Consider the following 57,671-nt stretch of genomic DNA (forward strand, 5'->3'; position numbering starts at 1 on the left):
AATAGTTTAAACAACACCATATATAAAGATTTTCGAATGCAAGTGCTTACTTACATCTTAAAACACCAAAAAAACAACTTTACATTAGAATTTAATTAAAATAAAGAATTTAAAACAAGCAAATTAAATTCGGACCTTAAAAATTGAAAAAAGCTCGTCAGTCAAAGTCCCGCAAAAACCCATATTCCCCACAATCTCTTTGACCGGATTCATGATTGAATCTCACAAAGCCGGAAAGGTTCAATCCCAAAGGACATATTTTGACAAGACTCCACCCCATTTTAAACAAATTTATATAAAACAACAAATAAAAACATTAATATAAACAATTTTTAACGTAATGAAATTGAGGTATCAAATTGGAAAGCAACACGCCTTCAAAAGGTTTCAGACAAACACTTGCAGAATCGAAAAAGCACCTGATGGCTTATATTATCCTCATCGTCATACTTGGCCTTTCGACTGCCGGATGGAATAACATCACCCATCCCGAATTCGAGCTTATAACGCTTCTTTTAGTGAGCATTGTCGGAATCTTGTGCATCACATACTACTTCATGCACGACTCGGATGTAGAATTCCACAAGGTCGCATTTGTGGCAATAGTGTGCTTTGGAATAATTGCGGCTTTCATCGTGCCGATCTGTGATGTCAGCGACGAGACCGAACATCTTGCAAGGGCGGAGCTGACCTCAAGGGGAGTCTTCATCCCCCACTGGACCGGAGAGGACCTGGGCCTTGAAAGGGCCTACAACCTGACCGGACACAAGAGGATAGCCCACTACAACCCGGGCGCCGGCTATGACTCCATCGAAGCGGTCAACTTTTTCACTTCAGATTTGGGAAAAACGGTGGATCACACGCCATATGATACCGAAAAGATAAACTACACCGATAATCTCGTAATTTCAGCCTTTGAGCAGAACCCGTTTTATGGATACCTGCCTCAAGCTCTCGGAATGATTATAGCAAAGATGCTTGACTTGAACGTGATATGGCTCCTGTGGCTTGGAAGGATATTCAATCTCCTGTTCTATGCAGGGGTGATATCGCTTGCAATCAGAAAGACACCGATTCTTAAGATGCCCCTTTTTTTCGTTGCATGCCTTCCGATTTCGATTTACCAGGCGGCATCGCTGAGCATAGATTCCATGATAATAGGGCTGGGGATACTTGCTGTGGGATATTTCCTGTACATGTACTCCGCCAAAAAGGATTCGCTTGAAACCAGGGAGGTCATCAAGTTCTCTGCGCTGTGCCTGATTCTGGGCCTCTGCAAGCTACCTTACATGGCATTCATATTCCTCGTCATGCTTGTTCCGTCAGCCAACTTCAAAAAGGGCAGGAAAATTCTGCCGTACATCCTGATATGCATTGCAGCCATTGGAATTGCAGGAATCCTGTGGAGCAGATACTCCACGCCGACACTGCTGCATTCCTGGAGGTCAAGCCTTCGATTCATCGACTCAACAGCACAGATGCACTACATTGCAGACCATCCGGTATTTACGCTGAAGTTCATATCACAGCTTTTCACATATAACTTCTCACATATAGTGTACGGAGCCTTCAACTTCTTCGGAGCGGCCCAGAAGGTCCACTACTGCGACAGCTACCACCTGGTGGTGGCATCGATTCTGGCCTTTGGAGGGGTGACCCTTTTGGCATATCCGAAAAACATAAGATTCCGCAGAAAGACAAAGATCGGAGCGCTTCTGATAATCCTCATGATCTATATCGGAACCGGATTCATCCAGCTTCTGACATGGGCAAGCGTGGGATTCCTGAATCTGGGAATCACGACACGCTATTTCATACCGCTCTTTGCCCTATTTCCGGTCATGATTTCAATCAAAAGCAAAAGGCTTGCAAAAATCCGTGACAGCTATGACGGCTATGCGATGGTGCTTACAGTCGCATTCATGGCAGTGATGATACTTTCCTTTGCAACAAAATACTATTAGCGACATCACCACCAATATTTTCTAATTGAATGAAATTACCACTCACCTCAATTGGATTGAATATAAGCCATTAAAAAATTCAAAAGATGAATATTAAATAAGAAAACTTAAATATATATGGCTTAAATAAAATTAATCAGAGGTGACTCTATGAACAAAAATCTGATTATTGCAATTTTAATTATAGTAATTGTCGGAATTGCCGCTTTTATGGTATTTTCACACCCAGGCACAACCGGCAACAAGGTAAATACACAAATGAACATGTTAAGTGCAGCCTCATTGCAAAATGGGGACCAAATAGAATTCCAACTTAAGGACGACAAGGGAAATCTGCTATCCGGCCAAATGGTTGAAATCCAATTTAGCGACGGTGCAGGAAACAATGAAACATTCAAAGTGGTAACAGATACAAACGGTAAAGGATATCTTGTCTTGGAAGATGAATCTGCCGGAAGCCATGATTTCACTGCAACATATGCAGGAAACGGCAACTACAGCGGAAGCACCCTCAAGGAAACAATAACCATTACTGAAGGTGATTCCGATAGCGATGCAGGAGATTCATACAACTCAAGCACTGCAAACTCAGACACTCCATCAAACTCAAGTTCAAATTCAACCGACAGCAATTCAACAGACAATACTTTGAACTATGACAAGGAAAGCGGCCTTTATTATGATTCCAACGGAATCGTCCAGGGAGGCCAGTGTGACGGAATGTCCATCGACGACATAAGGAAAAACGGAGGAGATCCTTTCAAGGACATGGACTAAGGGGAAAATCAAATTCCCCCTTCTATTTTTTAATTTTTCAGCACAAAAAGAAAAACACCATCAGCCATTCAAAATATCCTCTTCACACAAACCAGTAACATCACAAATATCCTCAAGCGCAAAACCCCTCTCAAGCATATTCCTGGCAGTTTCAAGCTTGCCTTTATCCATACCCCTTTTCTCAGCACGACACAGCATTCCATCAATACGTGCACTTACAATATCCTTTTTCAAATCAATTACTTCCTGAGCAGACATTTTTAAACCTCTTATAACCTTTTCAATATTACCTTCTTCTGAAACGTACTTTCCAGCCCACAAGACCAAAGATTTCCTCAAGACTTCAAGCAAATTCTCATCAACAATGATATTATTGTATATATCAACCAATTCAACAACAACGCTTTCAATTTCCCTATCCCACCTATATTAAGGCATCCAAATCAAATCAGAAACGTCAAATGCATTGATTTTTTGATTGTTATCTATTTTGTACTTGATATTATTTAACCTTACCGAACCTTCGATTTCTTGGGTGTTGATGAACAAAGGATTGTAGAATGAATTAGGGCTTGCGAATTCAATTGTTGATTTAGGTATTTCCCCCGTATTGAATATAAATGGGTGAATGAACCTGCCTGAAGCCCTGTGAAGAGTAGTCATGTATGAAAAACGAGTTTAAATAAATACTGACAAGACATTGGAATTTTTCAATGAATTTCCAATCAAACAAAATGAAAAAATGATGGAGCATATACATTCGATTTTAAATTTTACTTTAAAAATGAAAAAGCTTTGCATAAATTAAAAAAATGGTTAATTAAAAATAAGGTTTAGGCTAGATGATTAATTTAAATTAGGTGAGGATTAAAGTAAATTAATCATAAATGTCGGGCACCGTATCCTGAAAATTGTGCTGAATTGATGACAGCACCAAATCCAATCTGAGGTCACTGCCCTGAGGATGTGCAGCGCCTGATGCATAAATGCTGTCAATAGCTGCATCATGTGGACCCGGCAATGGTCTTTCCGGTGAATGTGCAGAAACAAGGCATGCCCCCACCAATATCACTGACAGTACGATAATATCTAAAGTAATTTTTTTCATGGTTAGTAGTATTGAAAAAAGGAGTATTTAAAGTTTTTCGACTGTAAATGCTTGCTTGCATCTTAAAATTAAAAAATATTTGATTTAAAAAAAGAAAGAATAAAAATAAGGAATTCAATCCTTATTTTTTAACTTTTACAGTGTATTTTTTGGTAACTTTGCCGTAGGTTGCCTGATATTTAACCTTTTTGCCGACTTTAAGTTTCTTGAGCACTTTTTTCTTGATGGTAACTTTAGCAACACCTTTCTTGTTGGTTTTAGCTTTGTATTTTTTGCCTTTGAACTTGAAGATAATCTTCTTGCCTTTGGCAGCTTTACCGTTGATTTTTAAAGTAGCTTTTGGCGGATTTTTTGACTTTAACCTTTTTAAGGGTCAGTTTGATTTTGTCTTTCTTTTTAGCCGGAGTTACAGGTTTTTTAGTTACAGTGAATGAAGTAGTCTTTTCGCTGTAGCCAAATATTCCGGTTGCAGCAAAGATTGCTGTAGCAGTGTATGGACCTGCAGCAAGGTTAGGAACATTTATGGTACCTTTACCGTTTACAACTGAAACAGTGTAGTTTTTGTTTGCGATTGTAACGGTGACATTACCTGAGAATGTTGCATTAGTTGTAACGGTTACAACAGCAGGGTTTCCTTCCTGAATGTTTGCAATAGCTATTGTCAGTGCAGGGTCAATCGGATTTACAACAGTATCGGCCAATACCATGGAACTGCCTGAAAATCCAATGAATGAAACGCTGACCTTGTGGGTTCCTGTTCCAAGACCATCGAATTCGAGATATTTGACTCCTTCATCATCATCCCATTCAAGGTCCCATATGTCCTTAACGGTGGATTCTCCATCGATTGTCACATTGACTTCACCGAAGACATTGTCCGGAACTGAGAATATTATCCTGTCTCCAACAATGTCAACACTGAAATCGTCAGCGGCAAGCTCCTTGAAGAAGTAAGTGTAGTCAGCATCGTTTGCAGCTTCGGTTCCTCCTTCATAGCTAACATCAACTTCATAATAGCCTGTCAAATTGGAGCATCCTTCTAAATCGCTTAAACGAATTACAAGAGCTGCAAGACCACCATGCCAATCTAACTCGGAGATGTCCTTTTTGAAGCAGACAGTTTCGTTTTCGCCGTCAAGATAAACTGAGACAGTTACATTTCCATAAACGATATCTGTTTTAATGTCGCCTTCCCTAAGTTGGAACCATGCTATAACAGGGTCCTGGTCACATCCCCAGTATATGGTTTCACCATCTTCAGGCATGTTAATCACAAGATTGGAGATTAAATTAACCTTACCTTTCAGTGAAAGGTTCTGATAGGTGACGTTTAATTCATATTCACCAATGCCAATGTCCAAATCATCTGCACGGATAAGATAACACTCATTAATATCATCATAGGAACAATTTGTTAAAGCAATGGAAATAGGGTCTCCATTTTCTATACGGATGGTTACGTTAGTGCTGTTGTCCTTTGCAGTAATGATAATGAATGCCCCATCAGGAATTATTGTAGGTGTAGGAATAATTTCAATGGTTACGTTATCATCCTGAGCGATTTGCGGTTCAAAGAAGTAGATTTCGTCTCCATCGCCGTTATCCCATATAGGATCCTCATCATCGTCCTCATCATAAATCTCAATGAATACATCATATTCACGAGCCTCATAATCGGATTTGTTCAAATCATTGAAATCAATATGATAATAACCGAACAGTGGGGTATCAGGAATTGGAATCAAATCATTCAATGATATTTCAAAGGACTCATTGTCTAAAAATATTACAACGCTTCCTTTAAAGTCATATAATGCCCTTACAACAACAAAGTCTGTGTAATTCCAATCGTCTTTCATGAGAACATCGTGTGCAACGATTTCAGCGCTTGCCCTTCCACAAATTATGTCAATAGTGGAACTCAAATTAAGCACTTCAGTGCCCTCGCCGTCGTAGTAGGTGACATTTATAGGATAGCTTCCTTCCTCGAAACCTTCGATATCCTTTACGGTTAGAGTGTATACCCAACCCTCACCATCATCATCATCTGGTTCATCCAAGGTAATGTTCCAATCATCGCCTATCCAAACAACTACCTTGCCTTTTTCGTTATCGGCAATTACTTCAACGATTGGATCAGGGTCATCCTCATCAATGTCGCCTACATCAAAGATCAGATAGTCGAATATTTCTATGCTTGCGTTTTCATTTTTGACATATTTCCTCTCTACGATTCTAACATAACTTTCAGCAATTATCTCCAAATCATCATTGCGATAGATTGCACAAAATTCATAAATGCCCGGAGCATATAATTTAGTTAAATTCTCAAGTGGAATTTCATATCTGTCGATGTCAGTTTCCCAACCAAGGGAGCTAGGTTCCATGTCTGCTAAATATTTTTCAAATACAGTCTCAAGATTATCATCAACTACAAGAATGCTGCCTTCGTTGAATCCTTTAGGAACAATTAGTTCTACTAAAACATGAGCACTTGAACCGATTGCACATAAATCGGAAAATTCAATAGGGTTTTCAAACTCATATGTGTAGTTTTCAAACAGAACATCACCGGTATCGTTGTTATATATAGCGAATGAATATTCCTTTTCGACTTCAGTAATGTTTAATTGCTTTAAAGTAAATCCAGTATAATCCCCAGCATCCTCTTCGGTTATTAATTTAGTGATGACAGGCTCATCATTCACATAAATAGTGATGTTAGTGCCTACACTGTTTTCAGGACAATATACAAAGAATAAATCCTCTTTATAGAAGATGGATGCAATTTCATCATCAATGAATGCTCTGAATTTGGAATTGTCCACGATGCTTAAGTCATCATCGACTATGGTTTCGAGATCATCATCTATATCCCCATCGGACGGAAGGTATCCTGCAAAAAAGCCATCATAATAACCTATGCTTAAGTTCAAGTCAGCTCTTGTAAAGTTCATTACAGTACCCAAATCAGCCGGAGTGAGTTCAATTGTCTTAACTACAACTATATCCTCCTCATCAGAATCAAAGTTGTATCCTATGACAAGATAACCGTCAGCAAACCTGTCAAAAATGTAGGCGCTGACTACAACTGTTGTGTTATCATTAATATCGATTTCTTCATCAGTTATAAATGAATTTTTATCGATGCAGACTGTTCCAACAACAGTCTCGTTTATGGTATTGTCGTCGTTGTAGTATGTGGCATTGATATTGTACACACCGGATTTAATCTTCAAGTCAGCAGGGAAGATATAATATCCGTCATATGAATTGAATTTATGTTTCATCCAGTCTGTGTTGTATGTCATGTTCGCAAGAGTATTGTTGTAATACTCCTCATTGGTGTCTGTATCGAAAACTACAAGTCTGCCGGTGTCGCGTGGCTCGCCGGTTTCAAGTCCGACAACTTCCGTATCACGATCGACCAGTATAGAGTCCTCTTCGATATAAAGATCTCCATTACTTTCATTTTCACCTATGTCGTTGTCATCATCTGCGATGATGTCAACGTCGTCGCTGGCTGTCACGTTGTCCAATGCAGCATCATCGGACGCACTGACAGCACCTATTGTTAAAACAGCCAACAGCAGTAAAGCTATTAGCATTATCTTTTTGTATTTCATAATTAACCTCTCTAAAATCTCCAAATTGAATATAAACAGTTGTTTACTTGTGTTTAAAACAAGGAAAAACATCATCATATCCAATCACTTTTAAGGTTTGTTTTAGATAGGATATAAGTCATATAAAGTAAGTACTTTCAATTGAAAGTCTGTTTTGCCGACATAACCTATCGAAACTCCCTCTAAACTCAACATATTCATATGAATACAATAATTATTTTTCATTGTAAAATTATATATAACTTCTTATTTTTTCCCAAAAGATGAATGAATACCCTAATCAAAAATATGTAATGAATTATGTTTAATTTTCTAAAAGAAGAAGGTTTTCATTTGCATTCTGTTTAATTTTAATGAAAAATTATAGAAATCCGTCAAGTAATAAAAATTAAAATACAATTAATTCTAATGATTGCGAACAAAAATTTATACAAAAAAGAACACCAATAAACAATCCCTATTCTGCATCTTAAAGGGGTTGGAATGACAGAGATTGGCAAAACAAAAAATTTAATCCCAAATCATTGAAAAAATTGGAGTTTTAGGACACCGCCCAAAATGCTTAGTTTAAAAAAAAGAAAAATAAAAATAAGGAATCAAATCCTTATCTTTTAACTTTTACAGTGTATTTTTTGGTAACTTTGCCGTAGGTTGCCTGGTATTTAACCTTTTTGCCGACTTTAAGTTTTTTGAGCACTTTTTTCTTGATGGTGACTTTAGCTACACCTTTCTTGTTGGTTTTAGCTTTGTATTTTTTGCCTTTGAACTTGAAGATAATCTTCTTGCCTTTGGCAGCTTTACCGTTGATTTTTAAAGTAGCTTTTGGCGGATTTTTTGACTTTAACCTTTTTAAGTGTCAGTTTGATTTTGGTTTTCTTAGCAGGAGTTACAGGTTTTTTAGCTACAGTGAATGAAACTGTCTTTTCACTGTAGATAAATATTCCGGTTGCAGCAAAGATTGCTGTAGCAGTGTATGGACCTGCAGCAAGGTTAGGAACATTTAATGTACCTGTACCGTTTACAATTGTAACATTGTATTCTTTGTTTCCAATTTTTACAACCACATTACCGGAGAATGTTGCGTTGGTTGTGATTTTAACAACGGCAGGGTCTCCTTCAAGAATGTCATCAACAGAGATGGTCAAGTTAGGGTCTATGCGTTCCAATACGTTGACATTAATAGCATCAGACGCATGCTGTATGTAATGATCCTTATATAATTCTAATTCGTCGTCAGCAACCATATAATGAAGCATTATCATATTTTTGCCGACAGGTAAACTACCGAGGACAAATGAAAATGATTTTTCTTCACTATCATACATTTTAGCTATGTCGTCACTGCCAAATTTAGCAATGACATCAACATCAGGACCCATTGGGCTCCAACTTTTAATTAACGCCACTTCCAATTTTGCAGCCATGGAAGGGTCATAATCCCCATCGAATGTGATGGTTACATCATCACCTTCATAATAGGATTCATCCTCCGTATCTGCATTCATGGATAAGATGGAGAATTGACTGTTATCGAAAAATGTTTCAACACCGCTGGAGTCCCTTAATGTAATATAAACATCATAGTCGCCACGTTTCAAGAATCTTGCATATCCCTCATCATCCCACTGGTCTACAAAATCATCATTCCAGCGGATATCATGGTCTGCAGGGTCATAATAACCTGCCTCTTCGTCATTAAGATAAATTACAAATATTCCGTCAACAGGAGCACCTAACTTGAATATCATGTAGGTATCTTGAGTGTAGTATGCATCATTGAACTCCACACTGTTTACACCCACAATAACCTCAACATCAGCAGTTGCGTCATTTATGAAAGTGTTATTTTCATCAAAAACTTGGACTCCTAAAGTGTATTTTCCACTTTCATCAATATTGAAATCATTTAAGACGATTTCACGGCCTGGAGGATCCATACTCCATCCTAAGCCCGCAAGACGTATATCTCCACCAATCTGTGTTCCGTCAACGAAAACATTTACATAACCATCGAAATCCTCATCAACTTGAACAATGAAGACTTGGTGTTGAATGTCTCCAAACGCATCGCCGTCAGGAGCACTAATATCCAATTCATTTCTAACTTCAACGAATCCAATATTATAAATTAGCTCTTCACCGCCTTTTGTGAAATTGACCATGATCTTGTACTTACCAGGCACAGCAAGATTTAAATCACTGCATTTCAATACATAAAATGGACCTTCATCATCCTCTTCAGTCATGTTTTCAAGTTCGCTTACTTTGAATGTTTTTACAATGTCTTCACTGCCTTCTTTTGAGATTGTGACCTTGAATTCCCCATCCGCATCTTCAATTTTTGTAAACTTGATGACCCAATCGTCATTATATGCATTTACTTCATCATAAATATAAGGATTGATATAGATTGTGACATCATCAGTTTCAATATAGTAGTTTCCTTTACCTTCATCATCATAAAATTGAACAAGGAAACTGTAATCTGATTCCATGTCGTCAAGGTCATCCATCTCAAACAGGTCACTGACTGATATGACAAATACACCATTATCCAAGAGATTAGCAATATTTAATGTAACATTTCTTTCATCATCCCCCAAGATGTAGACAGTAAAATTATCATTAATTTTTTCATAAACGGCAGATACAGGAATTGCAATGATAGGCTCATCGTTAACCGCATTTGCTTCTTCTGCAATATCTGCATATTCTGTGAGATCATAACCTTTACCTGCAAGTCCTTCGAGTTCAGAGAAGTAAACTTTATTATTTACTTTATCATAATCGATGCTGCATTCAACGGATGCTATTTCATCTTCATCCTCATCGAGGAATGCTATTGTAAAGCTGCCTTCACGTAAAAAATCATCAATCCAATCTTCTTCTATAAGTTTTAAAGCAATGGCGTATACTGTGCCGTCATCAACAGGTACTCCAACCATATCCTCTATAGATGATTTGAAGTAGGCAAACTCGTTCCCATCATCATCTTCAACATAAATGACAATGCACCCTTTAAGCCCGACAGGAACTGAAACGGAAGCGAAAACCCCACCTATATCATCAGGTAGGAAAAAAGGATATGAATCAGCAATAGTTATGTTAACATCATTCTCATCCTCATCATCAATGAATTGGAAATATGATTCTGTGACTTTGAGTGTTGCCAAGTCACCATAATCGTCATCTTCCTCCCCATTAACAATGAAGTCAAAGTAAATGGAATTTCCATCTTTAAGAGCATTCAGATTAGTCAAATCTCTCAAATATACATTACATACAAGGTCTTGTGTACTTTCATTAATGGTCCACTTGTTTTCCAAATCACCCATTATTTCAGCTCTGAACAATTCAACATCCTGATCATCCCCAGCATCTGTGGAAATTACGAATGCACCGCTTTTAGTGGTATTCGAAACGACCATGCTTGCAACATATGCATCAGGATTATAACCCTCGCCTTTAGTTATAATCTTTTCATCAGTATAAAATGCACCATATTCATCTTCTTTTCCATCATCATTTCCGCCATCACCCTCTGCGATGATGTCAACGTCATCATTGGCTGCCACATTGTCCAATGCAGCATCATCGGATGCGCTGACAGCACCTATTGTCAAAACTGCCAACAGCAGCAATGTTATTAGCATCATCTTTTTATATTTCATAATTAACCTCTCTAAAATCTCCAAATTGAATATAAACACTTGTTTACTTGTGTTTAAAACAAGGAAAACGCCATCATACCCAATCACTTTTAAGGTTTGTTTTAGATAGGATATAACTCACATAAAGCAGATACTTTCAATTGAAAGTCTGTTTTGGCAGACATAACCTATCCCAACTCCCTCCCAATTCAATTTAAAACATATTCATATGAATACAATAGTTATTTTTCATTGTAAAATTATATATAACTTCTTATTTTGTCCTAAAATTGAATTTAAAGGCTCCAATCAAAATAGGAATGAATTCTGTTTAAATTAATAAAGAAATAGGCCTTATTTTGAATCTTGTTAATTTCTGTGAGAAATTTATGGAATCTGTCAATAAAATATGTAAAAAAATAAAAAGAATAGGTTTGAAAAACCTATCTGGTAGTGTACCATACGACAGCCTTGTAAGGGGTGTATCCCTTTATCAGCTTGGTGGAGAGGTGTGCGCTTGAGCCCTTCACCGTCTTTGTCTTTACCTTGCCGTTCTTGTTTTTGAAAAAGAATTTGGCCTTGACAAGCTTTGTGTGGTGGGGCTCGATGTCGCCATTGTTTCCGTTTCCGAAATACCATGATGTCACGCCTGTCCCCTTGGAGAACTGCATGTTGCCCTTGTATTCCACATATCCAGCTATGGCATCGCCGTTCTTAAGTATCTTTGCCTTTGTGGCCCAGAGAACTCCCGGCTTGAAATTATGAATCTTTACTGTGGTCTTTGATGTCTTGGCGGCGCTTGCCTCATGTGCTGAAGCCGCACAGATGATGACCGCTGCCACCAAAAGAATCAATAGAACAATCAGATATCTCTTGTTGAATCTCATTTTATCACTAGATTATATTTTTGCATTGAAAGTATTTAAAAAAATCGAAAAACGGGTCAAATTTTCATGACAAAAGAATATAAATAGTACCTAAAGATATATCTTTAACTGTAACACTCTCCCGTGTTACACTAAAAAAATTTTTTAGTTTAAGTTCTAAAGGTTCCTTTGAGCCTTTAGGCTTAACCCTGCTTGTTTTTAAAAAAAGTTATAGAATCACTTCATAGAGCCTTGTCTCGTTTGTCACGCCGATGAGTATGCCCCTGTCATTTTGAACATATCCGAAATAGTGCAGGTCGTTTTCAGTGTAGTTCCATCCTTCATGCCCGTTTATCTTGGACTTTACCGCTCCGTCCTTATATAGCTCATTCAGGCTCATTCCCATCCAGTCGGAAATTACAGTTATCACGATTTCGCCCTTCCATTCGTTGATGTAAAAGCATGTCTGTCCGTTTGATCCGAGTTCATTGAATTCCTCATCGGCCTTGGACTCGCCGAAGCCTTCGGGGATTGTGAAGTCCACTCCCTCGAATGTTATGTTTTTTGTCTGGTTGGAATAGTTAACGTTTTCAGCTGCGCATGCCACACCCAAAAACAGGAATGCGAGAAGCATGAGCAAAATCACCTTGACCTTCATAATACTTAATTGTCTTCAATACAAATAAATATTTCCCCCGCAGGCGAAAAAAAGATGCAAAGAATATGAAAGGAAGATGTGATGATTTGCCGATTGAAACCTAAAAGTATTAAAATAATCGATGACAAAGTAAACTTATTTGATATGTAAAATATAATTCAAAAAAGGGGTGACGGCAATGGATACGGATTCACTGAAGTACGGAGTTTTCTCATTTATAATACCGGGCCTGGGCCAGTATATCAACGGCGACAGGCAATGGGCCCTCGGACTCTTCGCAGGGGCAATACTCATCCACATATTCATATGGTTTTTCATGAACAATGCCCTCGGAAGCATAGCACAGACCCTATACCATCTCTACGCTGGATTTGACGCCTTCAAAAAATACTAAAAAAAGAAATAGGGCAAACGGTTACTCGTTTGCCGGTTTTGCCCTGGTTAAAACTATTGCAGATACCGCTACGGCCACAAGGATTATGATATCCACGATTATCTCAAATGGCTGTGCGGTTTTAAGCATCTTGACCAATCCGTTTGCCCACATCAATATCAAAAAGCATGGAAGCACGTATTTGATTACAAGTTTCCATGTTCTTCCCACATTGATGATTGACAGTCCGTTGAGAGCCGGAAGGAACTTGTCGAGTCCATAAAACCATGCGAATATGATGCACTGGATGGCTATCAATACCAGTATCCCGTACTCATTTACAAAGGTGTCGATTATGCCTACAAGATAGCTGCTTATGCCTGATGTGAGAATCAGTGATATCACACAGCCCACAATGCTCAGCACAGTTGCGGTTTTCTTCCTTGACCATCCGAGCTTGTCTGAAGTGGTGCTCAGAATAGGCTCCAGGAAACCGAGTGCTGAAGTGATTCCCGCAAAGAGTATTGCAAGGAACAGCAGAGGTGCCAGAATTCTTCCAATCGGCCCCATTATATTGAATATCATCGGGAAAACGATGAATATGAGACCCGTACCTTCGGTAATGAGCTGAACCATCGGCGTTCCGTTGGTGAGTGACATGTATCCCAGGATTGAAAACACCCCGAAGGCGGTACAGATTTCAAACAGGGAATTTGATGCAACCACAATGAACACATTGTTTATGAGCTTTGAGTTTTCAGGCAGGTAGCTTGCATATGTAGTCGCAATGGCCTGTCCCATACTCAGGGAAAAGATTATCTGTGCAAATGCCGCAAGCCAGATGTTCACATCGGCAAGCTTTGACCAGTCAGGAGTCAAAAGGGTATTTACGCCTATGCCCGCTCCCGGAAGGGTCAGCGCATAGATGATGATGAACCCCATTATGACAAAGAGCGCCGGAATGAGGATTTTTGAAACCCTTCCGATTCCCTTGTCGACATTTCTGTGTGCAATGAACCACAGCGCAATCCACATGATGATGACACCGACTGCGGTAGGTATCAAAAGGAAACTGGCGTTGCTGAGGTTGGAGCTTCCTCCGACAGTGCTTACGAAGTACTGGGCAGTGTCCACTCCCCAGCTGAACGTGAAGCTGGATGCCAGATATACCAGGTCCCAGCTCAGGATGACCATATAATAAATCGTAACCACAAATACGAGCAAAACCAGAATCCAGGCTATTATCTCAAATTTCGGATCTATCTTTTTCATGATACTCGAAAAGGATTCTCTGAACGTGAATCCGACACCATACTCCAATATTAAAAATGGAATTCCCATTATAAGTATTGCAATAAGGTATGGGATGAAAAATGAACCTCCACCATTGGAATAGAGCACATAGCTGAACCGCCAGATATTTCCCAATCCGACAGCCGCTCCGATCATGGCGAAAATAAATGCTGCAGACGAATCCCACTGATTTTGTTGTGACATGATAATAGTTATGTAAAAATGTATATAATAATCTTTACACATTTTAATATAATGAATGTATTTGACAAATTTTTAATGGGCGAAACCACAGGGATACAGTGGTGCTTTGAAAACAGGCATTTCATCAACAGGCTCCAGGACAACGGATTGAGCAGAGAATATGTCGTTGACTGCATAATGATGGAAGAGCCGGTAAGCTATGAGCATGTTGAGGAAGACAAGTATGCCGTTGTCTACAAGGCACCTGAAAACAAGGACTACAAGGAAATAAGAGTCATCATGGCATGCAAGGGAAACTCAATCGACCTCGTAACTGTCATGAGAAACAATGAAACCACAACCAGCCGCCAGAACAGGCAGTACCAGTCCGACAAGAAAAAGGCTATCGAGAAAAAAAGGTTGAAGGCATTGTCCAAAAGGAAATGGTAATTTAAAAAAAAGAAAATTCAGGATTTAAAGGAGAAAAGCTTTAAACCTTTTTGAAATTGAAGTTGCAGCTGATACCTATTCTAAAGAGTATAATTCCCATAGCCCCACCGGCCTTGGCCATTTTTGCATCCTTCAAAAGGGTGGAGTGGGATAGCTTTGCAATGTTGTTTTCGGAATGGTATGTCTGAAGGCCTGTCCAGATCTGCGCTCCGTTTGACTGGCCGACAAATGTCTTTGTAACTGACTTGATCCATGACCTTGGCTGTCCGTAGCTTCCCTTATAAACCATCGGCAGGAGACAGTCACAGTATTTGCTTAGTGTAGGAACGTCCTGACCGTAATAGTAGTGCATCATCTTCGGCTCGGGCATAAGCGCAAGGGAAACCATGCAGTTAGGCCTTGCCTTATGGATTTTTATGCTTGCCTTCTTGACAAAGTAATTGATGGAATCCACCGCATGAGGGTGCTTGTGGGCTGTTCCACCATATCTCATGTAATCAAAGTGAACGCCGTCGACTCCCTTGATTTTGGAATAGTATACCGCTTTCTTTACCTTCTTGTTCATGAATCCGTATTTGAGCTTTCCATGGTCATCCACAAGGGAAACCCATTTTCCGCCGGAGTATGCCACCTGCATCCAAAGGTGAACCTTGATTCCGCGTTTGTGAGCCTTTTTGATAAATGAAACGACATATTTCTTTCCATAGCTTCCAATCGCATCAACGTGAAGGAAAAGATGTTTTGTTCCTTTTTTGGCCAGGCTCTTGAGGCTTATGCTTTTCATATGGGCCGGCCACAGCCAGTATCCGTTACCTTTTGCCATCTTTGCCCTGACCTTGATTTTGGCAGAGCCGCTTGAACCCAGATATGGGGAGGTCTTTGCAAAGGAATAGGTCACCTTGCGTGTTCCCTTCTTGAGGTTCAAAAAGATTTTTGCGTTTCCGTACTTGTTTGTCTTTGCCGTATAGGTTTTGCCTGAAACCTTGAATGTCACCCACTGGTTTTTGATTGGCTTGCCGTTTGCATCAACAAGCTTTACAAAGAAAAGGCATTTTGAGCCCTGACGGTAGATGATGTTTTTGTCTCCCTGTTTCAGCTGGGTCTTTGTAGGGGCCTTGACGGTGACTGCACATGTTCCTGTCGCATTGGAAGTTGCATTGTCTCCCTCATAATAGCATGTTGCAGTGTAGCTTCCCGCCTTGAGGCTTACTGAAAGTATGGCAACCCCGTTGGCATCGGTATTTCTGTAGTATGTTGCACCGGCCACATTAATGGACACCGGCTTGTATGCCAGTGCCTTGCTGTCTGAAGTCAGCTTGAAAGTCAAATCGCTGTTGAATGACTCATATCCGGTTACATCCGATGAGGTTATGCTTGAAGCGGCCTTCTCATCGGTGCCTACATCTTTCTCATTGACCTCTTGTCCTAATGTCTCGTCTGCGACATCATCGCTCAACTCGACTTCGGACTCATCAAGTGCCAGAGTGTCCGCATCCCCAAAAGCATCTGTGGCATTATCGCCTGCAGATACTGCTGACACGGACGCAATGGCCAATAAGATCATCAGTAATAATAATATTCTCTTCATTTATATCGCCTTGAAATTAATGTTGTTGTATAAACCGTATCTGAACAGGATGACACCGTTTGCGCCTCCATTAACTGCAGCGCGCACATCGCCCATCAGTTCCTTGGCAGGAATCTTTTTGAGGCTGGCGTCGGACCTGTATGTCTGGAGTCCGGTCCAGATTTTGGCCTTTTTGGACTGCTTTGCAAATGTCTTGGTCACCCACTTGATCCATTTGGTTCCGGCATGGTAGTTGCCCTTATAAACCATCGGAAGAATCGCATCCAGGTACTTGCCCATTGTCTTGATGTCCTGGGCATAATACTGCTTCATTGCGGAAGGCTCCGGCATCACCGCTGCGGAAACTATAAGCTTTTTGCTGACGCTGTGAACCGCCTTTGTGGCCTTCTTGATGAACGTATTGATTGCCTTTACGGAATTTGGATAGCTGTGGGCATTTCCAGGATATCTCACATAGTCGAAGTGAACTCCTGCAATTCCCTTGATTTTGGCATAGCCCTTGGCTTCCTTGACCTTTGAGTTGATGAGGCTATAGTCTATCTTGCCGTTTTTTACAGGGTTCTGCCAGTTTCCCGCTCCGTAGAACACCTGCATCCAGAGGTGGACCTTTACGCCGTAGGATTTTGCGGTCTTTACCCACTCCTCGACACCGGATTTTCCGTAGAGTTCAACTGCCTTGAAGTTTAAAAACACATGCTTGAATCCGTTCTCTTTAAGTGTCTTGAGATTTACTGACTTCATGTCCCTTCCAAAGAGCCACATACCATTGTTTGTAGGAACAGGAGGTCTGACCTTTATCTTGAAGGTTTTTGAAGCCTTGTTGTATACCTTTGTCTTTGAAAATGAGGCCTTAATCTTGTATTTGCCCACCTTCAGTTTGATTTTAAGACTCACAACACCTTTTGAATTTGTCTTTTTGGTGTATTTCTTGCCTTTGAGAGTCAGGATGACCTTTTTGGATTTGAGGGGATTTCCCCTTGAGTCGGTGAGCTTGACTTTAAAGTAGTTTGTCTTCTTGCTCCTGTAGATTACAGAGTTCGCCTTGACTATCTTTGTAGGCATTCCCTTCTTGGATGTAATCTTGGCTGTGCCTGAAACCGGATTTATGTTCTGTTCGCCGGCATAGGAATAGCTTAAGGTATATTTTCCCTTAGGCAGGTTTATATTGATGCTTGCCTGACCTTTGGAATTGGTCCTTTTGGTGTATGTCTTGCCCTTGAGCTTAAATGTGACTGGCCTGTCTGCAAGGGGAGTGTCACCGGCAGTCAGTGTTACGGTGTATGTGTTTGTAACGCCGATATAGGCCGTATAGGATGGCGCCTTTATCTTGGATACGGATGAGGCAATCACCTGAATCTTTGTTGAGTTTTCACAACCCATGTAGCCTTCGCCGCTGAATGAGTATCTGACTGTGTATTCACCAGGATTGGAGTTGATTAGAAGTTTTGCAACGCCGTTTTCATCGGTTGTGGCATTTGAAACCACCTTGTTGAAAGTGAAAGCGACTGATTTGTTTGCAATCGGGGATGAATTGCTGTTCGAAAGTCTTACGGAGAATTCATGTCCCTTGACAATGTTTTTGTCATCGCTTTTGATTGTGGTTTGAAGTTGTGGTGAATCTTCAATTTCAGGTGATTGGCTGGCTTCATTTATTTGCTTCTCATCAGCAGAATCCACTGTTACAGCATCTTGAGCGTCTGCCTGCTGAGCAACATCAACATCGGTTTGGTTAACCGCACCAGCCGCTCCCATCACAAAAAACAGAACCAGCGCAATTGACAAAATCAATGCCTTATTTTTTATCGAAATTTTTTCACCTTCCATTTAAATGTTTGTTACATTTTCTATTTAAAATCATATATAAATCTTTTTAATAAGAAATTCCTATTAAAATAGCTCAAATTATTAAAAAAAGCTTAAAAACATATGGAAATGCTTATGAAAACAACAATTATTATAAAATGAGCTATGATAAGCTTAAATATCCTAGACTGAAAAGCGATTTTTTAAGAGTTTAAGTATTAATTTAAAGATTGGTCAATGTGGCCTGAAAACGCATTCACAAGTCTGGAACTGTTTGCAAGCCCAATCAAAAATATCAATCGCTTCATATTTAAAAAAAGAAATTTTAAAAGATTCCAGGGGAAAATCATTGAAATTCCCCCTGAATCTGAATATAGACTATTAAAAGCGTTATGCTTCCTCAGCGATTTCGCCATCATCTGAGAAAAGTTGATTAAGCATCCATTCGGAATCGTATTCCATGATGTCATCATACCCTTGGCCGACACCCAGAAACATGATCGGCTTTTTAATGACATAACCGATTGAAAGTGATGCGCCTCCTTTGCTGTCGGCGTCTGCCTTGGTAAGTATTACGCCGTCAATGTCGATGGCCTCGTTGAATTTCCTGGCCTGTTCGGTTGCGTCATTGCCTGTTATGGCATCACCGACGAATATTACAAGGTCCGGTTTGGATACCCTTTTGATCTTTTTCATCTCATCCATGAGGTTTGTATTGGTCTGCATCCTTCCTGCGGTATCAATCAGCACAAGCTCCTTGCCCTGGGCACGGGCATGCTCCACAGCATCGAATGCGACGGCGGCAGGGTCTGAGCCTTTCTGGTGCTTGATGATTTTGACTCCCACATTGTCTGCATGATGGGTGACCTGCTCGATTGCACCGGCCCTGAAAGTGTCTGAAGCCGCAATGACAGGAGTGTAGCCTTTTTTAAGATAGTAATTGGCAAGCTTTCCGATTGTTGTGGTCTTTCCGGTTCCGTTGATTCCGACAAACATCACCACAAGAGGCTCTCCCTGAGCCTTCTTTTCCTCAAGCATTTCAGTCATGGATTTGCCCGGAATGTTGATTATATCATAAACAGCATCCTTCAGGGCATAGTAAGTGTATTCGGTAATGTCGTTGCTTCTCTTGATTTTCTTTCCGACAAGATTTTCCTTTACGCTTTCAACGACATCTGTTGCAACCTCCATTGCAACGTCTCCCTGAAGCAGTTCCATTTCAAGCTCAAAGAGTATGTCCTCAACGTGCTTTTCCTGAATGGTCTTTTCGCGCACGAATGAAAATATTCCTCCTGAAGACTCCTCATCATCTGAATCATCTTTTTTATCCTTGTTTCTGCTCCAGAAGTGGGATTTCTTCTCCTCTCCAGCTTCTTCTGAATCCTCTTCATCGCCAGACTCTTCCTGCTTGTCGTCATCTTTGCTTCTGCTCCAAAAGTGGGATTTCTTCTCTTCCTTAACTTCCTCAACCTCTTCAGGAGCTTCCTCTTCATCATCCTTGCTTCTGCTCCAAAAGCGGGATTTCTTCTCTTCCTTAACTTCTTCGGGAGCTTCTTCAACTGATTCTTCCACTGCAGGCACTTCTTCTACAGTTTCTTCCTCTGCCTGAGCCTCTTCAACTGGTTCTTCGGCCTGCGGAAGTAAATTATCGTCATCCTCTTCAGCTTCTTCCTTCTTCTCTTCCTTTTTCCTTCCAAATGAGAAAAATGAAAATCTGGAACCTGACTCTTCCTTGAGGTTGTCTTCCGCTTCTGCCTCTTCAATGAGTTCCTCTTCCAGTTTCTCGCTTGTTCGAGAGAATTTCTTTTTTAGTGATTCAAACAAAAATAACCCAACCTGTATATTAATTAGTATTAGTTATGTAACTCATAGTATTTAAAAAAAATGAAATGTGACATTTAACTGTCTGTGAGATTAAATGTCAGTTTTCCGGTTCCGTTATTGGTTATCTGCATCTCACTGCATTGCGGATGCAGCTCGCCTAAAAGGCTTTTTGCCTCAGTTGCATCCATGTGCTGCGGCAGGTATCCGGAAATGCGAATAGGATAGACTGTGCATGTGCACTCGTCACCGACCATGTCCATCCCCACGAAGTAGGCCACATGGGTCTCCTCGTTTGACTGGTCGAATATGAAATTGCCCAGGCTGTAGAAAATAGGCTTGCCGTTGTACATCTCGGCTCCCTGAGGCACGTGAGGATGTGATCCTACAACCACATCTGCGCCGTAGTCTATAAGCTCATGGGAAATCCTCTTCTGGTCATCGTTGGCATAGTTGAGATACTCGTTTCCGTAGTGCATGAACACTATAATCAAATCAGAATCGTTATGCTCGCCGATTTGCTTTTGAGCATTTTCGGATGAATATGCTGAATATCCCGGATTTGAACCGTTTGCAATAGGCATCACATCCTGTGAATATTCGCCGAAGTTTTCTGAATCCATATAGTTGAGGATTGTAATCTTTCTTCCGTTGATATCCTTCACGACAGCCGCATGGGCCTCGTCCTCTGAGTTTCCGGCACCGATAGGAGTGATGTCGGCCGCCTTGAGGTTTTCCACTGTGTCCCTCATTCCGTCGATTCCATAGTCGAATGCATGGTTGTTTGCAAGGGCCGCAACTGTCAGGTTGTTTGCCTTAGCAAGGGGAACGAAATCCGGAGAGCACTTCAGGGGCACGTCTCCCTTGACCGCATTTTCGGAAGTGGTTGCGGCATTCTCAAAGTTGATTATAAGCAGATCCACATTGGAGATGACGTCGCTAACACCGGCAAACGGTGATGAATCGGTGCTCAATACACCTTCCATGTTACGTGCAAACATCACATCTCCGGTAACCGCAATGGATACGTTTTCCTTTGAGCCCATATTGAGAACTGAGCTTGACGGATTGAATACTGTCGCCCAGACTGCAACTATGACCAATAATACGATTATGATTAATAGGATATCTCTAAGTTTCATTGCAAATAGTTATATCTTTTATAGTAAATAACCATATTGAAAAAAATGACCGGCAACATTAAATTCAATCGTTGCCGTTTGCAATTTCAAGGACCCTTTCAAGGGAAACTTCAAAGTTTCTTGAAATCACTTCGGGACTTTGGGTTTCAAGAAGCTTTAAAATGAATTTCTCCTCTGTTTCCGCACAGCCATTGGCATGGCCATCCTCAAAACCCTTCTCAAAACCCTTCTCAAAACCCTTCTCAAAAGCTGCTTCTTCGGCCCTTTCGAGTTCGCCAGCTATTCCCGCAATTCTAATCTGTTCTTCAAATGGTTTTATCTCTATCTTTGACATTTTTATCACTTTAATATATTGTTTTTTAGGCATTAACTGATTATCATAGTGCTGCTGCCTTATCCAACCATCTTCACTTAATGCACAACACAACCAATCACGCCAATATATATGTTAGCTTTTACAATCAATCAGATTATTTGAATTTCTTCATATTCATAGTTTTGTATCCCATATTATTAAACATTACTATTTATCGCATCAAACATATATTGACAAATGCAAGACCATAGAACAAAGAATCAGCAGATTATTTGACTTTTTTAAATGTAAATGGTCAAGTATTGAATATGAATTGTCCCGAAAGTTGTTTTAAAGCTATATACGGACATAAGTTTAAAAAAATCAATGCGAAAATGAAGAATTGTTAATTTAGCTGCCCTAAAAAAAAAATAAGAAAATGAGGATGGGCATCCTCATACGAAGTGTATTGTAAATGTTGACGGCATGTATTTCTTGTCACCGGCAAACTTCATGACCACTGTGCTTCCTGAAGGCAGTGAAATCATGTCTCCGGAATAACCTGTGGTTGTTCCACCCAAGGATCCGTAAATGGTAATCTTTTTGTTTGTCAAGTCATTACCGTGTATGTCCTTTACAAATGCCTTGACACTTCTTGATCCATATCCCCAATAAGAGTAGGATGTGAACATGTAGTAGTATCCTGTACGGGTCGGAATCTTTTTGGTGACCTCAATTGTGGCCTTGGCTGAAGCTTTTTTGAAGTTCTTGTTTCCTTTGAAGGTTATTTTGACCTTATGTTTTCCGACTTTTATGCCTTTGGTTTTAAGAATTGCGTAACCGTCCTTTTTGGTTTTTACAGTGTATGTTTTAGATTTTTTACCAGTGTAGACTTTTACTTTAAGTTTTATTCCCTTAAGGTATTGACCGGAATTCTTGTTGTAGACACCGATGTAGTATTTGCCCTTTTTGACATCCTTGTAGTACCATATTCCGTCATAGGTGTTCAGTCCAATTGAAGCCTTTTTGACTGTGATTTTGGATTTCTTGGCCTTTGCAGTAACTGCACCTGCTGCAATGCTGACCTTAACCTTGTGCTTTCCGACTTTAAGTTTGGAAGGAGAGTAGTATGCGTTACCGCTTGAATCGGTTGTCACATGGACTTTTTTAGCCTTTTTGCCTGTGTATACCTTCAAGAGAAGCTTTACGCCACCGATTCCCTTTTTGGTCTTGGAGTTGATGACCCTTACCTTAAAGGATTTGCAGGTTCCGTATTTGGTGGTCAGTTTCTTTGGCTGGATTGTTGCCGGAGCCTTTGCGATTCTGATGTTTCCCATTGACACTGCGCCTGCTGAGTATGATGCCGGGATTGTGGCAGTCACTGAATATGTTCCAGGGTTGAACGGAACGCTGTAGGTTGCAAAACCGTTGGATCCGGTGTAGACTATAGCTGATTTTCCGTTTGAGAATCTGAATGTTACCGGAACATTGGCAACTGGAGCATTGTTGTTGTTTGTGTCAACAACTTTAGCATAGACTGTCTTGTCTCCAAAGTAGCTTCCTGATTGTGACAGCATGATTTTGCCTGTAATTACTCTGTAGACATCACTCTCATATGCATCATTAGGAGAATTCCATGTAAAGGAGCAGTCATACGCTTCTGCACCATAGATTGCTCCACCGTTTCTCGCAGCTTTGTTGAGTGCAAATGTTGAGTCATATGCAGTACCGTAACACATTGCACCTCCCCAGTATCCTGCTTCATTATCCCAGAAATAACTGTCTGTAACAACGGTATCCGCATATTCATCGGTATATATTGCACCACCGTCATCATCAGCATCGTTGAATCTGAAATCGCAGTTCATAACTTTCAGTCCGCTGTCATCTTCATCATTGTTGTAGATTGCTCCTCCGTCGTCATCGGCATGATTATTCTTGAAGGTGGATTGTGAAACCACATTATGGTCTGCACATGAATATACCGCACCACCGTATTCAGCAGTGTTGTTTTCAAATTCACAATGGTCAACTGTGCAGCCGTCTCTCAGGTATATCGCACCGCCCCTGTCGGATGCGGTGTTGTTTGCAAATCCTGAATTATATGCATTTCCTCCATACATTGCGCCTCCACGTTCAGCAGAGTTTGCAAGGAACACGGAGTCATATACGTCACAGTAATAGGTCGCTCCACCGTATTCGGCTTCGCAGTATCCGATGACACATCCTTCAATTTTACAGTTTTCATAAGCGTCACAATATACCGCTCCGCCATACTCATCATAATAATCACTGGCGTCACCGGCTTTCATGACAAGGTTTTTAAGAACCACACCTGAGGATTCTATATAAAATATTCTTGAAAGTCCAACAGCGGTCAGATAAGCGTAATCGTCTTCCGGTCCTGTAATAGTTATGGCCTTGTCAACAACAATTTGATCTCCGCTACCTTTAAAGTATCCGGTAAGGGATATCGTATCTCCATCATCTGCATCATCGATTGCATCCTGTATTTCACTAAATGGATGATAATCAATTTCTTCCGAGTCAGTCAAAACATCATCTGTGGTTTGAACTTCATCCACTGATATTTCCTCTTGTATTTCATCTGTTGCCAATGTTGCATTGTCCGGGTTTTCTGCTGAAATCTGACTCACAGCACACAAAAAGACAAGCAATATCATCAGCGTGAAAATAACATGCTTCTTATTAAAAATAATAATTCCTCCATAATATCAATGTTAATATATTTGTTTACCACTTATATATAAGATACATAAAGGAAAATATTTATGGAAGAATGTTAATTAATTTACTAATTTTTATAAATTATGTCAAATAATTTCTTTAATTTTAGAATAAAATATGAAAAATGGATAATATGAAAATGAAAAATTCTTTTGGAAAAAATGAAAAAATTGAATGATGCATTATATTTTTTACATCATTTTTCACATGTTTCAAGAAAATTTTCAAAACATCGAGTTGATTTTTAATCTTTAAATTCTTAACTTAGAGTTATTTAATTGAGTTTATGCATACCTTCTTAAAAATCTTAAAGAAATATCCTCCAAACCCATTATTTTTCTTTTTCAATGATATACTTGTCTTGGGAAAATACCTTGCCGTTTAAATCTGTTAATTTAAAATCGACATGATCAACATTATTGTTATCCAACTCACAACTACCAATCACTCCTGATTTAAATTCATCGGCCGTAGAATTTATTTCAAAGAGCAACTTATCATTTTTATCTAAAAACTTAATGTTCATGATATAGTTAACTGAATCGGCCGGAGAATTATAAGATTGCCCATGAACAGTGTATTTATAATTATTGCCTGAATCACTGACATCAACATCAGTTATATTCATGGCAAATACACCATCTTCAGTAGTGTGTTGCCCTGTCGGAATTATGACAAAGAAATAAACTAAAATCAACACAACAACTATCGGAATGGCAATTTTAATAAATTTTTTAAACGTGTCTTCTTTTTTATTCGGATTAATTTTTCCAAACACCTTAAGATATCTAGAACCGATTTTCACATCATCAAGAGGCTTTCCTGCAATATTTGAAGCATTTTTAACTAATGTTTCCAATTGTCGTTTAGGATTTGGAAATGAATATAGTATTGTTTGAGTTTCAAGAATAAACTCCAGATTCCTACCTATTTTAGATCCGTCAATGTTAAACACCAAAATAGGAATGTTTCTGGAAAATGCAATGTCGGTTTCAGTGACAATATAATTGGTATCCATAGAATTTTTAGAATAAATTAAAACAAAGCATTTGGAATCTTCAATTACATTAATTATCTTATCAACGGAATCCTTTGAAGACATGTCCTTTGATTTTATCCAGGCATCTATGTTATTTTCTTCAAATATGTTGTAGATTGCCTCACTGACTTCCTTATCCCTTTCATCATAGCATATATAAACATCATTATTCATGATTTCACCTTAAAGTTGGATATATTCGTCATAAAGATATCCGAAGAGTTCATCATCTGATGATGCGAATTTTAAAACGGATTTTCTGGTCAGATATTCATTTCTGATTAGCAATCCATGTATGATAGCCAATATCCAGAACACAATATATATGACGCTGAATAGGGCAAGCATCGGATATGCAACAAACAGATAGCCGAATATTCCGAAATAAATCATCAGACACATTAAAGTTGGAATGAGATAAACAATTCCCATCAAAGCCCATAACTTTTTGCTTGAACTGATACCCATATATATGAACGAAGCCCAATAGATAGGCGTGAAAAGTAAAATTAAAGACAGATAATCCTTTTTATGTTTTGACAAATCTTCCTCTTTGAAATTAGTAAAATCAAGAAGTATCGGTTTTTCTGTGGTTTCATCACATAATTTTAATACGTCCTTGACCAACGTTTCAAATTCGTCTTCAGGATTAGGATATGCAGACAGCCATTGTGTTATCTTCAGGAAATATTCCATATTTTCCTTAGGTAGTGAATCATCGATGTTGAATGAAAGAATCTGCTTATTGTTAGAAAATGCCATTTTAATCTCATTGTTTACATACTGGGATTCCTGGGAATGGGCCGAATAAATCAGAACAACTATTTTTGTTGATTTGATTGCATCAGCAATTTCATCAACGTAAATCCGTCCGGATGCAATATTTCTCGGTGCAATCCAGCATTTAAGACCGTTTTGTTCCAGAGCATAGCAGACCTTATTGGCAATATCGCCGTCTTTTGTGGAATAGCTGATAAAGACATCATGATCTCCTCTCATGTTACCACCCGACTATTGAATGCAGTGTCAACAACAAATTCCCTGTTATTAGCCTCAAAGAGATATACATCAGTATCTTTTGTAAAAGACAAATCAGTTTTATTGAATGAATCATAAGGAATAATCATGGAATGATATTTAAAGCCACTGCCATCTTCAAATTCCATTGTGATTAGATAACAAGTCTCATTTAAATAATCGATTGTGCCTTGATTTAGATTGGCAAAATGATACAGGAGATTTGTCAATTTTTCATCTGAAGAGTTTAGTTTGCTGACGTCCATATCATAAAACTTATATAATTCATTTTTAAATTCGGCATTATCCCCTTTGACTGCGTATCCAGAGCTTGAAGGATGATATAGGGTTATCGAATCTGTTACGTTTGATTCCTTTTCCATATATTTGTAGCCTGCAATAGCAAACCCGCCATAAATTAACAGGATAATGGCAGTTGCTATGATTAGATATTCAATTATTTTCTTATTCATTTAAACACCCGCAGTTTGACTATACTATAATCTATTTCAAGTAGTACTTATAATTACTTTTTAATGACTATTTTGACTTTTTTGCTGGCAGCGGTGTAATACGCATTTCCTGCAAATTTGACAGTGGCCTTGAATTGGCCTTTTTTCTTCAGGTTCTTAATTTTGAATGTCGCTTTTCCTTTGGCATTGGTCTTGGCCGTATATGTCTTGCCCTTAACCTTCAAGGTAACCTTTACCTTTGCAATCGCTTTACCGTTGCCCTTTAAAGTTACAGTGTATTTTTTTGTTTTGGCTTTCAGCTTGAATGTCTTTTTAGAGGCAGTTATCTTTGAGCTGATCTTTTTAACAACAACATTTACCGTAATGCCTGCTGGCAGGTAATTGTCATTGCCGTTAAAGCTGATGCGGACATTGTAGGCATTAGGCGCAAGATTAATCGGCAGGCTGGCCTTGCCCTGTGCATTTGTGATGAGCATGGTTGTCCTTCCATTCAGATTGACATTGATGAGAGTATAAGGCATCACATTTCCATAATGGTCCTTTAAGGTTATTGCAAGTTCATCCTTGCTTCCGTATACCTTCGTCAGGCCGGAAGATACCAAAATAGGCACTGCCCTTCCGGATTCATCTACAACATACAGGACCCCTTGTTTTACCGCACAATTCAGATTTTTAGTGGACAGTGACCCTGAAATAGTATATGTTCCATAATCAAGTGAAGAGGTATCCAGATAATAACCTGCAAAATCAAAATCATACTTCAAACTAAGTTTGGTTACTTTATTGTACTGATTTATCAGTGTGAGTTCCAAATCGGCACAATTATCGAATAGATTTCCATCTTCATCTTCCAAACGGCATATGCTGACATAGTGGCCTTTCTTTACCATGACGCTATTGAAAACCATATTCAGCGGCAACTTATAAGGTATCTCGTCCTCATCATAAATGATTCCACCGTATTTGGCATCGATCCTATTGTTTTTCAGATATAAATCACCGTAAACACTATTCTCATAATGATATCTAAACATGACAGGAGTTAGGTTCTCCGATTTGACATAGGAATTCTGCAAATCAAGATATCCAACAGAATAAATGGCACTCCCCCAATTGGCCGAATCCTTGGTGAAATCGGAGCCTATAATTAAACACTTTCCATCGGAATAAATTGCTCCGCCACTCTTAATCGCACGATTATCGGCAAAATGAGAATATGAAACGTCTAAACCACTAATGGAATCTTCATTTGAACTATATGAGCATATGGCTCCACCAAACTCGCCAGAATTGTTGGTGAAATTGGAACGTTTAACGATGCATGTTCCATTTTCATCCACATAAACAACACCGCCATTGCCTCCCAGATTATCGGCAAAATCAGAATCCATAATAAGACATTTGGCAGATACATAAATGGCGCCTCCGCTTAGATTGCCGTGATTTTTAGTGAAATTGCAGTCAGAAATATTGAGGGCTATACCGGAGTTAATTTCATTTTCATCGAATACGATTACAGCTCCACCATAACTTGCGGAATTATTGAAGAAAACGGAATTCCTAATCAAACTGGTTTCAATATCCCCAACATATATTTTTGATTTTGATAAATAAATGGCACCGGCACTATACCGAGCAGAATTGTCAACAAACAGTGAATTGTCTACAAGTTCCGGATTATAGAGTGCCCCACCATAATTGGCAGAATTATCAATGAATCTGGAATCGATTATGCTTCCTGAAGTACTAATCGCACCGGCAGTGTTTTCAGCATGATTTTTGAGGAAGGTGCAGTTTTTCACCAAATCCACATCGTAGGCGGCACCGCCATATTTAGCAGTATTATTGATGAAACTGGAATCGTAGATATCTGCTTCGACAAACAATAGAATGCCCATGTTGGATCTGAACATCTGCCAAGCATTGGTGTAGATGGCCCCTCCATAAGAAGCGGAATTGTTGATGAATTTGGATTTGTAAATCTTTAGATATTTGCTGATATATATTGCTCCACCAGAATCTGCATTATTCCTGATGAAATTGGAATTGTAAATGTTTAGATTGTCAAAGGAGTAAATCGCTCCGCCACCATAACTTCCAAAAGCAGAGAATTCAGCATATATTGAAGTGTTATTGACGAAATCCGAATCATGAATGTTGATATTGTTATGTGATATGATCGCTCCGCCGGAAGTTTCTGCTAAATTATTTGAAAATCGGCATTTGGTGAAATCGTTCAGCTTGGCATTGGAGAATACCGCACCTCCGGAATTGGCCGAATTATTTTCAAACAAACAATTTGTGAAATTATTATAAGGAACTATGGAGAATACTGCTCCTCCATTGTAAATGGCCTTATTATTTGTGAAATTAGTGGATGAAATCAGATTAGTTCCGATACCACTTGCATATACTGCAGAACCGTGTATCCGTGCAGAATTATTGTCGAAATAAGAGTTTTTAATGGATGATTCTTTGCTGATCATCAGATATGCTCCTCCGCCCATATTGGCAGAATCATTGATAAATTTACAGTTATTCAATCTAACGTCAAACAGAGAGTAGAGCCCACCGCCATTTTGAACCGCCGTGGAATTGATGAAACTGCAATTATTTAAGGTGACATTGCCGGCGGCAATGTATACGGCACCCCCATTGCTGGAAAACGTATTGCGGAATACTATGTTTTCCAAAACAACATTGTTGGCGCTGACATAAAAGCCTGCAGCCTTGGACAGACCATTGATGACGTGGCCGTTTCCATTGATTCTTATTGTTTTGTTGATGTTGACCCCATATTCGCCATCGTCAAACTGCTCGTCATAGAAATAATCCTTATAAAGAGTAATTAAAGAACCTGACTCCGCATCATTGATTAAGTCCTGAATGGCATTGAATGACTGGCCGGAGCCGTCACAGCTGACTCTAAAACTAAACTGAACAACATTTGACTCAAATACGTTATCCTTATATTGTGCAGATAGAGTGTGTTGCCCTTCATTTAAATTAACATTCAATGAAGCCTTTCCGTTCTTGATTTGGGCATAATAAACCTTGCCGTCAATGACGAATTTCATCAAGCAATAATTAAGGGCGTTGACATCAACATCACTTAGAGTGGCCTTAATGTTGAAATTTTTTGTATTAACTGAGCTGAACTCATCAATGTCAACCCTGATGCTTCTCAAATTGACATTTTGAGTGAATGCCTTGATGCATGCCACATTGCATGAGCCTGCATAATCATACAGGTCAAACCATGTCACTCCATCCTCGCTTATGAAAGATACATTCTGGCTGAAAGTCTTTTTGGTAACTTCCTCGGCCGAACAAACTGGAATACAATTATTACCATTGTTGTGGTTATGGACAACAATGCTGAACTCATCACCCTTATCTAGCTGAACAAGAGTGTTGAAAGGTAGGGTATAGTATCCTGCATAAGCGGTGCCATCCTGAGAGAACATGAACTGATTGTTCTTATAAACCATGACGGTGAAATTGGTTTCACTGTCAAAATATGTGGAAAATGCAGATAAGAGGCTTTCATTTTCTGCTATGAAAGAATTCTTAAAGTAGATTGAGTCCATATAATGATAGAATTCACTGATTCCGGCGAAATCATACTGATAAATTTTAGTGTATGGATTGTTGTCATTGAAAACGAATGTGTAGGCATGCATATTCGGAGATATCTGCTCGGATATCTTTTGATCATAGGACAAATATCCAAAACCGTCGTTTTCCCAATTCTGACCCCAACTGTTTTTGAATATCCAAGCACCATGAGCATCATTTCCTAATGAGTCCTTTCCATTATAGTTATCGTCCCAACCGACAAGGGAGACTGCATGGTAATCCTTACCCCATTTAAATGTTACCGAAACGGCACCATAATCCATTATTGCCAGCTTATACATATAATTATCATCCCGATCCAAACGGGCAGGCAAGAACTTAACGTTTTGGATATGGAACATCGGATTTTCCAGAAGGGATATTGAGGAATAGTCGTCATAACTTTCAACTGACTCGTCAATCGGACCCAGCCAGCTTGTCAGGTAACTCAATATCATTGACTCATATCCGGCGTAGTTGGTTTCGATTTTTATACCATAAACAGAGTAAGCGGCCATCAGGTTTTTAGCGTTTTCCTCTGAAAAATCATATTTTACTCCTGTTGCCTTGCTGAGGCAAGTTTCAAGAGTGGAAATGCCGGAAAACGCCCAGCAGTTCCCGCCGTTCTTCTGGTCCTTGACTGAACTGACATAACCGTAATCATTGGAATTGTAATAGGAGGCCAACGGCTCTGTTTGAGATGAACTTGACGCTGAACCTGAATTATTAACCAAACTGACCGGATTAAAGGAAGCCGCCTCATAAAGGTTATCGTATTTAATGCTTATAAATGAATCTCCAAAATCGATAGTGCAAGGTGATATGACACTATATTTTCCATTGTTGAGGATTTTATTGGACAAATCTACGCTATAGCTATCGATAAGCCTGTAACCATCAAAAAGCTTATCCCTTGAACCGGTATATAAATTTCCTTGAACTATCCTGAGATATAAATTGACATCCAGATCCTCCAGCAGGTAAACGGTCAATGACGGATTAACAAACCTGTCGCTGAAGGAAATATTGACTGAAATGTTATTGAGGGCTTCATGGGTGGCAATTGAGGTCAGATTCTTATCATCATCAGTGCCGTAAATCACCATTCTGACCAAATCGTCATAAACCTCATAAACAGGATAAGGGTAATATAAATGGTCAACTTCAGAAGACGAAAATTGGTAATATAGCGGATTGCTTATAATATAGTAATCCTCGCCATCGAGAGTGGCGCGGAATTCTGCGAAAACATGATAATCATTGGCATAATAATTGGAAATTACATTTTCTCTTTTCCCATCATAGAATATAGAAGACCCTTGATTTGCAAAACTGTCGCCCATCGTATTGAAGTGCATGACAAATTCATTCGGAATTCTGGTATATATTGTTCCGCCAACTAAAGCATGGGAAACATAGAACCAGTTTCTATAGAAGTTCACGGTTCCGTAAATATCATATATCGCACCTCCATAAAAATTTGCGTGATTGTTGCTGTAGGTGGAATGAAACGAAGCCAAAATCGAATTCAGATTACAGATGGCTCCACCAAATTCTGCACTGTTATTGTAAAATGTTGAATCGAAAATATATAATTCGCCATTTGAATTATATATTGCGCCACCACCGTCTGCCAAAGATGCAGAATTATTTAAATTGGTTTCCCTGACCGTTATATTTGAATTTAGTGAAGCAAGGCATCCTCCAAAACTAAAACTGACGGAACCATCGAAATTGGACCTGTCTATAAAAGCGTTTGAATTTTCACAATAAATGGAACCTCCATAATAGGATGTATAAGCCTTATATTGGCTGACAGTATAATCCTCATCATCAGAACTAGTAAATGGAGTGAATCTTCCATTGTAAAGATTTAAATTGGAATTTAGACAATATATTGCGCCTCCCTTATAAGTGGAAGAGTAGTGGAAAAATACCGTGTTTGAAATGGAAATGTCTGAATTTATGGCTGCAATAGCTCCGCCATTAAAAGCATCAAAGACCCTTTGAAAATGACATCCGTTTAAAACCAAAGTGGATTTGCTGTCGCTTGGACTATCACAGACAATCACTCCTCCATAAGAGCTGTCGAAAAATCCGGAACCGTATTCAATTTCCAGTGGATTTAGTGAATCGAATTCCTTGCACTCTTCAAAATAAACATCTTCTGCAGTTAATGTGGCCTGATTGAGAATGCGCACATTCTTCAAATTTAAATTGTCCAACTCCAGATATGAATTTTCCCTAATGATGAAATCATATTGATTGATCAGTTTGGAATTGATTACGACATTTCCCTCTCCTATCAGCCTGGCTCCGGCAATCGTGCATGAGGCATTCAATTCATAGGTTCCCTCTGCAAAGTAGGCAGTGACCCTGGAGCTTATCCTATCGGCATACAAATATTTATATGGATTGTCTTTAGACCCGTCGCCATCATGTGAAGCATGTGCGTCAAAGTAGACAAAATCCTCATCATTTGATATGGCTGAAGATGAGCCGGAAATTTCAGTATTGTACGTGTCAGCTCCGGAAACCCCCGCCTTGTTGCCTTTAAAGATACATGCGGTTACAGATCCGCCATACATTGCACCGCCATATTCAATTGCCTCATTATATGCGAAGTTGCAGTTTTTTGCTTTCACATAGTATGCTGCACCGCCGTTTTTGGCATAATTGTCTATGAAGTAACATGTGTCTACAGTATTGTCCTTACCGTACATTGCACCGCCGAACTGGGCATAATTTGCAGTGAACCTGCAATTTTCAGTGCGGAAACCATCATATATTGCACCGCCATAATCCGCAGAGTTTCCAGTGAAGTTACAGTACACACAAGTAGCCTGATATGCTGCACCGCCAAATACTGCGGAATTATCTGTGAAAATGCAATTGCTGGCGGATCCATACTTCATCACACCACCATAATCCGCAAAGTTGCCGGTGAAATTACAGTTCACACAGGTAACGCTATAAACCGCACCGGCTTCCCATACAGCGGAATTTCGGATAAATGTACAATCATTAACAGGACTGTATTCAGGAAATAGGACATTGACAGCGCCCCCTACATTGGCATGATTCTCCTCAAAGGTGCAGTTCACAATCGAATAACGCCTCGTGTTTCCTCCACTGTAAATAGCACCCCCGTAGTAATGTGCGGAATTCCCCTTGAAAATACAATTCGTGAAAGAACCGCCGCAGCTCGCACCGCCGTTATATATTGCCGTGTTTCCATAAAACCTACAATCCACACAGGAAGCCCCATAGGTTGCACCGCCATAGCCTGCAGAATTTCGGCTGAAAGTACAGTTCACTGCAGTGCATGCGCCATTGATGGCGCCTCCCTCAGAAGCTGCCTTGGCATTGGTGAAAACGATGTCATGGAATACGACGTTTCCATCGCTTATCTTAAAAATATTTGCCTTGTTGCTACCGTCCACCGTATGGCCATTGCCCCAAACGGTTACGGCACGATAAATATTGATTCCTTCATTAAAACTAGCATCCGACTCGGAGTCAAATGCATAGTCATGATTCAAATAAACATCCGTACGATTATTGCCATTGATGTCATTGCTCAAATCCGTGAAAGTCTTTTTTTGAACATCATTAAGTTCCGTCTGCGGACTTTCAGAAACTACATCACTGACATCATCAGTAATTACTTCTTCAGTTATTTCTGTTGTTTGATTTGAATCATTTGCGCTGACTGCCGAGACAGCACCGATTAATAGAATTATTGAAAATATTATAAATAAAGCCCTTTTATCAAACATGGTTAAATGTATAATTTTTAACATATTTAAATTATAATATTTTGATTTAGATTAAGACAGTTCGTTTATGCAAAAATATTATATTAATTAAAGAAAAAGATAGTATTATGTTAAATAAAAAGAATATTTTTGTTCTGTTGATGTTGGTGGTGGTCATCACAACAATGTCCTCAGTCTGCGCAAGCGACATGGGAGACGATATGGCAAATGATACCAGCGACACAGTAGAGCTTAACGAAAACAACGATGCAACAAGTGCAATGGAGGAAGAATCAGATATTGATGCTTCCGGAGAACATTCATCCGATGATATGCTTAAAGACGACACTGAATGGAGAACATTTACAGAACTTCAAGAACTGATTAACGACGCAGAGGAAAACTCTGAAATAAACTTGGAATATAACTATTATTGCGATGACGAATTTGGACAGGCCAAATATGGAGTATCAATTAATAAAAACTTGACGATTAACGGAAACCTCCATACCCTTGACGCGTGTGGAAAAACAGGAGTCCTGTTAATATTTGCTGATGACGTCATGATAGCCAACTTATATATCCTAGAAGGCTATGAAGACGGACCCGGTTCCGGAGTGTATAACGAAGGAGACAGCGTCAAATTTGTAAACTGCGGATTTTATGATAATGTTGTCGGCACAAACGGCAGCGCCATATATAGTTTAGGGTCAATTATATTGTATCAATGTACTTTTGAAGACAATTACGCCTATGAAAACGGTGCCGCAATATATGCCACCAGTAACGTTTTAGCAATGAATTGCGCATTTAAGAATAATGAAGCAAAGGGAAACGGAGGAGCAATATGTTCCAGGAATGGAAAGGTCGGCCTTGTCAATTGCGAATTTTACGACAATAATGCCACTGAAGGAAACGGCGGAGCAATAAATACCGATAGGGAAATTCTAATGGATTACTGCATCTTTTCAAATAATAATGCTAAAGGCGGAGATGGAGGAGCGGTATATGCCTACTACCCTTCAGAAGATGACGTCTCCGTAAATATAACCACTTCCATATTTTATGACAACTATGCATATGGAAACGGTGGCGCACTCTATCTCGACTGCTTCACAGTGGATGGATGGTTCTACAGCGGCGCTGGAAAATCCTACATTGACAATGCAACATTTGTTTTTAACGGCGCGCAATACGGCGGAGCAATATGCAACTGGCAATATAGCGATATCGCAAACAGCAAATTTTTAGAAAACTATGCCCATCAGGGCGGCGGCGCAATCTACATGAACAACGGAATAGCCGAAGATAGCCTTACACAGACATTCGGTTTGAACATCCACGGAACCACCACATTCACAAACAATACGGCCGGAAGATACGGTGGGGCAATCAAAATATATGCAAATCCTGTTCCCCTTGAAAAAGGCATCAAAGGAATATTGAACGTTTATGACAATGTGGTGTTTGAAGGAAACAATGCAACGACCGGCGGAGCATTATCCATTATCGACAGTAACTCTTCAGTGAAAAATGCGAAATTCAAAAACAATCATGCAGACACAGGAGGAGCTGTGGAAGGGGGCAATGTGACTGACTGCACATTTGAAGGCAATTCGGAACCTGCAACCTCAGGCACCACTGTTACCAACAACAATAACAACAATAACAACAACAATCCTTCAGGCCTTACCCCTAGCGAGGGCATTGCTTACGGATCCACCCAAATTCCAGTCACAATCATTCCAACAGCATTGTCAACCAGCTATGATTCCGGAAAAAATTTCCAGGTAAGGGTGATTGACAGCAGAACTGGAAATGCCGTGAGCGGATTTAGCATTATCTTAAAGATATATACCGGCAGCAACTTCAAGACCGTGACTGTGACTACCAATTTTGATGGCGTTGCCCAGTACAGCGCATCCATGCTTTCCATTGGCACCCATAGAGTCATAATATCAAACGGACAGGCCGGCCGATTCACAAGTCCCGACAAGACAAGTTCCATAACCATATCAAAAGCAAGCTATGCCATCAAGGCGCCTAAAAAGACCTTGAAAAAATCTGGGGCCTATAAGATAACTGTCAAAAATAAGGCATCAGGCAAAGGTTTGAAAGGCGTGAAACTTACTGTAAAAGTGTATACCGGCAAAAAGTTCAAGACCTACACAATAAAAACAAATAAAAATGGTGTGGCCTCTTTAAAAACCAAAGCTTTGGCAAAAGGCACCCATAAAGTTGTTATAAACATCAAAAAGAGCGGCCAGTATAACGCAGCTAAAAAGACCAGCTCCATTAAAATCAAATGATCTTGATTGAATGTTTGGTTTTTTAACCGAACATTTGATTTCTTCTTTTTTTGAAAATTAATTCTCAATTTGGGCCAATTGATTTATTTTAGAGTATCCACCATTATTAATCCCATTCTAAATATTAATAATCTGATAAGATAAATTGAACCTGCATCATATCTTGTTGCACAAATAGACTCTAAAACTTCACAAAAAAATTACGTTGAGACATCAACTTGGCATTGAAACATGCATTTAGAATGTATTTTAGAAGAGACATCCATATGTTTATGCAATAACACATGAAATTGAATTACACTTATCAAATATTGAAAAGTAGCGCCTATAATTTTAGAAAAAATACGAATACAACGAATTTAATAATAGCTTTAATCAATTATTCGATAGGATTTTTTAGAGCCCGAAATAGGTGAAAATCAGAGTTCACTCAAAACCCTTATTTTACCTCATTTTGAATATGTTGGCAATTGAATCACCTACATTTTATAAATCCTAAGAAATGGGCTGAATATTGAATGAAATTTGAAGAACAAAATATGAGCGTTTTTTAATGCGGCACATCATCCAATTGACTTTAAATTAAACTTTCTGACATTAAAAAAAGATAAGATAAGGAAATTAATCCTTATTTTTTAATTTTGACAATCATGTTTTTAGTGGTTTTACCGTAGGACACTTGAATTTTTACCTTTTTGCCAATTTTAAGCTTTTTAAATAACTTTTTCTTAATGGTTACTTTTGCAATGCCCTTCTTATTGGTTTTTGCAGTGAATTTTTTACCGTTGAACCTGAAAGTGACTTTCAAGCCTTTTTTAGCTTTATTGTTGATTTTCAAAGTGGCCTGCAGGACCAACTTTTTAGCGGATCTTTTAACCTTGACCTTTTTAAGAGTCAATTTGACAGTATCCTTTTTAACAGCAGGGCCAGAAACGGTATTTTTAGTGACTGGAGAAGCTGCGCCGCCGGAAGGATTGGCATCGCCATTACTGCTGTTATCACCCATTATGGTAATGATGCTGCTTTCAGATGCTGGCGAATAATAATCATCCCCATCATAGACTATCTTTACAAGATATTTTCCTGGAGAAAAGTTATAATCAACATCCTGTGGACCAATACGATATACGTCCTTATAATCATCAGAATCTAAAAGACGTCCAGATATATCCTCTTTAAAGCATTGAGTGCCATTAATAAAAACTGTTACATTACCTGTAATGCCTTTATGAGCATGAATCACAGCAAAAACATCTTCACCATCCAATTTAGTATCTTCATATCCATAAATAACGATTGCAACTGCATCCGGGCCATAATCATTATAACCTTCTTCCACTATTCTAATCAGATTACTTTCAGAGATTGGCGAATAATTTTCATCACCCTCATAAATGATTTCTACAAAATAGATTCCCAAAGAAAAATCATAATCAAGATCACTTAGTAAAATAGTGCAATCCCCATATTCATCCCTATCAAAATTAGATATATCCTTTTTAAAGCATTGGACACCATCAACAAAAACAGTTATATCCCCAGTTGCATTATCCGGTGCACCAATTACAGCAACCCAATCATCACTACCTAACTCCGCATAATACCAATACATATCATCCTTACCGCAACCATAAATATCAATTTCAACCCCATCTTGAATAATATCCTCTTCCACCACATTAATGGTTTTATTTATAACAATCTGTGACCAATGTTCATCTCCACTATAGACTATCTTTACAAAGTACTCCCCCGGAGAAAACTCATAATCAACATCATGCGGACCAATACGATACGTTAAATCTGTATCATCAATATCATGAGGACAATCATATATACTCTTCTTAAAGCATTGAACACCATTAACAAAAACAGTTACATTGCCCGTTGCATCATCCGGCGCAAAAATTGAAGCAAACCAGTCATCACCCAACAGGTTAACAGCATCATAAATATAAATAAATTCAAATTCCTCGAGGGAATCATCCACTATTCTGATAACATCCTCCTCAGAAAATGGAGAATACATCCTGTTTCCATCATAAACTATTTTTAACTGGTAATTTCTAGGGAGAAACTCATAATCAATATCTTTTAGTGAAATACAGTAATCCCCATAACTATTCTTATCAAGATTAGATATATCTTTTTTAAAGCACTGAACCCCATTAACAAAAACAGTTACATTGCCCGTTGCATCATCCGGCGCATCAATATAAGCAATCTCATCATCACTTCCCAATTCAATTTCCCAATAATCATCTATATCATAATCGTATCCCCAAATGTAAATATCAACTGCATCCAGACCCTGGCTAACATAATTTTCTTCCACTATCCTAATGGCATTACTTGTATAATTCGGCAGATAGTTCTCATCCCCATAATATAGAACCACCACATGATATTTTCCCATACCAAAATCATAATTCAGGTCATATGGCCCAATACAGTATAAATCATCATTAAGTACAGGACAATCAGATATATCCTTTTCAAAGCATTGAACACCATTGACAAAAACTGTCACATTGCCCGTTGCATTATCAGGTGCGCTGATTTCAGCAAAATAACTTCTCTTACTCAACTCCGTATTAGTCCAACTTTTCATCTTCTTATCATATCCATGAACATCGATTTTAATTGCATTTTCCCTTTCATCCTTTGATGCAATTGATTCGTCTTCAATAGATACTGCATCGTCACCATATTCCCCATCATCGCATGAGCCAATATTTTCATCATCAAATACAATGCCCTCATCAGAGATTTCATTATCAGTTGTTGTCAAATTTACATCAGATAAAACATCATCCGATGCGCTGGCAACACCAATTGTCAGGATAACCAGCATCAAACTAATTAGCATTAAATGTTTTATTTTCATGATAACACCCCAGTTTTAAATATGAAATAATGAAATCACTCCTATTTTTTAATTTTAACGACGAGATTTTTAGTGGCCGTGCCGTAGGACACTTGGATTTTTACCTTTTTGCCAATTTTAAGCTTTTTAAGTAGCTTTTTCTTGATGGTTACTTTTGCAATGCCCTTCTTATTGGTTTTTGCAGTGAATTTTTTACCGTTGAACTTGAAAGTGACTTTCAAGCCTTTTTTGGCTTTACTGTTGATTTTCAAAGTGGCCTGCAGAACCAACTTTTTAGCGGACCTTTTAACCTTAACCTTTTTGAGAGTCAATTTGACAGTATCCTTTTTAACAGACGCCTGAACAGGATTTTTAGTGGTCACAGAAGCTGCGCCGCCAGAAGGATTCACTCCGCCATGACTGTTTCCATCGACATGAGTATTTTTCCCGCCTATTATGGTAACAATATCAGTTCCAGAGGCGGAGGAGTAATATCCGTTTCCATCATATACTATTTTCACACGATATTTTCCTGAAGAAAAGGCATAATTCACATCCTGCGGACCAATGCGATATATGCTCTGTGAAAATCCGGATTCTGAAAGACATTCGGAGATTTCTCCCTTAAGGCATTGGGTGTCATTGACAAAAACAGTTATATTGCCCGTTAAACCTTCCTGAGGAGCATGAATTGCCGCAAAACAATCACCACCATCCAATTTAGTATCCTCATAGGTATAAAATACAATTTTAACTCCCTCTTTCTCCTCATCATAACCTTCCTTCACAAGCCTAATCAGATTGCTTTCAGTGACTGGCGAGTAATGCCTATCTCCATCATAGACTATTTTTACAAAATACCTTCCAGGAGAAAAGTCATAATCCAAATCCTGCGGACCAAAGCAATATACTGAATAGCCACTCCCCTCACTAAAGATAGGGCATTTAGAGATATCATCTTTAAAGCATTGAACACCATCAACGAAGACAGTTATATTACCTGTGGCACTTTCAGGTGCATAAATTGAAGCAAAATAATCCGTACCGCTTAATTCAGTATACAACCAACTAATTTCATCCTTGCCGCAACCGGAAATATCAATTTCAACATCAACTACCTCCATATCTGGCATGTCATTGTAATTCCAATCATCCACCATTTCTACAGTTTTGTTTTCACAAACAGACGGATAATATCCATCTCCATCATAAACTATTTTTATACAATACTCCTCCTGATAAAAGTCATAATCAACATCCTGCGGACCAATGCAGTATACTAAATCACCATATTCATTAATATAGTTAGGACATTTAGATATATCCTTTTTAAAGCACTGAGTACCATCAACAAAAACAGTTATGTAACCGGTTGCGTTATCAGGCGCATAAATTGAAGCAAAAAAATCCTCCCCATCCAAAATAACGGATTCATAAATAATAATTTCAACGGCATCCTGCTCGTCATCACCGTCATCATCACCCTCACCGTCATCATAATCCTCTGCCACTATGATAATCTCTTTACTTTCAGCGACTGGAGAGTAATATTTATCTCCATCATAGACTATTTTCACACGGTATTTTCCAAGGGAAAAGTTATAATCAACATCTTGCTGGCCAATGCGATATACTAACTCACCTTCAGCATCAGTGAACTGAGGGCATTCAGATATATCCTTCTTAAAGCACTGAGTGCCATTTACAAAAACGGTTATATTGCCAGTTGCATATTCGGATGCATAAATTGTAGCAAAAAAATCTTCACCATCCAATTTAACATATTCCCACTCTTCCAAACCCTGATTATAACCATGAATAGCGATTTCAACTTCATCATACCCCCCATCATCGTGGCCTTCTTCCACAACCCTAATAAGGCCGCTTTCGGAAGTTGATGAATAGGATTCATCTCCATCATAGATTATGTTTACCAGATATTTTCCCGGCAAAAACTCATAATCCACATCGTCTACCGCAATATAATGCACCAGATCCCCATCATCATCAGTTCCCCGTGGGCATTCAGATATATCCTTTTTAAAGCACTGAGTGTCATTAATAAAAACTGTTATGTTGCCGGTTGCGTTATCAGGCGCATAAATTGAAGCAAAAAAATCTTCAGCACCTAATTCAATATTATTCCACATACCGTCATCATAATCATAGCCCCATATAATAATATTAATTGCATCCTGACCATCATCAACATAGCCGACTTCCACTATCCTGATGGTGTTACTTTCATAAGCTGGCAGATAATCCTCATCTCCACTATAGAGCACTGCCACATGATATTTTCCTAAATTAAAATCATAGTCAACATCATCTACTCCAATATAGTATCCGGAATTGCCCCATTCATCAACAAATTTATTAAAACCCGATATACTGTTTTTAAAGCATTGGACTCCATTGACAAAAACTGTTATATTGCCCGTTGCATCCTCGGCAGCATAAAATACTGCAAAATAATCATCAAATATTTCCGTATTAGTCCAACTGTTGTCCTCACGATCATAACCAAAAATAAAAATCTCAACGCCCTCCTCCCTTTCATCGGATGCAATTACTTCATCTTTACCGGATTCGATACTCTCACTCGAGGCAACATCCTCACTAGATACAATATCATCACTTGACCCAATATTTTCATCATCAAATACAAAACCCTCATCAGATATTTCATTATCGCTTGTTGTTAAATTTACATCAGATAAAACATCATCCGATGCACTGACAACACCCATTGTCAGAATGACCAGCATCAAACTAATTAGCATTAAATGTTTTATTTTCATGATAACACCCCAGTTTTATAAATATGAAATAATGAAATCACTCCTATTTTTTAATTTTAACGATGAGATTTTTAGTGGTTTTACCGTAGGACACTTGGATTTTTACCTTTTTACCGATTTTAAGCTTTTTCAATACTGATTTTTTAATAGTTACTTTTGCAATGCCATTCTTATTAGTTTTTGCAGTGAATTTTTTACCGTTGAACTTGAAAGTGACTTTCAAGCCTTTTTTAGCTTTATTGTTGATTTTCAAAGTGGCCTGCAAGATTAATTTTTTAGCGGATCTTTTAACCTTAACCTTTTTGAGAGTTAGCTTGACAGTGTCCTTTTTAACAGAACCTGAAACCGGATTGGCAGACGGACCATTATTGGAATTGCCTCCACTCTTTTCATCAATTATTTTGAGGGTGTTGCTTTCAGAAGCCGCTGAGTAAAAGTTACTTCCGTCATAAACCACTTTTATAGAGCTTTTTCCTAAAGGCAAATTATAATCAATGTCCTGTAGCCTAATGCAATATGCTGAGCAACCATCATCATCAATAAATTTATGGCATTTATTTATGTCATTTTTAAAGCATTGCACATCATTGACAAAAACTGTCACATTACCAGTCGCATCATCCGGAGCATAAATTACGGCAAGATAATCCTCGCCATTTAATTTAGGACTATCGCCTCCCCGAATAATAATATCGACTGCATCTCTTCCTCCATCATCATAACCGTTTTCCACCACTCTGATAATGTCGCTTTTAGCGGTTGGCAGGTAAAAATCATCCCCATCATAAACTATGTTTATAGAATACTTGCCTACAGAAAACTCATAATCAACATCCCGTGGGTAAATAAAGAATTCATAATGTCCATCAATATCATCAAATAACTCCCTGCATTTAGAAACGTCCTTATTAAAGCACCGAGTTCCATTGACAAAAATGGACACATTTCCTTTTGCATCATAAGGGACCTGAAGTAAAGCAAACCAATTATCATCCAATTCAATGTTCATCCATCTGTTCATGTGCTTATCATAACCATAAATAACGATTTTAAAGTCATCAGGATTTTCACCCTCATGACTCACATCCACTATGTTGATGGTAGCCTTTTCAGAAGTCGATTCGTAAGTTTCATCCCCCTCATAGACTATTTTAACAATGTATTTTCCAGGGAAAAACTCATAATTAACATCATGTGGACCTATGCGATATTCCAAATAGCCTTCATCATCAATAAACTCGGGAAGGGCATATATCTCATCTTTAAGGCATAAAGTGCCGTTGACATAAACCTTTATGCCACCGGTTGCATCATAAGGAGCATGAATTACCGCAAAATAATCTTTACCATTCAATCCAATATTGTCTGCACGGATAACAACTCCGATTTCTTCAAGCCCGTCATCGCAGTAATCCTCTTCCACCACGTTAATTGCATCACTTTCAATAACTTGTGAGGAATTCCCACCTCTATCATAGACTATTTTTACAAAGTATTTCCCAGGGGAAAACTCATAATCAACATCTTCCAGCCCGATACAATATATTAAATCATCCCAGGAATCAGTGGATTGAGGGCAATCAGATATATCCTCTTTAAAGCACTGGACTCCATTGACAAAAACAGTCACATTGCCTGTCGCATCATCTGGAGCATAAATTGCGGCAAAATAATCTCCGCTGCCCAATTCGATATTGTTCCACATATTGTATTCCTTATCATAACCATAAATGACAATTCCAACCTCATCCGAATTATTGCTCTCTTCCACTACCTTTATAGGCCCATGTTCGGAAGCTGATGAATAGAATCCATTTCCATCATAAACTATGTTTATATAATACATTCCAGGAGAAAACTCATAATCAAGATCCTTCAGTGCAATGCAGTATTCATAATAACCGTCATTATCAAAATACATGTCAATATCGGATATGTCCTTTTTGAAGCATTGAGTGTCATTTACAAAAACAGTCACATTGCCCGTTATGCCATCAGGCGCATAGATTCCGGCAAAATAATCATCGTCAGCCAGTGCAATATCGTTCCACTCCCCATAATCATAATTATATCCATAAATATCGATGTTGACTGCATCCTGGCCATAACTAACATACTCCTTTTCCACTACTCTAATTGTGTTGCTTGTATAAGTCGGCAGATACTGCTCGTCACCACTATAGAGCACCATTACATGATATTTTCCCAAATCAAAAGCATAATTGGTATCTTGTGGACCAATACAATAGCCATACTCTCCCTGATCATTAAGCAATTGACTACATTCAGATATGCCCTTTTTAAAGCATTCTTCACCATTGACATAAACAGTTAAATTGCCGGTTGCATCTTCAGATGCATAAATTTCAGCAAAATAATCCTCGCCATCCAATTTCGTATTTTCCCAACTGTTTTCTTCCCTATCATAACCATGAATAATAATCTCAACATCATCTTCCCTTTCATCCAATGCAATTACTTCATCAACATCAGATGTGTCCTTATCAGATACCGTATAATCGTCTGCCGTAATATTCCCATCAGAAGAAACATCATCTGATGCGCTAACAATGCCCATTGTTAGAATTACCAGCATTAAACTAATTAATATTAAATGTTTCATCTTCATAGCAACCACACACTTTGAATACCAGTCCCCTTGTAAATTCACCTACTTCACTTTAATTTTTACTTTTTTTGTTACCTTATTATATAACTTATTGCCTGCAAAGGTAATTACTGCCTTATATGTTCCTTTCTTAGTCAGTTTTTTGAGATTGAAAGTGGCTTTACCTTTTGAGTTAGTTTTAGCTGAGTAAACTTTTTTATTGACTTTTATAGTCACTTTAACCTTTTTAATTGGATTTTTAAGGTCATTTTTCAGCGTTATTGTGTATTTCTTTGTCTTTGCTTTTTGTTTGAATGTTTTCTTTTTAGCAGTCATGACCAGATTTGCTTTTTTAATGATTATCTTTGCTGTCACTGCTGCGCTTGAGTATTCATCATTTCCAGCATAACTTATGGTTGCAGCGTATGTATTCGGATTTAAATTGACAGCCAATCTTGCCAGACCATTTGAATCCGTTTTTATTCTCACTACATTACCGTTTATATTGACATTGATGAAATTATTAGCTATCGGATCACCCAAGCAGTCCTTTAAAGTAATTACAAGTTCCCCATTTTTACCATAAACTTTCGTCAAATCGGAAGCCTTTAAAACTGGCGTTGTTTTGCCGGATTCATCTGTGACGGATAAAATTGCCTGCTTTACCTGATAATTGCTTATTAGCTGATTGGTGGACAATACCCCATTAAGCTTATATTTTCCATAGTCCAATGAGGAAGTGTTTAGGGAATATCCCTGCAAATCCATATTGTATTTTAAACCTAACCTGATTGCATTTCCATACTGATTTGTTAATGTAACCTCCAAGTCTGCAATTTCCCATGGCGCAAATAGGTTTCCATCTTCATCTTCAAAATGACATATGGTAGCATTTTGGCCTTTAACGGCCCGGACATTATTGAAAACAAGATACAATGGCAATTTATATGGTATTTCATTTTCACTATAATAAATGGCTGGACCTTTTGCATCAATCTTATTATTCTTTAAGTATAAATCCCCATAAACAGTATCATTATCCCCATAATGATAACAGAAGTAAATCTGAGAGACATTAGTATCGGATCTGATTTTTGAATTTCTCAAATCCAAATAAGCTCTAGCATAAAGGGTATTTCCATATTCAGCGCAATTATTCGTGAAACTAGAAGCCTCAATAATACATTTGCCATCCGAGCTAATTGCACCTCCACTGAACAGCGCAACATTATCGGAAAAAGTACTGGAATGAATGTCAAGGACGGATAGAGGTTCTCCAAGCTGAACAATTGAATAAATGGCCCCTCCATAAGTGGCGGAATTGTTAATGAAACTAGAGCTTTCAATAAAGTAAGATCCATTTTGACCGGAATAGATAGCTCCACCACTCCAAACAGCCTTATTATTTGTGAAGTTGCAGGATGACATATTAACAACAATATTTGCATTATTTGAAGCGATAACCCCTCCATAAAGAGCAGAATTATTGGCGAATGAAGAATTGGTAATGTTTGTATAGCCTTCAGTGATATATGCGGCTCCACCGCTATAAGCGGAATTGTTAATGAACTTTGAATCCCCGATTACTCCCACTTTATAGATAGCTCCTCCCCACTCAGCAAAATTATCGATAAACATAGAATCACGAATTATCTTTCCATCATAAACGGCTCCACCACTATAAACAGCAGAATTATTAATAAACGTTGAATTCACAATTACATCTACGAAAATTGCTCCCCCACCATAAGAAGCCAAATTGTTAATGAACTTTGAATCCCTAATTACTTTTACTTTACTAATAGCTCCACCATCATAAGAAACGGAATTATTAATAAAAATTGAATCCTTAACCACTTTTGCATTATAAATGGCTCCCCCATAACTATAAACCGCCGTGGAATTGGAAGCAGGATGACACTCAATAGAATTATTGATGAAAATGCAATTTTCTACTGAATTTACAGCATCAACAGCTCCACCATAAAGATAAACTGCAGTATAAATAGAAGGCGGATGCATTTCGACAGAATTATTGTTGAAAATACAGTTTTTTGCATAATTGCCGTTATAAATAGCACCTCCACTGTGCTTAGCAGAATTATCAGTGAAATTTGAATCCAGAACCGCTTTTGCATTATAAATGGCTCCACCATACTCCGCATGATTGCCTGTGAACCGGGAATTATAAATTTTTAAATTGTCGATTGAATAAACAGCACCACCGTAGAGAGAATAACCTGCTTCAAGATTAGAATTATTGACAAATTCTGAATCAAAAATATTTATAATATTATACGCCATTATTGCGCCACCATAATCCCTTGCAAGGTTTCTTAAAAATTTACATCCCTCAAATCCTATTGAATAAGAATTGGAAAAGACTGCACCGCCATAACTGGCAGAATTATTTACAAACAGACAGTCTGTGAAATTACTATAATAAACGGAAGACAATACTGCTCCGCCATTATACTCGGCAGCATTATTTGTGAAATTTGTGTATGAAACAAAGCAGTGGCCAATGCCTCCAACATAAACTGCACAACCACCATATGCAAAATTATTATCAAAATAGGAATTTTGAATGTTGCTGGTCGCAGCACTTATCAGGTATAATCCTCCACCGACATTGGCAGTGTTATTGACAAATCTGCAGTTATTTAATGTGACGTCAAATAAAGAGTAGATTCCTCCGCCGTTTTGAGCTGCTCGGGAATTGATGAAAATGCAGTTGTTTAATGTGACATTGCGCCCTGCAATATAAACTGCCCCTCCATTTCTTGAAACCGTATTGTTGAATACGATATTGTTTAAAACAACATTGTTGGCACTAATGTAAAATCCGGTGGCCTCAGACAATCCATCAATAACATGGCCGTTTCCATTGACGGTTATTGATTTGTTGATCTGAACTCCATATTCCCCATTGTCAAATTGCCCATCATAGAAATAATCCTTGTTAAGATTAATGCTGGATTTATCGGCTGCGTTGTTGATGATGTCCTGAAGGCTATTGAAGGATTGGGTATCGTGATTAGAATCAACCGTGAAATTAAATTGGACCACATTGGATTCGAATACATTATCCCTATATTGTGCGGACAAGCTATGATTTCCATCCGCCAAATAAAGATTCAGATGAGCCATTCCATCTTTTATTTGGGCATAATAGCTCTTGCCGTCTACAGTGACTTTCACCAAGCAATAATCGATAGACTCAATGCCCACAAAATCATCGAAACGAATCTTAATATTGAAATTTTTAGTATTAACCAGATTAAATTCGTCCATATTAATCCTTATGCTTTTCAAATCAACTTCCTGAGTGAAAGCCTTAATGCATGCTACATGACAGCTGTCTGCATAATCATATAAGTCAAACCAGTTTTCACCATCAATGCTGATGAAGGAAACATTTGAATTGAATGTTTTTTTAGTAATCTCATCAGCTGAACAAACAGGAATGCAGTTATCGCCCTGATTATGATTATTGAGCGCAATGGTGAATTCATCACCTTCATTTAACTGAATGAAGTCATTGAAAGGCATGGTATTATATCCTGCAAAGGCCATGCCGCTTTGTGAATGGACCAGCTGGTCATTGACATAAACCATTACTGTGAAATTCGTCTCACTATCAAAATAAGAGGCGAAAGCAGATAACAGACTGTCATTTGTGGCTATGAACTTATTTTTGAAATAGATTGAGTCATAGTGATAGAACTCACTGACCCCTGCATAATCATACTGGTAAATCTTGGTATATGGATTAATGTTATTGAAAATAAATGTATAAGCGTACATATTTGGAGATATTTGTTCGGAAATCTTTTGTTCATATGACAGATATCCAAAACCGTTATTTCCCCAGTCCGGACCCCAGCTGTTTTTAAATATCCAGGCACCGTTTGCGTCATTGCCCAATGAATCTTTTCCTTTATAGTTGTCATCCCAACCTACAAGGGAAACTGCATGATATTCTGCACCCCATTTAAATGTGACGGACACCGCCCCATTATCCCTGATTGCCAATTTATACAAAGCATTGTCAGAGCTATCCAAACGAGCAGGTAGGAACTTGATATTTTGAATATGAAACATCGGATTTCCTTGAATGGATATTGAGGAATAATCATCGTAATCCTCTGCGGATTCATCAAGCGGACCCAGCCAGCTTGTCAAATAACTCATCAGCATGGATTCATATCCTCCGGCATTCGTTTCAAGTTTGAGGCCGAAAACGGAATAAGCAGACATCAGATTCTTGGCATTTTCCTCTGAGAAATCAAAGCTGATTCCTGTTGCTTTTTTAAGACATGTTTCAAGAGTTGCAAGACCTGCGAAAGCCCAGCAATTACCTCCTTCTCCCTGATTCTTAACGGAACTTACAAGACCATAGTCATCAGAATTATAATAAAACGGCAACGCATCAAATGAGGAAAAAGTGTAATCGACCAAGGAAACAGAACTGAAAGAACTGGCCTCATAAAGATTATCGTATTTTGTGGTTAAGAATGCATTTCCAAAGTCGACAGTACAATTCTCTATGAAACCCTGGTCCCCATTGCCGCTTTTATTGGACAGATCCACACTATATTCCTGAATGACCTTATTATCCCCGTCATATAAATAGAAATGTAAAAACGGATTGGTGAAATTACTGTTAAACCTGACACTGGCCGATATATTGTGTGCCACATATCCAGTATTAATATAGGATTTATTTAAATTGCTGGGATCATAAATCATCAAACTGACCCCATCATCAGAAACAAGGTAAGGAGTATAACTAGAAAAAGTATCTTTGAATACATAAGCGTTGTTTATAGCTGTACAATAATTTAAGTCATTGCTTTTAAGAGAATATTCTCTACCATTCAGGATTGCTTTGAATTCGGCAATTACCTTATATGTATCATAATAAATATTTGACATTCCCAATCCGCTTGAATCTAAAGGAATCATCAATCCCTGCGAATACTCTTCAAAATAATCATCGAAAACATTCATGAAAACGCTGGAGAAAATGTTTTGTGATTTTCCATCAAAAAATATTCTGGATCCCTCTTGGGCAAAGGAAAAGGAAACCGTATTGTCCATAAAGTTAAAGGAATTGGGAATTCTGGTATATATTGTTCCTCCGATTGAAGCATATGAATACGTGAATGTATTCTCAAAGATATTTAAGGAACCGTACATATCATATAATGCCCCGCCATATGTGGCGGAATTGTTATTGAACTCAGAAAAATCAAGGGTTAGAACAGAATTTAAATTACAAATGGCTCCACCGAACTCTGAACTACCATGGGTGAATGATGACTCTTCAATCTTCAGATTTCCATTTGAATTATAAATTGCGCCTCCTCCATCAGTTAATGATGAGGAATAAGAAAATGAACAGCCCTCAATAGTGGCATTGGATTTTAATAAGGCAATTGATCCTCCAAAACTATAAGATTTAGATTCCTTAAAAGTACACTCGCTAAACCAGCATTTACTATTTTCACAATAAATTGAACCCCCATAATAGGAAGCGTAACCGTAACCATGCTTCAATTGCTGCAAAGTATTCCAAGTATTTGGAATCGGGGCGAAAGTTGATTTTGAAATATCCAATTTTGAGTTCAAACAGTAAATGGCTCCGCCCTTATAATCCGAATGAAAAATTTGAAAATCGCAACCTGAAATGTCGATATCCGAATTCATGGCCGCAATAACTCCCCCATTATAATCCTGATTATCTTCAAACACGCACTTATTTAGGACCAATGTAGTTCTTGAATCCATAGGAGAATCACAAAAGATTACTCCGCCAAAATCAGTGCCGAATATGTCATTTCCTTGAAATTTTACATTATCGGCATTTAATGTGCCATGATTAAGAATATTGGCATTTTTTAAAGTTAAGTTAATCAATGAAAGAAATGAATCATCGTCAATTATAAAATCATATTGATTGGAGACATCACAGTTGATAATGGTGGAAAGTCTAGATTGGCCAATCAGTTTAACTCCATCCACCAAACACAGATCCTCAAGATTATATTCGCCATCTGCTAAATAAGCAGTGCAATTAAACTTAATCCTATCGCTGTTTAAATAGTTATATGGGTTTTCTTTAGATCCATCGCCATCGGTAAGGACCATTGAATTAAAGTAAATGACATTACCCCATTCCTCAATGTCATCCTGGCCATCATCCTGATTGTCGTCCGGGCCATCATCGTCATCATCATCGTCGTCCCAATCATCGTCATCATCAAAATCCCCAATAATGCCATCACCATTAGAAACATTTATGACGTTTCCATCAGTAAGGGACAAATCTTCATTATCAGTGTTTAAATCACTTGCCGCAATAGCTGAAATCGTTAGCAATCCTATAAGAGCAATAACAATCAGCATGAATTTTTTATTGAAAATAATTATTCCCCCAAATATAAATATAATTAATTAAAAATTAGTAAAAACGAATATAAATACTTGGTTAGAATGTCCGCCAAATTAATTTTTTGATTTCTCGCCGAAAAATTTTTGACTTATTTTTTCTTACTTTTCAAATATTCATATTGATTTTACTCCAATTTAAATATATTCTTATTAACTTGTGTATAATTTAATTACAGCAATGTCTGATTTGACAAATCGTATTTTAACTAATTTTATAATTGTTAAGTTTATATACTTCTTTATAACTACTTTATCCTGATTTTAATATTCTTTGAGGCTCCATTGTAATATGCGTTTCCTCCATATTTGACAGTGACCTTATAATTGCCCTTTTTGGTCAGTTTCACTTTGAAAGTTGCCTTTCCTTTGGCGTTTGTTGTTGCCTTATATGTTTTTTTCTTGATTTTAATTGTTACCTTGGCTTTCTTGATTGCTTTTCCATAGACATCCTTCAGGGTTATTGTGTATTTTTTGCTTTTGGCTTTTGCCTTGAATGTTTTCTTTTTGGCAGTTAATTTTGAGGCTGCCTTCTTGATGACAATCTTTGCTGTAACTGATGAAGCAAAGTAGAGATTGTTGGCATCCACATAAACGTATGCGTAATATGTGTTAGGTGCAAGATTTACACCCAAACGAGCCTGGCCGTTGGCATCAGTAAATACTGTTGTTGATCTGCCGTTGAGATTGACATGAACGAGAGAGTAAGCTAACGGTTTATTGAAAATGTCCTTTAAACTGATTATAAGATCACCGTTCTGTCCGTATATTTTTGTCAGATCACTGGCCACCAAAACAGGCGGCGTTCTTCCTGATTCATCGCCGACATAGAGAATACTCTCTTTTACGGAATAACTGCTTATTACGCTGTTACCTGAAAGCACTCCATTAAGAGTGTATGTTCCTTGATTTATTGAGGAAGTGTTAATGTAATAACCCGTGAATTCCTCATCATATTTCAGAACAAGTTGAGTTGTTTGGCCATTCTGATTTGTCAGAGTGATATTTAAATCGCACATCTGCCATGGGGCGAATCTGTTTCCATTATCATCTTCGAAATGGGCCGCAAGAACCCTCTGTCCTTTTATAACACTGCCTTTGTTGAAAACCAAATACACCGGCATTTTAAGCGGCACTTCATTTTCGCCATAAAAGACGGATGAGTATTTGTAATCTATCTTATTATTCTTCAAATACAAATCACCATAATATTTAGTGTTTTCATAATAATGATATCCGAAGAAAACCGGCGCATCAATTTCGGATTTGACAATGGAATCTCTTAAATCAAGATACCCTATGGCATAAATGGTACTTCCCATCATGGCCGAATCGTTGACGAAGCTGGAATCTGAAATTAAAGATTTTCCGTCAAAGTAAATCGCTCCTCCACATGCATTGGCAGCATTATTTGAAAACTGACAGGAGGTAATGTTGGCATGAGCCATAATCATTTCATCATCACTAGCCAATGAGAAAATAGCTCCGCCATAATAAGCAGAATTATTGACAAATCGTGAATTGACAATTGAGCTTCCTTCAAGTAAAGACGTGTTATTTGATATGACTACAGCGCCTCCGCAATAAGCGGAATTATCCATAAAGGTACAGTCATCTATCAAATCCACAACAAGAACAGCGCCACCGTAAGTGGCGGAATTTTTAATGAACATTGATTCGATTAATGATCCTGCACCATAAATAGCTCCACCACTTGTTTGAGCGATATTATTAATGAAAGTAGAGTTTTTCACAAGTTTTACATCAGAGATGGCTCCCCCAAACCTTGCGGAATTATTTTCAAAGAAAGAATCGTAAATGAGCGCTTCACTGAAAAGCGAAAAAAGAATATTATTTTTTATGTGCTGCCAGACGTTAGTGAAAATAGCCCCTCCATCTTTGGAAGCCACATTGTTCACAAATCTTGATTTGTAAACTTTTAAATATTTGTTTGTATATAATGCTGAGCCATAAGATGCAGTGTTGTTGGTGAAAATTGAATTGTTGATGCTTAAATTATCAAAGGAATAAATCGCACCACCACCTGTGCCTGCGAAAATAGACTGTTCCTGATGTCTGGCGACATTGTTTATAAACTCACAATCATGAACTTCGATTTTATTATGTGCAGTTATTGCACCACCCAGCATTTCAGCGGAGTTATCTTTAAAGACACAATACCCAAAGCAATTTGAATTGGCATTGGAGAATATTGATCCCCCTCCGTTGGCGAGATTATTCTCAAACAAACACTTTGTGAAATTGTTTTTATAATTAATGCTGAACACTGCTCCTCCGTTATATTTTGCCAGATTGTTTGTGAAATTTGTAGAGGAAAAGAAAACTGTTCCGACACCTGTAAGATATGCTGCGGAACCGTGTGTAGCGACATAATTATCGATGAAACAGGAATTTTTAATATTTGAAGTGTTGGAAGTTATTAAATATAATCCTCCGCCCATGTTTGCATAATTGTCGATGAATCTGCAGTTATTCAAGTTGATATCGAATATAGAGTAGATTCCGCCGCCGTTTTGGGTGGCTTTGGAATTTATGAAACTGCAATTGTTTAAAGTTACATTACGAGCGGCAATATAAACAGCTCCACCATTTGTGGAACGGGTATTGTTGAATACTATATTTTCCAAAATGACATTGCCTGCACTGACATAAAACCCTGTAGCTTCGCCGAGACCGTTTATTATGTGTCCGTTGCCGTTGATTTTTATCATCTTATTAACATTAATGCCATATTCCCCATCATCAAATAATTCATCATAGAAATAATCCTTATCAAGACTGATTTGTGCATTTGGCTGTGCACTATTGATTATGTGCTGAAGGGCACTGAATGAATTGGCTGAATCATCATAACTTACTGTGAAATCAAACTGAACAATGTTGGACTCATAGAGATTGTCCTTATATTGGGCAAACAGGCTGTGTGAGCCTTCATCCAAATTAATGTTCAGGCAAGCCATTCCATTTCTGATTTGAGCGTAATAGACATTATCGTCGATTACAAATTTCACAAGACAATATTCAAGGGATTTAGGATCGACATTGTCGAAAGTTACCTTAATATTGGCGTTTCCTGTGTTTATTGAGTCAAATTCAATAATATCTATTTTAATGTCCGTCAGAGTGAGGTTTTGGGTGAAAGCCTTAATACAGGCCACATTACAAACGCCCTCATAATCATATAAGTCATACCAGTTTTCACCACCCATACTTATGAATGAAACGTTTTGGCTGAAAGTTTTTTTGGTAATTTCCTCCGCTGAACATACAGGTATACAATTCTCATGTTCATTGTGATTATTTACGACAATAGCGAATTCATCTCCCTTATCCAGCTGGATAAAAGTATTGAAAGGTATCGTGAAATATCCTGCTGACGCATTTCCGTTTTGAGACCAGACAAACTGGCCGTTTTTATAAACCATTACTGTATAATTGGTCTGCATATCAAAATATGTGGAAAATGCAGATAAAAGACAGTCATTATCAGAAGTAAATATGTTTTTAAAGTAAATTGAATTATTATAATGATAAAATTCGCTTACTCCGGCAAAATCATACTGGTAAATTTTTGTATATGGATTGTTGTCTGTAAAAACGAAAGTGTAGGCATAGAGATTGGAATAAATCTGCTCTGATATTTTCTGTTCATATGAAAGGTAACCGAAACCGTTGTTTCCCCAGTTCGGACCCCAGCTGTTTTTAAATATCCATGCACCGTTTGCATCATTGCCCAATGAATCCTTGCCCTTATAGTTGTCATCCCAACCGACAAGAGAAACTGCATGATAATCCTTACCCCACTTAAACGTTACTGAAACAGCCCCATAATCCCTTATTGCCAGCTTATATAACTCATTATCCTGACTGTTTAAACGGGCAGGCAGGAACTTGACGTTTTGAATGTGAAACATAGGATTTTGCAAAACTGATATTGAAGAGTAATCGTCATAATTCTCAAGTGACTCATCTATCGGACCCATCCAACTTGTCAGATAACTCAATATCATGGCTTCATATCCCTCACGATTGGTTTCGAGTTTGACACCGTAGACTGAATATGCACTCATCAGATTCTTGGCGTTTTCAACTGAAAAATCAAAAGTAAGACCTGTTGCCTTATTAAGGCAGGTTTCAAGGGTGGCAAGACCTGCAAATGCCCAGCAGTTACCTCCGTCCTTCTGATTTTTAACTGAACTTACATAACCCAATTCATTGGAATTGTAGTAAGAGGACAATACGTCACCACCCGGTGAGAGAGATGATGAATTGAAAAATGAAATGTTGATTAAAGAAACGGAACTATATGATGCTGCCTCATAAAGATTGTCGTATTTGACTGTTGCAAATGATTTTCCGAAATCTATAGTGCATTGTCCTGTGAAATCAGGACCCCCGTCAGTTAAATCAATACTGTAACTTTCAATAAGCTTACCATTAAAAATTTCATCCCTTTGACCAGTATACATATTATTTTCATCCCTATAAAATCTTAAAAGACCGTTTCTGCCTTCAAACAGATAAACCTTCAAGCTCGGATTGACAAACTTGTCGCTGAAACGCAGATTTACTGAAATATTATTGAGCATATCATTTGTGCCAATTGAAGTTAAATTACTGCCGTCATCACCGCAAATAATCAGACTGGCCAGATCGTCATGAACCTCAAAAACGGGATCCTGATAATAGAGAGGCTGTGAAGAAGATAAAAACTGATAATATAAAGGATTACTTATCATATAGTAATCCTCACCATTCAAAGTGGCCCTGAACTCGGCAAAAACATAATACTCATCAGCATAGTAATTGTACATTACATTTCCCTTTTTTCCGTCATAAAAAATATACTCCCCCTCATTTGCAGAACTGTCTCCAAATGTATTATAATTCATGATAAAGTCATTTGGAATCCTTGTATACATTATACCTCCAGTTGAAGCACGGGAATGGAAAAATGTGTTAGATTTTAAATTCAAGGTTCCATAAATATCATAAACAACTCCTCCATAAAGGTTTGCAGTATTGCTTCTATATGTGCCGGCAAATGAACCCAGAACTGAATTAATATTACAGATAGCCCCTCCGAATTGTGCAGTGTTATTTATGAATTTTGAATAGTAAATATATAATTCGCCTTTTGAATTGTAAATTGCACCTCCCCCGTCTGTTATGGACCTGGAATTATTGAACTGACACATCGTGACAGTGACCTTGGAATCTAATGCTGCAATACATCCTCCAAAACTGTAACTGACTGAATTGTCAAAAGTGACACTGTCAATAAAAAGGTCTGAATTTTCACAATAAATGGAGCCTCCATAATAGGCAGAATAGACACTATACTGGCCTGAAATATAATCTTCAGCATCAAAACTGACTTCTGGTGAGAAACCTGTTGTTTCAATGTTTAAATTAGAATTTTTACAATAAATTGCCCCTCCCTTATAGGTGGCAGAATAGAATGAAAAAAGAGTCTCTGAAATGGAAATATCTGAATTTACTCCCGCAATAAACCCTCCATTAAAGGCATTATAAGCCTTCTGAAAACGACAGCCGTACAAAATTAAGGAAGGTCTGGTGTCGCCGGAAGCATCACAGAGAATGACTCCTCCAAAAGATGCGTTAGCCAATCCAGAACCGGATTCTATTTCCGGAAGATTATGCGCATCAAATGCCTCGCTTCCTTCAAAATAAACATATTTTGCCACCAGCGCGGCATGATTGAGAATATTAATATTGGTTAATGTCAAGCCATACAATTCAAGATATGAGTTTTCCTTAACTATAAAATCATACTGATTTGATACTCTGGAGATAATATTTACATCATCACCTCCGACTAATTTAACATTGTCCATTATACAGGTGCTTGTCAATTCATAGCTTCCGTCTGCAAAAAAAGCAATAACCCCCGGAACGATTCTATCTGCATACAGATATTTATACGGATTATTCATTGACCCGTCACCGTCATGTGAAGCATATGCATCAAAATAGATGATATTATTTGCATATGAAACGGGTGAACTGGATTCTACGACTCCACAATTGTATGCGTCATTTCCAGAAATCCCCGCTTTATTGTCTTTAAAAATACAGTTGGTTGCAGGTTCGCCATAGACCGCACCACCATATTGGCTTGCTTCATTATGCTCAAAGTAACAGTCTTCTGTTTGAACAAGGTATGTTGCTCCCCCATTTTGAGCATAATTATATAGAAAATGGGATGAATAGGCCATGCCGTTTGTTCCACCATACATAGCACCGCCCATAACTGCGTAATTTCCATAAAACCTGCAGGTTTCAATTAAGAAAGCTTCAGATACTGCTCCACCACAATTAGCATAGTTTTCATTGAATGTA

29 protein-coding genes (1 of these 29 running past the window's edge) are annotated in these 57,671 nt (G+C 38.3%); 6 read left to right on the forward strand and 23 right to left on the reverse strand.

All coding sequences use genetic code 11. The features are described 5' to 3' along the window. Positions 1-359 precede the first annotated feature (359 nt). Both QZ138_RS02680 and QZ138_RS02685 read left to right on the forward strand, forming a co-directional pair. Positions 360-1,964: a DUF2142 domain-containing protein gene (locus tag QZ138_RS02680; protein WP_292885917.1), complete on the forward strand. Its 1,605-nt coding sequence runs from the start codon at positions 360-362 to the stop codon at positions 1,962-1,964. Between the two features lie 150 nt (positions 1,965-2,114). Further along, positions 2,115-2,741, forward strand: a complete 627-nt coding sequence (locus QZ138_RS02685; RefSeq protein ID WP_292885919.1) for an Ig-like domain-containing protein — start codon at positions 2,115-2,117, stop codon at positions 2,739-2,741. A 60-nt stretch (positions 2,742-2,801) separates the two neighbouring features. Here the strand turns inward: QZ138_RS02685 and QZ138_RS02690 are convergent, their stop codons facing one another. The 6 genes from QZ138_RS02690 to QZ138_RS02715 all read right to left on the reverse strand — a co-directional run bounded on the left by QZ138_RS02690 (position 2,802) and on the right by QZ138_RS02715 (position 11,772). Beyond that, positions 2,802-3,131: a hypothetical protein gene (locus QZ138_RS02690; protein ID WP_292885920.1), complete on the reverse strand. Its 330-nt coding sequence runs from the start codon at positions 3,129-3,131 to the stop codon at positions 2,802-2,804. Positions 3,132-3,170: 39 nt separating this feature from the next. Next, the gene (locus QZ138_RS02695; protein ID WP_292885922.1) at positions 3,171-3,404 is read right to left on the reverse strand and encodes a hypothetical protein; all 234 of its coding nucleotides are present in this window, start codon (positions 3,402-3,404) and stop codon (positions 3,171-3,173) included. Positions 3,405-3,618: 214 nt separating this feature from the next. Further along, positions 3,619-3,849 carry a hypothetical protein gene (locus QZ138_RS02700; protein WP_292885924.1) on the reverse strand — a complete coding sequence of 77 codons (231 nt, stop codon included), beginning with the start codon at positions 3,847-3,849 and terminating at the stop codon, positions 3,619-3,621. Positions 3,850-4,163: 314 nt separating this feature from the next. After that, a complete protein-coding gene (locus QZ138_RS02705; protein WP_292885927.1) occupies positions 4,164-7,475 on the reverse strand; it encodes an Ig-like domain-containing protein in 3,312 nt (1,103 codons plus the stop codon). A gap of 797 nt (positions 7,476-8,272) precedes the next feature. Continuing rightward, positions 8,273-11,146 carry an Ig-like domain-containing protein gene (locus QZ138_RS02710; RefSeq protein ID WP_292885930.1) on the reverse strand — a complete coding sequence of 958 codons (2,874 nt, stop codon included), beginning with the start codon at positions 11,144-11,146 and terminating at the stop codon, positions 8,273-8,275. 422 nt (positions 11,147-11,568) lie between these two features. Next, on the reverse strand, positions 11,569-11,772 hold the full coding sequence (locus tag QZ138_RS02715; RefSeq protein WP_292885933.1) for a hypothetical protein: 204 nt from the start codon (positions 11,770-11,772) through the stop codon (positions 11,569-11,571). Between the two features lie 127 nt (positions 11,773-11,899). Here QZ138_RS02715 and QZ138_RS02720 point away from each other — a divergent pair, with 127 nt between their 5' ends. Beyond that, entirely contained in the window at positions 11,900-12,082 is a 183-nt protein-coding gene (locus QZ138_RS02720; RefSeq protein WP_292885936.1) for a hypothetical protein, read from the forward strand. Between the two features lie 138 nt (positions 12,083-12,220). Here QZ138_RS02720 and QZ138_RS02725 read toward each other — a convergent pair whose 3' ends face one another. Next, positions 12,221-12,649, reverse strand: a complete 429-nt coding sequence (locus QZ138_RS02725) for a hypothetical protein (RefSeq protein WP_292885939.1) — start codon at positions 12,647-12,649, stop codon at positions 12,221-12,223. Between the two features lie 178 nt (positions 12,650-12,827). Between QZ138_RS02725 and QZ138_RS02730 the strand changes: the two genes are divergently transcribed. Further along, a complete protein-coding gene (locus QZ138_RS02730) occupies positions 12,828-13,043 on the forward strand; it encodes a hypothetical protein (RefSeq protein ID WP_292600535.1) in 216 nt (71 codons plus the stop codon). A gap of 21 nt (positions 13,044-13,064) precedes the next feature. Here the strand turns inward: QZ138_RS02730 and QZ138_RS02735 are convergent, their stop codons facing one another. Continuing rightward, on the reverse strand, positions 13,065-14,519 hold the full coding sequence (locus tag QZ138_RS02735) for a sodium-dependent transporter (RefSeq protein WP_292885942.1): 1,455 nt from the start codon (positions 14,517-14,519) through the stop codon (positions 13,065-13,067). A gap of 51 nt (positions 14,520-14,570) precedes the next feature. Between QZ138_RS02735 and QZ138_RS02740 the strand changes: the two genes are divergently transcribed. Further along, positions 14,571-14,948 carry a hypothetical protein gene (locus QZ138_RS02740; RefSeq protein ID WP_292885945.1) on the forward strand — a complete coding sequence of 126 codons (378 nt, stop codon included), beginning with the start codon at positions 14,571-14,573 and terminating at the stop codon, positions 14,946-14,948. Between the two features lie 40 nt (positions 14,949-14,988). On the opposite strand, the gene QZ138_RS02745 is transcribed toward QZ138_RS02740, so the two are convergent. From QZ138_RS02745 to QZ138_RS02790, 10 genes are all read right to left on the reverse strand, one after another. Beyond that, positions 14,989-16,536, reverse strand: a complete 1,548-nt coding sequence (locus QZ138_RS02745) for a hypothetical protein (protein ID WP_292885948.1) — start codon at positions 16,534-16,536, stop codon at positions 14,989-14,991. Then, on the reverse strand, positions 16,537-18,360 hold the full coding sequence (locus QZ138_RS02750) for a putative glycoside hydrolase (protein ID WP_292885951.1): 1,824 nt from the start codon (positions 18,358-18,360) through the stop codon (positions 16,537-16,539). Positions 18,361-18,729: 369 nt separating this feature from the next. Then, positions 18,730-20,163, reverse strand: coding sequence for a signal recognition particle-docking protein FtsY (gene ftsY / locus QZ138_RS02755; protein WP_292885954.1), 1,434 nt, complete (start codon positions 20,161-20,163; stop codon positions 18,730-18,732). A 74-nt stretch (positions 20,164-20,237) separates the two neighbouring features. Continuing rightward, the gene (locus QZ138_RS02760; protein ID WP_292885957.1) at positions 20,238-21,302 is read right to left on the reverse strand and encodes a CapA family protein; all 1,065 of its coding nucleotides are present in this window, start codon (positions 21,300-21,302) and stop codon (positions 20,238-20,240) included. Between the two features lie 64 nt (positions 21,303-21,366). Further along, on the reverse strand, positions 21,367-21,636 hold the full coding sequence (locus tag QZ138_RS02765; RefSeq protein WP_292885959.1) for a hypothetical protein: 270 nt from the start codon (positions 21,634-21,636) through the stop codon (positions 21,367-21,369). Positions 21,637-22,052: 416 nt separating this feature from the next. Continuing rightward, a complete protein-coding gene (locus QZ138_RS02770) occupies positions 22,053-24,254 on the reverse strand; it encodes a hypothetical protein (protein WP_292885962.1) in 2,202 nt (733 codons plus the stop codon). Between the two features lie 422 nt (positions 24,255-24,676). Further along, on the reverse strand, positions 24,677-25,558 hold the full coding sequence (locus QZ138_RS02775) for a toll/interleukin-1 receptor domain-containing protein (RefSeq protein WP_292885965.1): 882 nt from the start codon (positions 25,556-25,558) through the stop codon (positions 24,677-24,679). A gap of 9 nt (positions 25,559-25,567) precedes the next feature. Further along, complete coding sequence (locus QZ138_RS02780; RefSeq protein ID WP_292885966.1) at positions 25,568-26,383, reverse strand: toll/interleukin-1 receptor domain-containing protein; 816 nt, start codon at positions 26,381-26,383, stop codon at positions 25,568-25,570. After that, positions 26,380-26,874 (reverse strand): hypothetical protein, encoded by a 495-nt coding sequence (locus QZ138_RS02785; RefSeq protein ID WP_292885968.1) that lies wholly within the window; start codon positions 26,872-26,874, stop codon positions 26,380-26,382. The genes QZ138_RS02780 and QZ138_RS02785 overlap by 4 nt, the downstream gene beginning before the upstream one ends. Before the next feature lie 53 nt (positions 26,875-26,927). Next, the gene (locus QZ138_RS02790; protein WP_292885971.1) at positions 26,928-34,271 is read right to left on the reverse strand and encodes a lectin like domain-containing protein; all 7,344 of its coding nucleotides are present in this window, start codon (positions 34,269-34,271) and stop codon (positions 26,928-26,930) included. A gap of 107 nt (positions 34,272-34,378) precedes the next feature. Between QZ138_RS02790 and QZ138_RS02795 the strand changes: the two genes are divergently transcribed. After that, positions 34,379-36,559 (forward strand): hypothetical protein, encoded by a 2,181-nt coding sequence (locus QZ138_RS02795; protein ID WP_292885974.1) that lies wholly within the window; start codon positions 34,379-34,381, stop codon positions 36,557-36,559. A 628-nt stretch (positions 36,560-37,187) separates the two neighbouring features. Here QZ138_RS02795 and QZ138_RS02800 read toward each other — a convergent pair. The 5 genes from QZ138_RS02800 to QZ138_RS02820 form a co-directional block, all read right to left on the reverse strand. Continuing rightward, entirely contained in the window at positions 37,188-39,446 is a 2,259-nt protein-coding gene (locus tag QZ138_RS02800; protein WP_292885977.1) for a hypothetical protein, read from the reverse strand. Positions 39,447-39,487: 41 nt separating this feature from the next. Beyond that, positions 39,488-42,226, reverse strand: coding sequence for a hypothetical protein (locus tag QZ138_RS02805; RefSeq protein ID WP_292885978.1), 2,739 nt, complete (start codon positions 42,224-42,226; stop codon positions 39,488-39,490). A gap of 43 nt (positions 42,227-42,269) precedes the next feature. After that, positions 42,270-44,804 carry a hypothetical protein gene (locus QZ138_RS02810; protein ID WP_292885981.1) on the reverse strand — a complete coding sequence of 845 codons (2,535 nt, stop codon included), beginning with the start codon at positions 44,802-44,804 and terminating at the stop codon, positions 42,270-42,272. Between the two features lie 93 nt (positions 44,805-44,897). Next, positions 44,898-51,245: a lectin like domain-containing protein gene (locus QZ138_RS02815; RefSeq protein ID WP_292885984.1), complete on the reverse strand. Its 6,348-nt coding sequence runs from the start codon at positions 51,243-51,245 to the stop codon at positions 44,898-44,900. Between the two features lie 290 nt (positions 51,246-51,535). Continuing rightward, positions 51,536-57,671, reverse strand: the 3' portion of a protein-coding gene (locus QZ138_RS02820; protein WP_292885986.1) for a lectin like domain-containing protein. Its footprint extends 938 nt past the window's final position; 6,136 of the gene's 7,074 nt are visible here — the last part of the coding sequence; its start codon lies beyond the right edge, outside the window — the gene reads right to left on this strand; its stop codon occupies positions 51,536-51,538.

The sequence above is a fragment of the Methanobrevibacter sp. UBA212 genome (assembly GCF_905233225.1).
Classification (GTDB): Archaea; Methanobacteriota; Methanobacteria; order Methanobacteriales; family Methanobacteriaceae; genus Methanocatella.

Bases quoted from the DNA above. Each gene is read 5' to 3' on its own strand.
- QZ138_RS02725 (WP_292885939.1), bottom strand. From the start codon at position 12,649: ATGAAGGTCAAGGTGATTTTGCTCATGCTTCTCGCATTCCTGTTTTTG.
- QZ138_RS02685 (WP_292885919.1), top strand. From the start codon at position 2,115: ATGAACAAAAATCTGATTATTGCAATTTTAATTATAGTAATTGTCGGA.
- QZ138_RS02740 (WP_292885945.1), top strand. From the start codon at position 14,571: ATGAATGTATTTGACAAATTTTTAATGGGCGAAACCACAGGGATACAG.
- QZ138_RS02765 (WP_292885959.1), bottom strand. From the start codon at position 21,636: ATGTCAAAGATAGAGATAAAACCATTTGAAGAACAGATTAGAATTGCG.
- QZ138_RS02735 (WP_292885942.1), bottom strand. From the start codon at position 14,519: ATGTCACAACAAAATCAGTGGGATTCGTCTGCAGCATTTATTTTCGCC.
- QZ138_RS02800 (WP_292885977.1), bottom strand. From the start codon at position 39,446: ATGAAAATAAAACATTTAATGCTAATTAGTTTGATGCTGGTTATCCTG.
- QZ138_RS02730 (WP_292600535.1), top strand. From the start codon at position 12,828: ATGGATACGGATTCACTGAAGTACGGAGTTTTCTCATTTATAATACCG.
- QZ138_RS02805 (WP_292885978.1), bottom strand. From the start codon at position 42,226: ATGAAAATAAAACATTTAATGCTAATTAGTTTGATGCTGGTCATTCTG.
- QZ138_RS02795 (WP_292885974.1), top strand. From the start codon at position 34,379: ATGTTAAATAAAAAGAATATTTTTGTTCTGTTGATGTTGGTGGTGGTC.
- QZ138_RS02785 (WP_292885968.1), bottom strand. From the start codon at position 26,874: ATGAATAAGAAAATAATTGAATATCTAATCATAGCAACTGCCATTATC.
- QZ138_RS02695 (WP_292885922.1), bottom strand. From the start codon at position 3,404: ATGACTACTCTTCACAGGGCTTCAGGCAGGTTCATTCACCCATTTATA.
- QZ138_RS02780 (WP_292885966.1), bottom strand. From the start codon at position 26,383: ATGAGAGGAGATCATGATGTCTTTATCAGCTATTCCACAAAAGACGGC.
- QZ138_RS02750 (WP_292885951.1), bottom strand. From the start codon at position 18,360: ATGGAAGGTGAAAAAATTTCGATAAAAAATAAGGCATTGATTTTGTCA.
- QZ138_RS02775 (WP_292885965.1), bottom strand. From the start codon at position 25,558: ATGAATAATGATGTTTATATATGCTATGATGAAAGGGATAAGGAAGTC.
- QZ138_RS02745 (WP_292885948.1), bottom strand. From the start codon at position 16,536: ATGAAGAGAATATTATTATTACTGATGATCTTATTGGCCATTGCGTCC.
- QZ138_RS02790 (WP_292885971.1), bottom strand. From the start codon at position 34,271: ATGTTTGATAAAAGGGCTTTATTTATAATATTTTCAATAATTCTATTA.
- QZ138_RS02815 (WP_292885984.1), bottom strand. From the start codon at position 51,245: ATGCTGATTGTTATTGCTCTTATAGGATTGCTAACGATTTCAGCTATT.
- QZ138_RS02710 (WP_292885930.1), bottom strand. From the start codon at position 11,146: ATGAAATATAAAAAGATGATGCTAATAACATTGCTGCTGTTGGCAGTT.
- QZ138_RS02760 (WP_292885957.1), bottom strand. From the start codon at position 21,302: ATGAAACTTAGAGATATCCTATTAATCATAATCGTATTATTGGTCATA.
- QZ138_RS02705 (WP_292885927.1), bottom strand. From the start codon at position 7,475: ATGAAATACAAAAAGATAATGCTAATAGCTTTACTGCTGTTGGCTGTT.
- QZ138_RS02810 (WP_292885981.1), bottom strand. From the start codon at position 44,804: ATGGGCATTGTTAGCGCATCAGATGATGTTTCTTCTGATGGGAATATT.
- QZ138_RS02700 (WP_292885924.1), bottom strand. From the start codon at position 3,849: ATGAAAAAAATTACTTTAGATATTATCGTACTGTCAGTGATATTGGTG.